Annotated in this window: 60 protein-coding genes and 3 pseudogenes (1 of these 63 cut by a window edge); 31 read left to right on the plus strand and 32 right to left on the minus strand. The window is 75.1% G+C overall.

Annotated features, from left to right (window positions below):
* Positions 1-74: 74 nt before the first annotated feature.
* Positions 75-563 carry a MarR family winged helix-turn-helix transcriptional regulator gene (locus ACIRD3_RS11320; protein WP_402214244.1) on the plus strand — a complete coding sequence of 163 codons (489 nt, stop codon included), beginning with the start codon at positions 75-77 and terminating at the stop codon, positions 561-563.
* A 362-nt stretch (positions 564-925) separates the two neighbouring features.
* Here the strand turns inward: ACIRD3_RS11320 and ACIRD3_RS11325 are convergent, their stop codons facing one another.
* The 6 genes from ACIRD3_RS11325 to ACIRD3_RS11350 all read right to left on the minus strand — a co-directional run bounded on the left by ACIRD3_RS11325 (position 926) and on the right by ACIRD3_RS11350 (position 4,274).
* Positions 926-1,693 (minus strand): hypothetical protein, encoded by a 768-nt coding sequence (locus ACIRD3_RS11325; protein WP_402214245.1) that lies wholly within the window; start codon positions 1,691-1,693, stop codon positions 926-928.
* A 364-nt stretch (positions 1,694-2,057) separates the two neighbouring features.
* Complete coding sequence (locus tag ACIRD3_RS11330) at positions 2,058-2,435, minus strand: hypothetical protein (protein WP_402214246.1); 378 nt, start codon at positions 2,433-2,435, stop codon at positions 2,058-2,060.
* 30 nt (positions 2,436-2,465) lie between these two features.
* Positions 2,466-2,861, minus strand: a complete 396-nt coding sequence (locus ACIRD3_RS11335) for a copper chaperone PCu(A)C (protein ID WP_402214247.1) — start codon at positions 2,859-2,861, stop codon at positions 2,466-2,468.
* Between the two features lie 156 nt (positions 2,862-3,017).
* Positions 3,018-3,224: a DUF397 domain-containing protein gene (locus tag ACIRD3_RS11340; protein ID WP_402214248.1), complete on the minus strand. Its 207-nt coding sequence runs from the start codon at positions 3,222-3,224 to the stop codon at positions 3,018-3,020.
* Positions 3,225-3,240: 16 nt separating this feature from the next.
* Positions 3,241-3,450: a DUF397 domain-containing protein gene (locus ACIRD3_RS11345; RefSeq protein WP_402214250.1), complete on the minus strand. Its 210-nt coding sequence runs from the start codon at positions 3,448-3,450 to the stop codon at positions 3,241-3,243.
* Positions 3,435-4,274, minus strand: a complete 840-nt coding sequence (locus ACIRD3_RS11350; RefSeq protein WP_402214252.1) for a helix-turn-helix domain-containing protein — start codon at positions 4,272-4,274, stop codon at positions 3,435-3,437. Before ACIRD3_RS11350 ends, ACIRD3_RS11345 begins: the two co-directional genes overlap by 16 nt.
* A 120-nt stretch (positions 4,275-4,394) precedes the next feature.
* Between ACIRD3_RS11350 and ACIRD3_RS11355 the strand changes: the two genes are divergently transcribed.
* Positions 4,395-4,601 carry a hypothetical protein gene (locus tag ACIRD3_RS11355; RefSeq protein ID WP_402214254.1) on the plus strand — a complete coding sequence of 69 codons (207 nt, stop codon included), beginning with the start codon at positions 4,395-4,397 and terminating at the stop codon, positions 4,599-4,601.
* Here ACIRD3_RS11355 and ACIRD3_RS11360 read toward each other — a convergent pair.
* Positions 4,544-4,960 (minus strand): annotated as a pseudogene (locus ACIRD3_RS11360) (hypothetical protein); the annotation flags it as partial. The gene ACIRD3_RS11355 and the pseudogene ACIRD3_RS11360 overlap by 58 nt on opposite strands.
* Here ACIRD3_RS11360 and ACIRD3_RS11365 point away from each other — a divergent pair.
* Together ACIRD3_RS11365 and ACIRD3_RS11370 are read left to right on the plus strand one after the other, a co-directional pair.
* Complete coding sequence (locus ACIRD3_RS11365) at positions 4,928-5,395, plus strand: NUDIX domain-containing protein (RefSeq protein ID WP_402214256.1); 468 nt, start codon at positions 4,928-4,930, stop codon at positions 5,393-5,395. The pseudogene ACIRD3_RS11360 and the gene ACIRD3_RS11365 overlap by 33 nt on opposite strands.
* Before the next feature lie 41 nt (positions 5,396-5,436).
* Positions 5,437-5,661 (plus strand): annotated as a pseudogene (locus ACIRD3_RS11370) (IS5/IS1182 family transposase); the annotation flags it as partial.
* Positions 5,662-5,873: 212 nt separating this feature from the next.
* Here the strand turns inward: ACIRD3_RS11370 and ACIRD3_RS11375 are convergent.
* Positions 5,874-6,620 (minus strand): phosphotransferase family protein, encoded by a 747-nt coding sequence (locus ACIRD3_RS11375; protein WP_402214257.1) that lies wholly within the window; start codon positions 6,618-6,620, stop codon positions 5,874-5,876.
* A 296-nt stretch (positions 6,621-6,916) separates the two neighbouring features.
* On the opposite strand from ACIRD3_RS11375, the gene ACIRD3_RS11380 reads away from it, so the two are divergent.
* The gene (locus tag ACIRD3_RS11380) at positions 6,917-7,939 is read left to right on the plus strand and encodes an LD-carboxypeptidase (protein WP_402214259.1); all 1,023 of its coding nucleotides are present in this window, start codon (positions 6,917-6,919) and stop codon (positions 7,937-7,939) included.
* 88 nt (positions 7,940-8,027) lie between these two features.
* On the opposite strand, the gene ACIRD3_RS11385 is transcribed toward ACIRD3_RS11380, so the two are convergent.
* Together ACIRD3_RS11385 and ACIRD3_RS11390 are read right to left on the minus strand one after the other, a co-directional pair.
* Positions 8,028-8,738, minus strand: coding sequence for a hypothetical protein (locus ACIRD3_RS11385; protein WP_402214260.1), 711 nt, complete (start codon positions 8,736-8,738; stop codon positions 8,028-8,030).
* A 193-nt stretch (positions 8,739-8,931) separates the two neighbouring features.
* Positions 8,932-9,213 carry a hypothetical protein gene (locus ACIRD3_RS11390; protein WP_402214262.1) on the minus strand — a complete coding sequence of 94 codons (282 nt, stop codon included), beginning with the start codon at positions 9,211-9,213 and terminating at the stop codon, positions 8,932-8,934.
* A 312-nt stretch (positions 9,214-9,525) separates the two neighbouring features.
* On the opposite strand from ACIRD3_RS11390, the gene ACIRD3_RS11395 reads away from it, so the two are divergent.
* Both ACIRD3_RS11395 and ACIRD3_RS11400 read left to right on the plus strand, forming a co-directional pair.
* Positions 9,526-10,062, plus strand: a complete 537-nt coding sequence (locus ACIRD3_RS11395; protein WP_402214264.1) for a hypothetical protein — start codon at positions 9,526-9,528, stop codon at positions 10,060-10,062.
* Between the two features lie 112 nt (positions 10,063-10,174).
* Complete coding sequence (locus tag ACIRD3_RS11400; protein WP_402214265.1) at positions 10,175-11,110, plus strand: RimK family alpha-L-glutamate ligase; 936 nt, start codon at positions 10,175-10,177, stop codon at positions 11,108-11,110.
* Between the two features lie 166 nt (positions 11,111-11,276).
* On the opposite strand, the gene ACIRD3_RS11405 is transcribed toward ACIRD3_RS11400, so the two are convergent.
* Both ACIRD3_RS11405 and ACIRD3_RS11410 read right to left on the minus strand, forming a co-directional pair.
* Entirely contained in the window at positions 11,277-12,473 is a 1,197-nt protein-coding gene (locus ACIRD3_RS11405; RefSeq protein WP_402214267.1) for a serine hydrolase domain-containing protein, read from the minus strand.
* Between the two features lie 214 nt (positions 12,474-12,687).
* A complete protein-coding gene (locus tag ACIRD3_RS11410; protein ID WP_402214268.1) occupies positions 12,688-13,689 on the minus strand; it encodes a sigma-70 family RNA polymerase sigma factor in 1,002 nt (333 codons plus the stop codon).
* Positions 13,690-13,821: 132 nt separating this feature from the next.
* Here ACIRD3_RS11410 and ACIRD3_RS11415 point away from each other — a divergent pair, with 132 nt between their 5' ends.
* The 3 genes from ACIRD3_RS11415 (at position 13,822) to ACIRD3_RS11425 (ending at position 15,294) form a co-directional block, all read left to right on the plus strand.
* A complete protein-coding gene (locus tag ACIRD3_RS11415; protein WP_402214270.1) occupies positions 13,822-14,304 on the plus strand; it encodes a carboxymuconolactone decarboxylase family protein in 483 nt (160 codons plus the stop codon).
* 52 nt (positions 14,305-14,356) lie between these two features.
* Entirely contained in the window at positions 14,357-14,638 is a 282-nt protein-coding gene (locus ACIRD3_RS11420; RefSeq protein WP_402214272.1) for a DoxX family protein, read from the plus strand.
* A 134-nt stretch (positions 14,639-14,772) separates the two neighbouring features.
* Positions 14,773-15,294, plus strand: coding sequence for a SixA phosphatase family protein (locus ACIRD3_RS11425; protein ID WP_402214274.1), 522 nt, complete (start codon positions 14,773-14,775; stop codon positions 15,292-15,294).
* A gap of 120 nt (positions 15,295-15,414) precedes the next feature.
* Here ACIRD3_RS11425 and ACIRD3_RS11430 read toward each other — a convergent pair whose 3' ends face one another.
* Complete coding sequence (locus tag ACIRD3_RS11430) at positions 15,415-16,788, minus strand: FAD-dependent oxidoreductase (protein WP_402214276.1); 1,374 nt, start codon at positions 16,786-16,788, stop codon at positions 15,415-15,417.
* Positions 16,789-17,024: 236 nt separating this feature from the next.
* Between ACIRD3_RS11430 and ACIRD3_RS11435 the strand changes: the two genes are divergently transcribed.
* Positions 17,025-17,426 carry a hypothetical protein gene (locus ACIRD3_RS11435; RefSeq protein ID WP_402214278.1) on the plus strand — a complete coding sequence of 134 codons (402 nt, stop codon included), beginning with the start codon at positions 17,025-17,027 and terminating at the stop codon, positions 17,424-17,426.
* A gap of 71 nt (positions 17,427-17,497) precedes the next feature.
* Entirely contained in the window at positions 17,498-19,240 is a 1,743-nt protein-coding gene (locus ACIRD3_RS11440; protein WP_402214280.1) for a hypothetical protein, read from the plus strand.
* Positions 19,241-19,302: 62 nt separating this feature from the next.
* On the opposite strand, the gene ACIRD3_RS11445 is transcribed toward ACIRD3_RS11440, so the two are convergent.
* Positions 19,303-19,977 (minus strand): histone deacetylase, encoded by a 675-nt coding sequence (locus tag ACIRD3_RS11445; RefSeq protein ID WP_402214281.1) that lies wholly within the window; start codon positions 19,975-19,977, stop codon positions 19,303-19,305.
* Positions 19,978-20,403: 426 nt separating this feature from the next.
* Here ACIRD3_RS11445 and ACIRD3_RS11450 point away from each other — a divergent pair, with 426 nt between their 5' ends.
* On the plus strand, positions 20,404-24,396 hold the full coding sequence (locus ACIRD3_RS11450) for a Pls/PosA family non-ribosomal peptide synthetase (RefSeq protein WP_402214283.1): 3,993 nt from the start codon (positions 20,404-20,406) through the stop codon (positions 24,394-24,396).
* Between the two features lie 414 nt (positions 24,397-24,810).
* Positions 24,811-25,002, plus strand: a pseudogene (locus tag ACIRD3_RS11455) (DUF4287 domain-containing protein); the annotation flags it as partial.
* Positions 25,003-25,038: 36 nt separating this feature from the next.
* On the opposite strand, the gene ACIRD3_RS11460 reads toward ACIRD3_RS11455, so the two are convergent.
* From ACIRD3_RS11460 to ACIRD3_RS11475, 4 genes are all read right to left on the minus strand, one after another.
* The gene (locus ACIRD3_RS11460; RefSeq protein WP_402214285.1) at positions 25,039-26,934 is read right to left on the minus strand and encodes a methyltransferase; all 1,896 of its coding nucleotides are present in this window, start codon (positions 26,932-26,934) and stop codon (positions 25,039-25,041) included.
* A gap of 112 nt (positions 26,935-27,046) precedes the next feature.
* Positions 27,047-28,258, minus strand: coding sequence for a 4-hydroxybenzoate 3-monooxygenase (locus ACIRD3_RS11465; RefSeq protein ID WP_402214286.1), 1,212 nt, complete (start codon positions 28,256-28,258; stop codon positions 27,047-27,049).
* A 73-nt stretch (positions 28,259-28,331) separates the two neighbouring features.
* Positions 28,332-29,672, minus strand: coding sequence for a HEAT repeat domain-containing protein (locus tag ACIRD3_RS11470; RefSeq protein WP_402214287.1), 1,341 nt, complete (start codon positions 29,670-29,672; stop codon positions 28,332-28,334).
* Between the two features lie 105 nt (positions 29,673-29,777).
* Positions 29,778-30,404, minus strand: coding sequence for a TetR/AcrR family transcriptional regulator (locus tag ACIRD3_RS11475; RefSeq protein WP_402214289.1), 627 nt, complete (start codon positions 30,402-30,404; stop codon positions 29,778-29,780).
* Between the two features lie 123 nt (positions 30,405-30,527).
* Here ACIRD3_RS11475 and ACIRD3_RS11480 point away from each other — a divergent pair, with 123 nt between their 5' ends.
* Together ACIRD3_RS11480 and ACIRD3_RS11485 are read left to right on the plus strand one after the other, a co-directional pair.
* Entirely contained in the window at positions 30,528-30,974 is a 447-nt protein-coding gene (locus tag ACIRD3_RS11480; protein WP_402214291.1) for a nuclear transport factor 2 family protein, read from the plus strand.
* Between the two features lie 291 nt (positions 30,975-31,265).
* Positions 31,266-31,919, plus strand: a complete 654-nt coding sequence (locus ACIRD3_RS11485) for a hypothetical protein (protein ID WP_402214293.1) — start codon at positions 31,266-31,268, stop codon at positions 31,917-31,919.
* 29 nt (positions 31,920-31,948) lie between these two features.
* Here the strand turns inward: ACIRD3_RS11485 and ACIRD3_RS11490 are convergent, their stop codons facing one another.
* Complete coding sequence (locus ACIRD3_RS11490) at positions 31,949-32,584, minus strand: flavin reductase family protein (RefSeq protein ID WP_402214295.1); 636 nt, start codon at positions 32,582-32,584, stop codon at positions 31,949-31,951.
* A gap of 142 nt (positions 32,585-32,726) precedes the next feature.
* Entirely contained in the window at positions 32,727-33,302 is a 576-nt protein-coding gene (locus tag ACIRD3_RS11495; RefSeq protein ID WP_402214742.1) for a carbonic anhydrase, read from the minus strand.
* A 391-nt stretch (positions 33,303-33,693) separates the two neighbouring features.
* On the opposite strand from ACIRD3_RS11495, the gene ACIRD3_RS11500 reads away from it, so the two are divergent.
* Together ACIRD3_RS11500 and ACIRD3_RS11505 are read left to right on the plus strand one after the other, a co-directional pair.
* Positions 33,694-34,119, plus strand: coding sequence for a helix-turn-helix transcriptional regulator (locus ACIRD3_RS11500; protein WP_402214744.1), 426 nt, complete (start codon positions 33,694-33,696; stop codon positions 34,117-34,119).
* A gap of 5 nt (positions 34,120-34,124) precedes the next feature.
* Positions 34,125-34,541: a VOC family protein gene (locus ACIRD3_RS11505; protein ID WP_402214297.1), complete on the plus strand. Its 417-nt coding sequence runs from the start codon at positions 34,125-34,127 to the stop codon at positions 34,539-34,541.
* 106 nt (positions 34,542-34,647) lie between these two features.
* Here ACIRD3_RS11505 and ACIRD3_RS11510 read toward each other — a convergent pair whose 3' ends face one another.
* On the minus strand, positions 34,648-34,815 hold the full coding sequence (locus ACIRD3_RS11510; RefSeq protein ID WP_402214298.1) for a hypothetical protein: 168 nt from the start codon (positions 34,813-34,815) through the stop codon (positions 34,648-34,650).
* Between the two features lie 86 nt (positions 34,816-34,901).
* A complete protein-coding gene (locus ACIRD3_RS11515; protein ID WP_402214300.1) occupies positions 34,902-35,675 on the minus strand; it encodes a MerR family transcriptional regulator in 774 nt (257 codons plus the stop codon).
* A 192-nt stretch (positions 35,676-35,867) separates the two neighbouring features.
* On the opposite strand from ACIRD3_RS11515, the gene ACIRD3_RS11520 reads away from it, so the two are divergent.
* Positions 35,868-36,260, plus strand: a complete 393-nt coding sequence (locus ACIRD3_RS11520; RefSeq protein WP_402214302.1) for a RidA family protein — start codon at positions 35,868-35,870, stop codon at positions 36,258-36,260.
* Here ACIRD3_RS11520 and ACIRD3_RS11525 read toward each other — a convergent pair.
* Together ACIRD3_RS11525 and ACIRD3_RS11530 are read right to left on the minus strand one after the other, a co-directional pair.
* On the minus strand, positions 36,257-37,066 hold the full coding sequence (locus ACIRD3_RS11525; RefSeq protein WP_402214304.1) for a hypothetical protein: 810 nt from the start codon (positions 37,064-37,066) through the stop codon (positions 36,257-36,259). The two genes, ACIRD3_RS11520 and ACIRD3_RS11525, sit on opposite strands and share 4 nt — an antisense overlap.
* A gap of 176 nt (positions 37,067-37,242) precedes the next feature.
* The gene (locus ACIRD3_RS11530; protein ID WP_402214306.1) at positions 37,243-38,043 is read right to left on the minus strand and encodes an NAD(P)-dependent oxidoreductase; all 801 of its coding nucleotides are present in this window, start codon (positions 38,041-38,043) and stop codon (positions 37,243-37,245) included.
* Positions 38,044-38,108: 65 nt separating this feature from the next.
* On the opposite strand from ACIRD3_RS11530, the gene ACIRD3_RS11535 reads away from it, so the two are divergent.
* Together ACIRD3_RS11535 and ACIRD3_RS11540 are read left to right on the plus strand one after the other, a co-directional pair.
* The gene (locus tag ACIRD3_RS11535; protein ID WP_402214307.1) at positions 38,109-39,005 is read left to right on the plus strand and encodes a LysR family transcriptional regulator; all 897 of its coding nucleotides are present in this window, start codon (positions 38,109-38,111) and stop codon (positions 39,003-39,005) included.
* A gap of 128 nt (positions 39,006-39,133) precedes the next feature.
* The gene (locus ACIRD3_RS11540; protein WP_402214309.1) at positions 39,134-39,517 is read left to right on the plus strand and encodes a VOC family protein; all 384 of its coding nucleotides are present in this window, start codon (positions 39,134-39,136) and stop codon (positions 39,515-39,517) included.
* Positions 39,518-39,537: 20 nt separating this feature from the next.
* Here the strand turns inward: ACIRD3_RS11540 and ACIRD3_RS11545 are convergent, their stop codons facing one another.
* Entirely contained in the window at positions 39,538-40,188 is a 651-nt protein-coding gene (locus ACIRD3_RS11545; RefSeq protein WP_402214311.1) for an adenylate kinase family protein, read from the minus strand.
* Positions 40,189-40,330: 142 nt separating this feature from the next.
* Complete coding sequence (locus ACIRD3_RS11550; RefSeq protein ID WP_402214313.1) at positions 40,331-41,275, minus strand: alpha/beta hydrolase; 945 nt, start codon at positions 41,273-41,275, stop codon at positions 40,331-40,333.
* 117 nt (positions 41,276-41,392) lie between these two features.
* On the opposite strand from ACIRD3_RS11550, the gene ACIRD3_RS11555 reads away from it, so the two are divergent.
* From ACIRD3_RS11555 to ACIRD3_RS11570, 4 genes are all read left to right on the plus strand, one after another.
* Positions 41,393-41,944: a PadR family transcriptional regulator gene (locus tag ACIRD3_RS11555; RefSeq protein WP_402214315.1), complete on the plus strand. Its 552-nt coding sequence runs from the start codon at positions 41,393-41,395 to the stop codon at positions 41,942-41,944.
* 117 nt (positions 41,945-42,061) lie between these two features.
* Positions 42,062-42,985: a hypothetical protein gene (locus ACIRD3_RS11560; protein ID WP_402214316.1), complete on the plus strand. Its 924-nt coding sequence runs from the start codon at positions 42,062-42,064 to the stop codon at positions 42,983-42,985.
* A 95-nt stretch (positions 42,986-43,080) separates the two neighbouring features.
* Positions 43,081-43,542: a MarR family transcriptional regulator gene (locus tag ACIRD3_RS11565; protein WP_402214317.1), complete on the plus strand. Its 462-nt coding sequence runs from the start codon at positions 43,081-43,083 to the stop codon at positions 43,540-43,542.
* 164 nt (positions 43,543-43,706) lie between these two features.
* Positions 43,707-44,249 (plus strand): cupin domain-containing protein, encoded by a 543-nt coding sequence (locus ACIRD3_RS11570; protein WP_402214319.1) that lies wholly within the window; start codon positions 43,707-43,709, stop codon positions 44,247-44,249.
* Positions 44,250-44,310: 61 nt separating this feature from the next.
* On the opposite strand, the gene ACIRD3_RS11575 is transcribed toward ACIRD3_RS11570, so the two are convergent.
* The 4 genes from ACIRD3_RS11575 to ACIRD3_RS11590 form a co-directional block, all read right to left on the minus strand.
* On the minus strand, positions 44,311-44,508 hold the full coding sequence (locus tag ACIRD3_RS11575) for a hypothetical protein (protein WP_402214321.1): 198 nt from the start codon (positions 44,506-44,508) through the stop codon (positions 44,311-44,313).
* A gap of 118 nt (positions 44,509-44,626) precedes the next feature.
* A complete protein-coding gene (locus tag ACIRD3_RS11580; RefSeq protein ID WP_402214323.1) occupies positions 44,627-45,031 on the minus strand; it encodes a hypothetical protein in 405 nt (134 codons plus the stop codon).
* Between the two features lie 333 nt (positions 45,032-45,364).
* The gene (locus ACIRD3_RS11585; RefSeq protein ID WP_402214325.1) at positions 45,365-46,111 is read right to left on the minus strand and encodes a hypothetical protein; all 747 of its coding nucleotides are present in this window, start codon (positions 46,109-46,111) and stop codon (positions 45,365-45,367) included.
* Between the two features lie 116 nt (positions 46,112-46,227).
* Positions 46,228-46,440: a DUF397 domain-containing protein gene (locus tag ACIRD3_RS11590; protein ID WP_402214327.1), complete on the minus strand. Its 213-nt coding sequence runs from the start codon at positions 46,438-46,440 to the stop codon at positions 46,228-46,230.
* A gap of 52 nt (positions 46,441-46,492) precedes the next feature.
* Here ACIRD3_RS11590 and ACIRD3_RS11595 point away from each other — a divergent pair, with 52 nt between their 5' ends.
* Both ACIRD3_RS11595 and ACIRD3_RS11600 read left to right on the plus strand, forming a co-directional pair.
* Positions 46,493-46,801 (plus strand): ATP-binding protein, encoded by a 309-nt coding sequence (locus tag ACIRD3_RS11595; RefSeq protein ID WP_402214329.1) that lies wholly within the window; start codon positions 46,493-46,495, stop codon positions 46,799-46,801.
* Between the two features lie 34 nt (positions 46,802-46,835).
* On the plus strand, positions 46,836-47,642 hold the full coding sequence (locus ACIRD3_RS11600) for an alpha/beta fold hydrolase (RefSeq protein ID WP_402214330.1): 807 nt from the start codon (positions 46,836-46,838) through the stop codon (positions 47,640-47,642).
* Between the two features lie 69 nt (positions 47,643-47,711).
* On the opposite strand, the gene ACIRD3_RS11605 is transcribed toward ACIRD3_RS11600, so the two are convergent.
* A complete protein-coding gene (locus ACIRD3_RS11605) occupies positions 47,712-48,587 on the minus strand; it encodes a hypothetical protein (RefSeq protein ID WP_402214332.1) in 876 nt (291 codons plus the stop codon).
* Between the two features lie 268 nt (positions 48,588-48,855).
* On the opposite strand from ACIRD3_RS11605, the gene ACIRD3_RS11610 reads away from it, so the two are divergent.
* From ACIRD3_RS11610 to ACIRD3_RS11625, 4 genes are all read left to right on the plus strand, one after another.
* Positions 48,856-49,215, plus strand: coding sequence for a hypothetical protein (locus ACIRD3_RS11610; RefSeq protein WP_402214333.1), 360 nt, complete (start codon positions 48,856-48,858; stop codon positions 49,213-49,215).
* Positions 49,216-49,258: 43 nt separating this feature from the next.
* Complete coding sequence (locus ACIRD3_RS11615) at positions 49,259-50,278, plus strand: aldo/keto reductase (protein ID WP_402214335.1); 1,020 nt, start codon at positions 49,259-49,261, stop codon at positions 50,276-50,278.
* A gap of 26 nt (positions 50,279-50,304) precedes the next feature.
* Complete coding sequence (locus ACIRD3_RS11620) at positions 50,305-50,463, plus strand: hypothetical protein (RefSeq protein WP_402214337.1); 159 nt, start codon at positions 50,305-50,307, stop codon at positions 50,461-50,463.
* 74 nt (positions 50,464-50,537) lie between these two features.
* Positions 50,538-51,380, plus strand: a complete 843-nt coding sequence (locus ACIRD3_RS11625) for a DUF4253 domain-containing protein (RefSeq protein WP_402214339.1) — start codon at positions 50,538-50,540, stop codon at positions 51,378-51,380.
* Positions 51,381-51,402: 22 nt separating this feature from the next.
* Here ACIRD3_RS11625 and ACIRD3_RS11630 read toward each other — a convergent pair whose 3' ends face one another.
* Positions 51,403-52,457, minus strand: the 3' portion of a protein-coding gene (locus ACIRD3_RS11630) for a beta-galactosidase family protein (protein WP_402214340.1). 766 nt of this gene lie beyond the right edge of the window; the window shows 1,055 of its 1,821 coding nt (coding positions 767-1,821); its start codon lies beyond the right edge, outside the window; its stop codon occupies positions 51,403-51,405.

Genomic DNA, 52,457 nt, shown 5'->3' on the forward strand with positions numbered 1-52,457 from the left:
GTTGTCACGTCAACTCTAGATGGGGCGAGTTGATGTGACAACTCTCCTGGTGGCGGCGCGGTATTCTCGGCGACATGACGGAGACTCGATCGCTGGAACCCCGGGAGTGGGAGTTCTGGGACGTCTGGATGCGCGCACAGCGCCTGCTCGCCAGGGAGCTGGAGCGTGGCCTGCAGCGTGACTGCGACATCTCGAAGGCCGAGTTCAGCGTGCTGGTGACGCTGTGGCAGGCCGCCGACCGCGAGTTGCGGGTCGGCGAGCTCTCCGAGTCGCTCGGCTGGGACAAGAGCCGCGTCTCCCATCAGCTGACGCGCATGGAGAAGCGCGGCTTCGTCGAGCGCACCCGCTACGGAGCCGACGGTCGCCGCGCGGGGATCGGCCTGACCGCCGAGGGGCGCCGTGCCGCCCAGAGCGCCATCCGCGTGCACGGCGGCAACATCCGCCGCCATGTCCTCGACTCGCTGGCCCCTGAACAGGCATCAGCCATCCGGGCCTGGAGCGAGCAGACGCTCGACCGCCTCGAACCGCGCGGCGGCGAGGCTCCCGGCGACGGTGCGTCCTAGATCACGCCCGACGTCGACGAGCCCTTTCGGGCCCCGTTCCGGCCGACAGCCCCTTCGGCCTGAAAGGGGCATCCCGTAGAGCTGCCGCCAGGGTCACGGCGGCTTGCCCCGTGTCGTCCGCCGTCCGTCGTCCGCCGTCCGCCGCTCCCCGCCCCGTGTCCTCGACCCTGTGCCCGTGCCCACCTGCGGGCTTGCTCCTGAGGACAGAGCTCGTCCGGCAGGTGGGGACGACCACCGTTGACCATCGCGAGTGGTGTCGACGTACGGGGATCAGCGGGTAGGCACGGGCCACGGCGTGGAGCCTGCCCGGTGGCAAGCCGTGGTCGTGGGCCTGAGGGGCGGATTCCCCGGGCGGGGCGCGGCTAGATGCTCGACCCGCCGCCGGAGGTGTTGCTCCACCAGGCGCTGTAGGCGTTCAGCGAGTACCGCTTCTGCACGCCGCTGGTGGAGGTGATCTCGATGCCGAACTGCATGGTGTCGAAGGTGGTGTTGCGCAGGAGGTTCTGCGACGCGGCCCAGCGCCAGACCGCCGAGGCGTCGACGGTGCCGGTGTCGGTCTTCTGGGCGGGGATGAGCTGCAGGACGTTCCAGCCCGGATCGGCCTGCCAGACCGACGCGTACCGGATGCCGCCGATGGTCACGTTGGACGCGATCTGCCGTCCCCAGCCGCCCGCCGTCGTCCCGGACCAGTTGGTGAAGACCATGATCTCGTCCTGGTTGCCGGTCGACCACAGGTCGCTCGTCCAGTTCCACCAGTCGCCGCCGGCGACGGGAGCGGACGAGGTGTTGTACCAGAAGCCCGCCGAGTTCAGCTGCGACAGCGGCGTCTGGGGCCGGACCCCGGTGTTCGGGTAGGACTTGACCCCGCCGCCGGAGTGGGTGGCGTCGACGTACCAGGACTTGATGCTGTTGACGGTCTCGCACTGCGGGCCGGCGTTCTTGCCCCAGACGTCGTTGTAGATCGTCCAGCTGCCCTGGGTGTACGAGCCCCACTGGTCGCAGGTGGAGAACACCTGGGCCTGCGCCGGGGAAGCGAGGCCCAGGGACGCGGCGACCACGGCGCCGATCAGGGCCGGCCGAGCGAACCCGGCCGATCTGCCGCTGGTGGACTTACGGGTGTGCCATCTCATGGTGTCCCTCCGAGGACGGCGTCGGGTGGTTCCGGACCCCCTCCGCTCTGGTGGCGGATCCCGGCGTCGCGAGGTGGCGCGCGCCGGCGGGTCCGGTGCGCAGTCGCCCTGCTTCCAGCACCGGGCCGGCCGTGCGCCGGTGCGAAGCGTCGAAGCGCTTGCGTTCTGGGGACGGTAATGACGGGCCGACTGCTCAGCAAGGCTCTGCGCAGGGGGACACAGTTCTTTCACCCGTTCTCTGTCGAAGCGCGTCGAACTGCTTCGACGCGCTTCCGCCACCCGGCCCGGTCATGCCGCGGCCCCGCCACCGGAGCGGGGTGGCGGGGCCGTCAAATGCCTTCAGGGGCTGTCGAGTTCGGCCGGGCTACTTCTCGACGGCGATGTCGGCGAAGCTGATGGCGAAGGCGTCCGGGTCCTCGTCCTCGTCCAGGTGGTAGCTGGCGCTGGCCCAGGCGTCGACGAGGCGGATGCGGCGGGACTTCGGGTCGGCGGGGTCGCCGGCGATCAGGACGACGTCCTGGTGGGTGCTGGTGTTCTCGACGTCCTCGACCCACTGGGTGGTGGCCTGGTGGCGGTCGTCGCCGCGGGTGAGGATCACGTCGCCCCACAGCGGCACTGGGGACTTGTAGTCGCCGGCGAGGTAGGTGTCGAGGTCGACCGCCGTGTTGATGAGGGTGAGCTTGGTGACGGAGTCGAGTGCCTCGGTGCGGTCGTCGCCGAGGTCGAGGTGGAACGTGGTCATGTCCGGTTCTCCTGGGTGGCGTGGGCGGGGTCAGTACAGCTCGGGGGAGGTGCGGACGGGCATCCGGACCTTGAAGACCTTGCCGTCGCTCAGGAAGAAGATGACCCGGGCGTTGTCGCCGGGAGTGATCAGGTGGGTCGGCTTCTCGAAGATGAGGTGGTACTCGCCCGGCACGAAGGCGAACCCGCGCTTGGCGGAGAGGGTGACCTTGTCGTGCTTGACCATCTTCGAGCCCTCGGCGTCGGTGACGGTCTGGTAGATCGTGATCTTCTGGTAGTCAGGGCTCTTGATCTTGGTGATGTCGAAGCGCTGGTCCGAGGAGTTCTCCAGCGTGATGTAGCCCGCGGCCGGCAGGGCGTTCGGCAGCCAGCGGACCCAGGCGGAGTTGCGCCGGGCCGTGATGTCGGTGGTGACCGGTGTCTTCATAGGTGACTCCTCGTCAGGGGACCGGCTGTCGGCCCCGCACGGCAAGCACACTGCGTGTCGAAACGATCACGCAAGAGAGGCTCGCGGAAGATCACCCGATCCGGTAACGCCACGGCCCCGCCGCCCGATTGGGGCGGCGGGGCCGTGTAAGTGCCGTCAGCGGGCGTCGAATTCGCCGGTACGGACGGCGGTGACGAAGGACTGCCAGGCGGTGGAGGAGAAGACGAGCGCGGGGCCGGAGGGGTCCTTGGAGTCGCGCACGGGCGTGATGGCGTCGAAGCCGTCGGCGACCTCGATGCACTGGCCGCCGGTCCCGCCGCTGTACGAACTCTTCCGCCAGGTCGTGATGAGGGTGGTGTCCAACGTGATTCCGTTCGGCTCAGATGGCGTCGAACTCGCCGGTACGGACGGCGGTGACGAAGGACTGCCAGGCGGTGGAGGAGAAGACGAGCGCGGGGCCGGAGGGGTCCTTGGAGTCGCGCACGGGCATCACGCCAGCGAAGCCGTCGGCGACCTCGATGCATGCGCCGCCGTTTGTGCCGCTATATGAACTCTTCCGCCAGAAAGCGTTGGTCAGGTCGACATCCACTCCAGGTCCCTCCTTGCCGCGCGGATGAAATCCAGCGATTTGGTCCGGCCTGGGGCCTCGACCGCAAGGCGATCGTAGCTCTTGGTCAGCGCGGCAACCGACTTGGCATCGCGATCGATGTACCCGCGCTGCTCGATCTCGCCGTATGCGAGAACTTTGCGGTTCGGCATGGTAAGGAGGTGCACCATGTGCGTGAATGGCCGGTTCTCGCCGAGGGAGAACGGTACGACCTGAATGACCACCTCAGGTCGCTCGGCCAGCTTCTCAAGGTGGAGAAGCTGTTCGACCATGACGTCTCGCCCGCCGATGACCCTTCGCAGGCAGCTCTCGTCAAGCACCACGTGCACGAGCGGAGGAGGAGTTCGCTCCATGATCGCCTGGCGGGCAAGCCTGAATGCGACACGTTCCTCTGCCAGTTCCTGGGTTGAAGTGCCCTGCCTGACGGGCCCCATCTGGATTGCGGTTGCATACGCCCGGGTCTGCAGAAGTCCGGCGATGACGTCGTTCTCGAAGATTCTGATCTGCTCCGCAAGCCCCTCGTACCGGGCGTACTCCGGGAAGCCCTCCAGGATCGCGGCGTTCTTCAGCTGATACCACATCAGCAGCAGTGTGCCGCCGGTGTCGAGCGCGGCGTCGGCGAGTTCGGCGAGCTTTCGACTCGGGGGACGGTGCGCAAGTTCGACGTACGAGAGGTGGGAGGGGGAGCACTCCAGGAGCGGGGCCAGGTCGTCCAGCAACATGCCTCTGGCCTCGCGGAACTTACGGAGTTGGATCCCGAACGGCGCCCAGGGGCTGGATTCCGGGTCGATGGTCTTCTTGTTCATGGCAGTCCCTCAAGTTCCAGCGGGCCCGTAGGCAACTCGCATGCCGCTTCCGATCGTAGGCGACGCTGCGCCACCATGTGCACCGAACGTGAAACTCCGATCGCAGAGGGTTCCATGCCCATGTCCGACGACGAGGCGCCCCGCCTCCACGGTTACGGGGTCCGCTTCGACCCCGACGTCCAGCGCTACCGGGTCCGCAACGAGATGACGGGTGAGTGGCTGCGCCAGACCACCGGTGAGCTGGCCTCCTTCACCTTCTTCTCCGACGCCTACAGCGCCTGGAAGGTCTTCGAGGTCCACCCCCGCCCGGGGGAGCAGGTGCGATGACCTCGGCGCTGTCCCGTGCCACCGCCGAGCAGCGTCGGCAGGCGGCCGCCGTCCTGGACGACCTGATCACCGTGCTCACGCTCGGTGGTGCCAAGTTGCCCTCCCTTGAGGTCGATTGGGAGTACGGGCGGATCACGGGCAACTACCTGATCGACCTCGGCTCGGCCCGCCCCCTCGATCTCCTCCGGATCGTCGACCTGCTGCGCAAGGGCCTGCGCTACGAGCGCCTCACGCATGACGACTGAACTCCACGCGCTGGTCCGCCTCCTGTGGTGGGCCTGCTTCGCCGTCGTCCTCTTCCTCGCTCTCAGAAAGTGAACCGCCCCATGCGCGACCCCCGCCTCCTCGCGAAGCCGCCGGTGTGCCGGCTCGGCTGTCTCGCCCTCGTCCGCAACCGGCGCGGGGACGTCCTGCTCGTGGACCCGGACTACATGGACGGCCTGCTCCTGCCCGGCGGCGCCGCGAAGCCCAACGAGCCCCCGCACCTCGCGGCCGCCCGCCACCTGCACGCGAGCACCGGTCTGCACCTGCCGATGACCGCCTACTCGGCGATCGACTTCACCCCCGCCGACCGCTACCTGGAGCGCCTCAACCTGGTCTTCCACGCCGGCACGGTCCGCGACGAGACCCGCCTCACCGTCCCGCCGCAGAAGGTGAGCGGCCTGCTCGGCGCCCGCTTCGTCCCCGTCCACGACATCCCGAACGTGATGTCCCCCGCCCAGGCCGCCCGTGTCCTGGAGGCCCTGGCCGGCCGCACCCTGCCGATCCTCCTGCACGGCCAGCGCACCGAGTGAGGCTGTCCCGTCAGTGATCTCGCGGTGCGGTGATCTTGGTCGTGGCTGGTGTGATCACGGCGTCCGTGCCGTCCTGGATGGAGCCGTTCGCCGGGCTGAGCCGGCGCACCTTCGGCACGTCGGTGACCCGACTCCGCCGCGAGGGCGCTGACGCTCCGGGCCGGGGCCGGCTGTGGAAGCTGCCGCTGGAGGACCGGGTGCCGCTGGTCGCCGCCTGCTGGCGGATCAACCTGACGCTGCGCCAACTAACCCCGCTGGCAGGGGTGGTGAACCGTTGGCGGCTGAGTGTCTCCGAGCTGCGGGCCGCAGGCCTGCTGGACTTCTCCCGCGCAGCGGTCGACTCCAGCCACATCCGCGCGATGAAGGGCGGGCAGGCCACTGGTCCGTCCCGGTGGACCGGGGCAAGGCCGGCAGCGAGCACCATCTGATCGTCGGGGCGCGTCAGAACGCATACGTGGCCGGTCCGGCCCCCACGGCCTCACATCCGGGATCTCAGCACGTCGACCTCACAGCCCGGCGCGAAGGGGTCGAAGCCGTGCTCGACCAGCCAGCGAACTCCCAGCAGGCTTCGCAGCGACCACCAGGCGTGGATCACGTCGAGGTCGACATCGGTGCCATAACCGGCGATGACGTCGTCGAGGTGCTCCTGGTGTCCGAGCGTCAAGGTGGCGAGGTCGAACAGGGCATCGCCCCGGCCCGCCTCGGACCAGTCGATGATGCCCGTGACCTCGTCGCCGTCGACGAAGACGTGATCGATCTGCAGGTCGCCGTGCGTGAACGCCGGGATCCACGGCCGGAGCGCGGCCTCGGCGACCTGGCGGTTGCGGGTGACCAGGTCGGCGGGCAGGACGCCGTTCGTCACCAGCAAGTCGCACTCGCCGTCGAGTTCCGCCACCAACTCCTCGGGAGTCCGGCGGCGCCGACCGGCCCAGGGCGGCAACGGTGCTTCGTGCAGCTTCCGGATGGCGGCGCCCGCCGCGGCCCACGCCGCCGGCGACGCGGTTGACGGCTCACCGAGACGGCCGAGCGCCGTCCCCGGGAGTGCGGCGATCGCGAGGACGGGAGCCTTGCGCCACAGGATCTCCGGGGTCGGGACCGGCGCGAGGGACATCGCCTCGACCTCGACGTCGATGCGCGCCTGATCGGCGTCCACCTTCAGGAACACGTCGCCGACGCGCAGAGTCGCGCGCTCGGAATGGGCGACGACGACTTCGACCTCATCCATGGGCGACCAGTATCCCGGAGGAGTTCGCCGACGTCGCCGGGTTTATCGCAGGCGATGACGCGGCTGCCCGCGTCCCGTCTACCCGGCGACCTCGTGCGCGCCCGCGCGTTGATGCGGGCCATCGTGGCGGCACCCCGCTACGGGACCCGGGTATCCCCGCCGTGTCACCCAGCGCAACCCCGGTGACGGGGAGCCGACTCCCGGCATCCGGATCGGCGCCCGCCGCGACCTCGCCGCGGCGCCGTTGGTCGGTAAAGGTGTGGCGCTGGCACCGAGGATGTCGGGACACTGCCGCGGTGACCCGTGCCGGAACGCCCCAGCCGCTTCGACCCCGTGCCCTGGCGCCCGGGGATCTCGTCGTCATCGCCTCCCTGTCCGGGCCGCTCCACGACAGATACGCGCCTGATCTCGCGCGGGCGGTGGCCGAGCTCGAGCGGACGGGATTCCGCGTGCGTCTCGCGCCGCTGCTCGAAGCCGGGCGGCAGCACTGGTGGAGCGCGGCGCGGCCGGCGGAGATCGCCGGGGAACTCAACGCTCTCCTGCGGGATCCCGAGGTGCGCGCGATCATCGCGCACGACGGTGGCCAGACTGCGCTCGGCTACCTCGACCTGATCGACGTCGAGGCGATCACCGCCGACCCCAAGCCGATCCTCGGCTACAGCGACATCTCGCTGCTGCACCTGGTGCTCTACGCACGCACGGGTCTGGTCGGGTTCCACGCCGACCTGGCCACACCCGGATTCGGCGGGCACTGGCAGAGCGCGCCCGCGGCGCGCAGAGCGGAACTCCGGAAGCTCTACTCGACGCTGCTGACCGGCACGGAGCCGATCGGCGAGTTGCCCACCGGCCCGTCGTGGGAGTGCTGGCGTCCCGGCCGTGCCGAAGGCCGGCTGATCGGCGGGGTGATCAACCGGATCGTGCTGGCGCAGGCGACCGCCTACGCGCTGCCGCTCGAAGCCTTCGACGGGGCGGTGCTGTTCTGGGAGGAGACGGGCGGCCACGCCTCGCATCTGTGGAGCTATCTGCAGGTGATGCGGCACCGCGGGATCCTCGACCGGATCTCCGGCATGGTCGTGGGCGTTCCGCACGCGGTCGGCGGACTCGACACGCCCGAGGCGTCCCCGACCCTGGCCGAGATCGTCCTGGACGTCCTCGGCGACCGCGACATCCCGGTCCTGGGCAACGTCGAGTTCGGACACGCCGGACCGAACCTGCCGATGCCGGTCGGCATCCGCGTCGCCCTCGACGCCCGGCGGCGGAGCCTGTCGCTGCTCGAACCCGCCGTCCGGCCCCTCACGGCGACCGGAACGGCCGGCTGAGCGACGCCGACCGGGGAGCCCGGAGCGCGGCGACGGGCGGCGCCCCCGCCGGGGCGCCGCCCGTCGCGGGCCGGTGGGTCCGGTCCCGTCAGGAGGTGGCGTACGGGGCGAAGTCGGCGTTGGACTTGCAGCCGAGGTTGTCGAAGGTGCTGACCTTCGTGTTCGGGTCGGTGGAGACCAGGCGGTACTTGCAGGCGCCCTTGATGTAGCGGCCGTCGACCCCGCCGGGGAAGTCGATCTCCTTGTTCCACAGGTACGGGGACTGGTAGTCGTTCACGCGGGCGGTGGCGTTGACGTCGATGCCGCCGGGGGCGTAGATCTCGTACACCCAGCCGGTCTTCGCGGCGCCGTAGGTGGCGAACTTCTGCGCCACCCACATCGCGCAACTGGTGCTCAGGTGCGCGCTGTTCTGCCCGCCGCCCTTGACGATGTACTCGGCGAGCGGGGTCACCTGCTCGCCGCGCGGGGTGAAGCCGGTGCGGAAGATGTCCTCCACGTTCTCGCGGGTGTCGCCGCGCCACAGCGTGTTGACGTCCCTGCGCCACTGCCAGTGCTCCTCGTCCGCCTTGGCGGCGACCGACTGGGCGATCTGCGGCTCGGTCGTGGTGCGCCACCAGTCCCAGGCGTTGTAGCCGACGACGGGCCCGCAGGGCGTGGTCAGGTCATCGTCGGCGGCCGCCCGCGCGGCGGGCACGGCGGCCGTCGTCGGCGCGGCGGCCGCGGCCGGGGCGACGGCGACGGTGGAGACGGCGGAGGCGAGCGAGACGGCGGCCAGCACCCGCAGGGCGGTCTGCAACATCGGGGGGAACTCCATGGGTTGATCGACAAGGACCGGCTCTTTATAGGGCGCGCGGACCGGGGCGCGCCCGCAGCGCTACACCGCAACCACCCGCAGGGGTGGATTAGTCGTACGGACCCGCGGCCCGGCGCGCTCGTGCCGCACACGGCACGGGACGTCGGCCCGGCCGACGCCCCGCGCGGCCGTGGGCGGGCTACTCCTGCGGGGCCCTGCGGCAGCCCTCCGCCGCGATCACGGCGGGGACGTAGTCGTCGCGCAGGAGTCGGTAGCAGGCCCGGAACGCCTCCTCGCCGCCGGCCGCGCCGAGCGTGCAGGCGTCCTCCACGACCAGGGTGTCGGCGCCCGGGTGCTTCTCCATGACGTAGTAGTAGCAGCCCTGCGGGGTCGCGCTCGCGGTCGGGGCGAGGGCGACGACGCCACCCAGGGCGAGCGCGAGGGTGCAGCCGGCGGCAGCGACTCGTCGTACCAGCTTCATGGTCATCAAATCCTTTTGTCGGGCATCGGATTGTCGACCGGCCGTGGCATCATTCGCCCACGAACGCCGGCCCCGGACATACCTACCGGACCGCCCGCCGCGCCCCTCCGCCCGCCGCGCCGACACCGGGCAAGATCACCCTCGAAGACGTCCGCCGCCTCACCGGGCCGCCGGCCGCGCCGACCGCGGTGCGTTGGGGTGAACCCGGGAGCCGGGCGGGTGGCGCTGCCCGGCCGGGCCGGGTGCGGGCCCGAGGGTGGGGCGCGGGACGTGTCCCCGTCCCGCTTCCCCTCCTCCGTGAAGGACTTCCGTATGACTGGTCTGCCACCGATCGGCGCCGAGATCCCCTGCAGCTCGCTCGCCGTCGACACCCCGCTGCGCCTGGGTACCCAGGCGATGTCCGTGGACTTCCGCGGCGGCCTGAAGCACCGCGTCGACGTCAACCCGGACGACCCGATCAACAGTGTCCGGATGCGCCTGGTCGGCCTCCGGTACTCGGCGGAGATCCCCTCGGACAACGGGAGCGGCGGCGGCACCCTGACGCTCGAGCAGAACGACGTCGACGTCGACCCCAAGGGCCTGCTGAAGCTCACCCAGCGGTTCCCGCCCACGTACGAGTACCGCATCGTCATGAGCCCCTTCGTCCTGACGGTCGACCGGCCGGGCGACGGCGAGCCGCAGGTGCTGATCCCCAAGGGCGAGGTGGCCCTGGTCGGCCGGCTCACCCAGTTCCCGCCGAGGGGCGACCTGTTCCAGCTGGAGAAGCCCGCCGAGCTCGTCCACCCGGACAAGCCCGGCGACATCGTCGCGGTGATCGAGAAGTTCCCGGCGAAGGTCGGTGGTCTGTAGCCCCCGGGGCCGGACAATCTGAGACGAAGGGCCCGGCGCGCCGGGCCCTTCGTCGTGCCGCTCGGGTGAAGCGGTCTTGTCCCGGGCGGGGGCAGCGGGTCCAATGGCGCCTATGGCAGTGAGCGAGCTCGTTCTGATGACCGATCACAGCTCCACCGAAGGCAGCCGCGAGGTGCTCGTCGCCGCGGCGCGCAGGCTCACCGGCCGCGATCCCGTCCTGCTGGACGCGCGGCACTTCACGCCCGACGCCGGCGGCCGGATCCGCCCGGAGAGCGGGGGAGTGCGCCTGGAGGCCGGCGGGGTGAGCGTGCACGCCCACAGCGTCCTGGTCTACGAGATCCCGCCGCACCGGCGCCGGGGCTTCGAGGCGGTCCAGCACCGGCTGCGCGCGAGCGGCGTGCGCTCCCTGGGCACGGACGCCGAGGCCTGGCGGGCCGCGACCGAGAAGGACCGGACCGTCGCGTGCTTCACCCGCGACGGCATCGCCCACATGCCGACCGTCGCCTTCACCCGGCCCACCGCCGCCGAGGCCGCCGAGGCGTTCGAGCGGCTGGGCGGCGACGTGTGGGCCCGCCCGACGATCGGCATGGGCGGCGCCGACGTCTTCCACCTCACCACCCACGCCCAACTCGCCGCCGCCGCCGACTTCTACGCCCGCGCGGGCACCGGCTGGCTGATCGCCCGCGACGCCCGCAACTTCGGGCCCGACGGGCAGCGCCACCAGTACCGGGTCGTGGTGCTCGGCGGACAGGTCCTGCGGGCGGTCGAGCACGTCCAGCCCGACCCGGACGCGCCGTGCAACGAGTGCCAGGGGGCCGTCTCCACCCGCCTGGACCCGAACGACCTGCCCACCGGCCTGGCCGAACTCGCGGTCTCGGCGGCCAAGTCGCTGGGCCTGCCGTTCGCCGGGGTGGACCTCGCCGCGGAGAGCGGCGGGGTGGTCTTCGAGGTCAACGTCCACCCCGCGTTCGGCACCGACCAGGGCCTGGAGACCGTCGCCGTCCCCTACGTCGCCGCCCACCTGAAGCCCGGCGCGTCGCCGCGCTGAACCGGCCGTCGACGCCCGGGGTGCAGCGGTGGTCCGGCCGGCGGGCCGGACCACCGCGTTCCACGCCCCGGCGGTCAGCCGAGCTTGGCGCGCACGGCCTCCGCGAACGCGTCCCACTCCTCCCGAGCCGCTTCTCCACGAAACCCATGCGGGACGGTGAACCCGCTCACCCGGCTCCGCTGCCTGCGGAGCCCCCGGTGCCGCCGGGGCACAGCGCGTGCTCGACCAGGACGGTGGCCGCCCGCTCCTGCTCGTTGATGTGCGCTTCGCTGTCGCCGCGCGCCTCCGACATGGAGACCACCACGCTGCGCCGGCCGTCCTCGGTCACGCCGTTGAGGGTGATGTAGCCGCCGTCGCCGCCCTCGTGGCTGAAGTACGTCCCGCCGCAGCCGGGCAGGGGGCGCTGGACCAGGCCGAGCCCGTAGCGGCCGCCGAGCAGCTTCTGCTGGACGTCCGGGCCCTCCTCGGCGGGCTGCTTCATCTCCGCCAGCAGGCGGGGTGGCAGCAGGCGGCCGGAGAGCAGGGCGCGGAAGAAGGTGTTCTCGTCCCGGGTGGTGGTGACCCACGACAGCTCGGTGGACACCGGCACCTGCACGGTGACGTCCGTCTCGGCGCCCGGGCCGTAGAACTGGTAGGCCCGGGCGTGCGGTGGGGGCAGGGTGGGGGAGGAGCCCGTCCAGTGGGTGTGGTCGAGGCCGAGCGGGCGCAGGATGCGGTCCTGGACCTCCTGGTGGGAGGGCCGGCCGGTGGCCCGCTGGATGATCATGCCGAGCATGACGTAGCCGGTGTTGGAGTAACTCCAGCCCTCGGCGGGCTGCTGGGCCATGGCGCGCTCGACCAGCTGCTCGGAGCCGTAGCGCCTGAAGCGCTGCTCCTCGTACTCCTGCGGCGAGTTGTAGCCGGGCAGGCCGGCGTCGGAGATCCCGGCGGTGTGCTGGAGCAGCTTGCGGACGGTGATCGTACGGGGGTCGTAGTCCCTGCCCCAGGCGACGTCGGGCAGCCGGCGGTCCATGGTGTCGTCCAGGGACAGCCGGCCCTCGGCCTCCAACTGCAGGACCACGGTGGCGATCAGCGTCTTGGAGGTGCTGGCCATCCGGAAGTAGCCGTCGGGGTCGACCGGCCGCCCGGTGCGCAGATCGGCGGTGCCGCTGGTGGCGACCGACGACCGGCCGTCCGGGCCGACCGCGCGGGCCTGCACGCCGCTGATGCCCAGGGCATGGATCGCCTCGGCGTCCCGGCTCAACTGGGCGGCAGCGGAGGGGGGTTGAGGCGTGGCGACGGCGGCGGGGGCGGCAGCGGCGGTGAGGAGCAGGGCGGCGCAGGCCGCCACGGTGAAGCGCTTCTTTCGCGGATTCGAAGTCATGATCGGACGCTAACCAGTTCCGGTCACCGCCGGGGCTCTCTCGGGTCCGCCTCAGGGAGGATTGGGGGACAGCCCCCACCGGCGAATGCCGCATGACCCTTTCCCGTAGGGGACATGAGGGTTCAATCGGGATCCTTCTCCGGGTTCACCCCGATGCCACCCCCCCCGGTCGGGGCGCCCTCTCCACCCTCGGCGTCCCGCTCCCGCCCGCCCGTCACCTCTGCGGCAGCAGGCCCAGGTCCGAGACCTCGCCGAGGTGGGCGAGCTTGTCGGGGTTGGACACCGCGTGCAGCGCCCGGACGGCGCCGTCGGCGATGTCGAGCCCGATGACGCTGGTGACCCGCCCCCGGGGGTCGAGCAGCACGGCGCCGGGGCGGCCGTTGACGCGGGCGGGGCGCACCGTGATGCCGAGCTCGCGGTGGCGGCCGAAGCCGAACAGCAGCAGCTGGGCGACGCGCTCCAGGCCGGTGACGGACCGGCCGACGGCCCGGGCCTTGCCGCCGCCGTCGCCGTGGAGGACGACGTCGGGCGCGAGCAGGTCGAGCAGCGCCGCGAGGTCGCCGCCGTCGGCGACCTCGAAGAAGCGGCGGGCCAGTTCCTCGCCCTCGGCCCGCCGCTCCGGGGCCGGTGCCCGCCGCTGCGGGGCCGGTGCCGCGACCGACCCGACGGAGGCGTCGGCGGCGGCGGCCTCGGCGGTCTCGGCACCGGCCAGGTGCTTGCGGGCGCGGGCGAAGAGCTGGCGGCAGTTCGCCTCGGACCTGCCCGTCATCCGCGCCACCTCCGGGTAGCCGTACCCGAGGGCCTCGCGCAGCAGGAACACCGCCCGCTCGGCCGGGGACAGGGCCTCCAGCATCAGCAGGAAGGCCATCGACAGCGCGTCGGCCAGCTCGGCGTGCTCGGCCGGGCCGCCGGGGCGGTCGGCGAAGGCGACCACCGGCTCGGGCAGCCACTCGCCGACGTAGGCCTCGCGCCGCACCCGGGCCGACTTCAGGTGGTTGATGCCCAGGCGGGTGACCGTGGTGGTCAGGTACGCCTTCGGGTCGGCGATCGCCGTGCCGGCCAGCTCGGCGCGGGTCAGGCCGAGGAAGGCGTCCTGGACGAGGTCCTCGGCGTCGCCCACCGAGCCCGTCATCCCGTAGGCGATCGAGAACAGCAGCGGCCGGTAGCCCGCCGCCCCCGCGGCAGCCGCCTCCGTCGTACCCGTCGACCCCGTCATGGCACCCCTCCCACTCCGGCCCCCACCCGCCGCACGGCGGGGTGGCGCACGTCACATCCGGGCCCGGTCACAATCCGCCCGGCTGCCCTGTCTACAAGGGCAACAGCGGACAACGTAACCGAGGAGCACACCATGGAAGCCCGTCTGAACGCCTTCGCCAGCCCCGTCCTGGGCAAGGTCTTCAAGCACCTCATCGCGGCGAGCGCGGCCATCACCGACGAGGTCCTGCCCTACACCGTCCAGGAGTTGGTGCGGCTGCGCGCCAGCCAGATCAACGGCTGCGGCGCCTGCATCGACATGCACTTCAAGGAGGCCGTCCACGCCGGGGAGGACCCGGCGCGCCTCAACCTGGTCGTCGCCTGGCGGGAGGCGACGGTGTTCACCGACGCCGAGCGGGCCGCCCTGGAGCTGGCCGAGGAGGGCACCCGGCTCGCCGACGCCGCTGGCGGGGTCAGCGACGAGGTGTGGGAGCGGGCGGCCAAGCACTTCGACGAGGAGCAGCTCGCCGCGCTGGTGGGCGTGATCGCGATCATCAACGCCTTCAACCGGGGCAACGTGATGCTCCGCCAGCCCGCCGGAAGCTACGAGGCGGGTATGTACAAGCACCACCACTGACCCCCGGTGCGGTGCGGTCGCGGCGAGGGCTTGTCACAGCGGTCCCGGTCCGGTGCTCCTGAGGGGCGACGGCGGACACCGGACGAGGAGCACGCCGGGCAAGCCCGACCGGACACCCCCGCCGACCCCGTCCTCGGCGGCCCGCCGCGCCGGTGTCGACGATCGCCCTGACCGACGACGTCGACTGGCGGCGCTCGGACTGGTGCTGCTGATGGCCGGGGCGGCGGTGGTGCGGCTGCGGCGCCGGGAGTACGGGCGCGTGGTGGCGGACGTGGTCTACATCCTGCTGGCCGCGTCCGTGGTGTGGGGGCGGTTCGGGCCGCAGCCGTTCTGAGCCCGGGCCCCCGCCCGTACGGGTGAACCTTGCCCGGGCATCCCGCTCAACGGGCGGCCGGCGCGCGGTGGTTGCTCGGGTACGCCTGTCACGATCTGCGGTGTCGTGTCGGTACGAGAGCAGGAGTGCAGCCCATGTCCGAGGAAATGCCGCGCCGGATCGTCCTGGTGCGCCACGCCAAGGCCGACCACCCCGACGGTGTGGACGACCACGACCGCCCCCTCGCCGAGCGCGGCCGCACGGACGCGCCGGTGCTCGGCCGCTGGCTCGCCGGCGCCGGCCTCACCCCCGACCTCGCGCTCGTCTCGACCTCCCTGCGGACCCGGGAGACCTGGCAGCTCGCCGCCGCCGAGCTGCCGACCCGGCCGAGGACCGGCTTCGACGAGCGCCTCTACGAGGCGAGCCTCGGCGAACTCCTCGCGATCCTCAACGAGGTCTCCGACGACGTCCAGGACCTGCTCGTGGTCGGCCACAACCCCACCGTGCACGCCGCGGCGGACGCGCTGGCGGGGGAGGCCGAGGGCGACACGTCGGCCCGGATGAACCGCTCCGGCTTCCCGACGGCCGCCGCCGCGGTGCTCACCTTCCAGGGCGACTGGAAGGACGTCGAGCACGGCGTCGGCCGGCTGGCCGCCTTCTGGGCGCCGCACGCCTGAACGCGCCCGGGCCTGCCTGGCGGGCCCGGGCGCGCCTCAGCAGGCCTGAGGGCCGTCAACCCGCCGGTTCCACCCGGCGGTTCGCCGGGCGGCACCGGCGCGTTGCGGTCCGGGTCCGGCTCAGCCCGGTATCAGGGCGTCCCACTGGTCGCGGGTGGGGCCCTCGGGGCGGGGGGCGAAGTCGGGGCGCTCGGCCAGCCAGGCGGTGACGCGCTCGCGCACCTCCTGGCTGCCGTAGGCCTCCTCGGGGGTGCGCACCAGGTGGCGGGCCTGGGCGCGGGCCCGCATGACCACGGGGTCGTCGAAGGCGCAGGCGGCGCGGGCGGCGGCGTGCCGGTCCGGGGCGGGCGCGCGGTCGGTCAGGCGCTGCTCGTTGGCGCGGTCGGCGGCCACCTGGGCGTCGAACCAGGGGCGCAGCTCCCCGGCGGCCCAGGCGTGGTAGCCGGCCGGGTCGGCGGCGACGCGGTCGGCGTGGGCGGCGAGGTGGCGGGCGGCCCACAGGCCGAGGACGACGCCCTGGCCCATGGTGGGGTTGGTGTGGACGAGGCTGTCGCCGGCGTTGACCAGGCCGGTGACGACGGGCCCGTGCTCGTCGGCGAGGGAGGTCCAGCGGTTGTCCAGGCCGGCCATCGCCAGGACGGGGGAGCGCGGCTGCGGCCGAAGGGCGAGCCAGGCGGCGGTGGCGGGGAAGCGGCGGGCGGCGGCCTCGAACACGGCGGGGTCGGTGAGCGCGGCGCGGGTCGGGTCGGCGGTCGACAGCACCAGGTTCACCGCGAAGGTGTCGTTGTCGGAGGGGAAGACCCCGGCGAGGGCGAACGGTGCGGCCGAGCCGTTCTGCACCTGCCCGGGGTGGCGCGGGCCGTCGGGGCGCAGCTGGTACCAGCGGCACAGGTAGGTGATCCCGGTGCGGTGGTTCTCGACCACGGGCGGGCGGCAGCCGGCCGCGGTGAGCCAGCCGGGCACCGGCGAGCGGCGCCCGCAGGCGTCGACGACCAGGTCCGCCGGGTGGGTCCCGTCGGCCGTCCGCACGCCCGTGACCCGGGGCGGCCGGCCCTCCCGCACGGCCAGGCCGCTCACCCGTACGCCCTGGCGCACCTCCACGGCGGGCTCCCGCCGGACGGCCTCGGCCAGGGCCGCCTCCAGCACGATGCGCCGGGTGCGCACGGTGACCAGGTCCTCGTCGCCCGCCCGGTGCGGCGGGTGCTCGCCGAACCAGTCGAACTCGTGGTACTCGCGGGCCCCGCGGGCCAGCAAGTCCTCGTAGACGTCGGGCAGTTCGGCCCGCAGCACGGTGCGCACCGGGGCGAGCAGTCCGTGCGGCTGGTCGGCCTGCGGCACGCGGGGCCGGTGCCAGCCGTAGAAGTCGGCGTCCAGGTCCTGTCCGGCCCGCCGCGGGTCCTGCTCGAACACGGTGACCGGATGCCCCCGCCGGCCGAGCATCAGGGCCGTCGCCAGCCCGCTGATTCCGCCACCCATGACCGCAACCCGCGCCACAAGATCCCCTTCGCGTCGTGTTGCGGGGCGAGCCTACGGCACGCCCGCACACCGCCCGACACCGGGTCCGACACCAGGTCAGCCCGGCTGCGGGCCGCTCGGCGGCGGGCGCATCTTCACGGATACGTCACGCAATCGCCGACTTCGCCGCCGGGCGGCACGGCACGGCCCTATGGTGATCCCGGACAGGGGCGGGGGCCGGTCCGGTCGCAGCGGCAACGGCGTTGGGGGGACACATGGGCGAGTGGGACGGATTCCTGGCGGAGGACGACACCGCGGCGGAGAGCGGCGCCTCGCTCTCCTTCACGGAGACGGAGACCGTCGGGTTCGAGGAGCACACGGAGTTCGCGGTCGAGACCGAGGTCGAGGTCCACGAGGCCCAGGCGGTGGAGGCCGTCGAGGTGGTCGCGGTGGAGGCGGTCGCGGTGGCCGAGGTCGTGGAGGCGGTCGAGGTGGTGGAGGCGGTCGAGGTCGCCGTGGTCGCGGAGGTCGGCTTCGAGGCCTACCTCTCCGTGGCGGAGACCGACACCGTCACGGCCTCCCACGGGTCGTACGAGTCCGTCGGGGCCGGGGCGTCCTACGGCGAGGAGACGGCCTTCGACACCGACGCCGGGCACGAGGCCCTGGACCTGATCTGACGACCCATCAGCCACCCGGCGCCCGGCGCCGGGTGGGCTGATCCTCCCCGCCTGCCACCACCGGAGGTGCCGTGCCGCCCTCGATCACCCTGGACGCCGAACGGCGGATCGCGGCCGCGCCGGAGCGGGCCCGCGCCGCCGTGGCGGCGGTGCTGCGCCGCTGCGGCTTCCAGCTCACCACGGACCTCGCCACGGTCATCGAGGCCCAACGCGGCTCCGCCGTCCGGGCGGTGATGATGGTGGCGGACCAGGTGCCGATGCTGGCCCGGGTGAACGTGCTCCCCGACGCCGTCCCCGGCCCCGCGACCGGCTCCGAGCCCGGCCCCCTGCCCGGCTCCGAGTCCGGCTCCGAGCCCGGCCCGGCCCCCGACCCCGGCCCGCAGGCCGCGCTGGTGCGGGTGCACTTCTCGGACCGGGCGCTGTCCACCGTGGTGGTCGGGGTGCAGGAGCCCTTCCGGCAGGCTTTCCTGTCCACGCTCGCCGCCGTCGACCAGGCGCTCGCCGACCTGGTCCCCGGGGCCGCCGCCGGTGCCTTCCCGCCCCCGAACCTGTGGGCGCGCCAGCGCAGTTCGGACGTCGCCGAGCGCGGGCACGCGGCCGGCCAGCGCCTCGTCGACGGCGCCGCCTCGGTGTTCTCCGGCCGGCTCTCCGGCCCGGCGAGGAACACCGGTCCGGCGGGCTGGTCGGGCATCACCCAGGTGCGGTTCGTCTCGGACGCGGGCCAGGCGGTGCTCGACATGCCCGCCGTCGGCGCGCTGCTGGCGGTGCCCGCGCTGATCGGCTCCGAGCAGACGGCCGCGGGCGCGGCGCCCTCGCTGCCGGAGGCGCTGCGGGCCAAGGTGTTCGAGCTCGCCGCGCTGATCGAGACCACGCTCTCCCGGTCCGCCTACCGGGACCCGACCGTGCGGGTCCCCGACGAACACCGGCTGACCTTCCAGTTCCTCTACCAGCAGTCGGCGATCCGCTCCCGGCTGCCCGTGCGCACGCTCTGCGTCTGCCGGGACTGCAAGCACCCCAAGGTCGTCAACCTGGACCTGAAGCGGCTGCAGGCCCGCAACCGCAACCTCAAGATGCTGGCGGCGGTGCTCGGCATGACCGCCGGGCGCGACAACCCCAACCCCTTCCAGGTCTTCAGCACCGTGTTCCGCCAGGCCAAGCTGGAACCCGACTTCATCTGCACCCGCTGCGAGAGCACCGAGGCCCACGAACGCCCCGTCACCTTCTGCCCCGGCTGCGGCGACCAGCGCGCCGAGGCGGTGCTCACCACCTGCGACAAGTGCCGGCACGACTTCCGCACCCCGATGCGCGGCGTGCGCATCTGGCAGGACGTGCCACCGGCACCCCCGATGCCCGCGATGCCCCCCGCCCCACCCCCACCCGCCGCCCCACCGGCCGCCCCACCGGCACCGCCGATGCCCGCCCCACCGGCACCGCCGATGCCCGCCCCACCGGCACCGCCGATGCCCGCCACCCCGCCACCGCCCGCGGCGCCGCCCGCCCCCGGGTTCGGCCCCCCGCCCGCCCCGCCCCCGGCACCGCCCACGCCCACCCCCACACCCACGCCCACCTCCCAGCCGGTGCCGCCACCCTCGCGCCCCTGGGCCGCCCCGCCCCCGGTCAACCCCTACGCCCGCCCCGCCGCCCCGCCGCCACCCCCGCCGCCCGCACGCCACTGCGCGATCTGCGGCCTGGCCTACCCGGTGCTGTGGAGCGTACGGATCCCACGGGAGGGCGGCGCCTGGCAGCACCTGACGGTGTGCGCGACCACCCCGCGATGCTCCCCGGCCTCCGTCACCCCACCCGTACGGCTCTGAACGTCGTACGGCTCTGAACGTCCGGGGCGGACCCGCTGCGATCGGGGTGCGGCGTGCGGGGGTCAGGCCGACAGGGCGGCGACCGCGGCCGGGGTCCAGTGGCCCGATGCGCCGGGGCGGGTGGCGAGGTAGCCGGCGGTGCGCCAGGGGCCCCAGGCGTGGGACTCGGCCAGGCCGGCGGCCAGGGTGCGCAGGTAGGCGGGGGCGGGGGCGGTGAGGTCGGCGCCGGCCGCGCCCCAGGGGGCGGTGAAGGTGAGCAGGGGGTGCCCGTCCAGGGTGCCGAGGCGCAGCAGGGTCTCGTAGCGGCCGGGGCCCAGGGTGGCGCGCCCGTGGGCGAGCACCGGAGTGAGGTCGAGGTCGGCGGCGGGGGAGCGGCGCATCTCCTGGGCGGCGATGTCGCTGAACTGGCCGGCCGTGAGCAGGTAGGCGCGGCAGGGGACTTCGCCGCGTACGTCCGGGTCGTAGAAGGCCGAGCCGCCGCCCCAGGTCAGGGACCGGTCGGCGAAGTACAGGGTGCCCGGCAGCGCGGTCGCGACCGACCGGCGCGCGGGGCTGCGGTCGCGGCAGCCGGGGTAGGTGCGCGCTCCGCCGTCCGGGCGGCCGCCGCGCAGGTAGCAGGCGAGCCGGGCGGCGTGCAGGTTCGAGCCGTACGCCACGTACCAGACGAGGCCCGCGCCGCGCTCCGTCCGGCTCCCGCCGGGGCCCGCGCTCCCCGCTCCGCTCACCGTCCCGCTCACCGTCCCGCTCCCCGTCCGCTCACCGGAGGGAGCCCCGTCCGCTCACCGGAGGGAGCCCCGGCGCCCGGCGGGCGAACAAAACCTCCCGATTCGGTAAAACCACCCTCGCTGCCGGTAGCGTGCCGGTCGCCATGCCGTTCATCACTCTGCCCTCTCCAGCCCCGCCGCCGCACCCGGCGACGGCTACCCTGCACCAGCGAAAACGTCCGAAAACACCGAAATGACATTCGATTCATGCCTTGCCGAACCCGCGCGGCATCGATGATGAGAATTTCCTTTGACCGCACCTCCGCTGCATCCAGCGGACTCCCGGCGCGGTCATGGTGAGTGGGCGCGCCCGCCGGTGACCTCAGTGTCACCTCCCGTCCCCCGCGACACCGCCCCGCCCGCGCCCCCAGAACCACGGAGCCGAGGAAACAAGCCCCCATGGACGCACGCCACGACACGGCCGGCCCCACCGCCGGCCCGGGCACGCTGCACCGCCCGCACCCGGGCCCCGCGGGCGGCTGGCCGCTGGCCCGGCCCGCCGACCCCCGCAGCCTGCTCGACGTCATCGCCGCCACCGCCGACGCCCACCCCGAGGCGCCCGCGCTCGACACCGGCGACACCGTCCTCGGCTACCGCGCCCTGCTGCACGAGGTCGACACCCTCGCCGGACAGCTCGCCGCCCACGGCATCGGCCGCGGCGACCGGGTCGGCGTGCGCATCCCCTCCGGCACCGCCGACCTGTACGTCGCCGTCCTCGCCGTCCTGCGCTGCGGCGCCGCCTACGTCCCCGTGGACGCCGACGACCCCGACGAACGCGCCACGATGATCTGGCAGGACGCCGCCGTCTGCGCGGTCCTCGGCGCCGGACGCCGCCTGGACGCCGGCCCCGCCGCCCGCCCCGGCGGCCACCCCGCCTGGCCCACCCCCGCCGACGACGCCTGGATCATCTTCACCTCCGGCACCACCGGCCGCCCCAAGGGCGTCGCCGTCACCCACCGCTCGGCGGCCGCCTTCGTCGACGCCGAGGCCCGCCTCTTCCTCCGGCACCGCCCCCTGGGCCCCGGCGACCGCGTCCTCGCGGGCCTGTCGGTGGCCTTCGACGCCTCCTGCGAGGAGATGTGGCTGGCCTGGCGCCACGGCGCCTGCCTGGTGCCCGCCCCCCGCTCCCTGGTCAAGGCCGGCACCGACCTCGGCCCCTGGCTCGTCGCCCGCGGCATCACCGCCGTCTCCACCGTCCCCACCCTGCTCGCCCTGTGGCCCCGCGAATGCCTGGACGCCGTCCGCCTGATCATCGTCGGCGGCGAGGCCTGCCCCGCCGAACTCGTCGAACGCCTCGCCACCGACCACCGCGAGTTCTGGAACACCTACGGCCCCACCGAGACCACCGTCGTCGCCACCGCCGCCCGCCTGCTGCCCGGACAGCCGGTGCGCATCGGCGCCCCCCTGGACGGCTGGGAGATCGCCGTCGTCGACCAGGCCGGCAACCCCGTGCCCTGGTACGAGAGCGGCGAACTGCTCATCACCGGCGTCGGCACCGCCCGCTACCTCGACCCCGCCAAGGACGCCGAGAAGTTCAGCCCCCACCCCGCCCTCGCCTCCCCCCGCGTCTACCGCTCCGGCGACCTCGTCCGCAACGACCCCGAAGGCCTGGTCTTCCTCGGCCGCGCCGACGACCAGGTCAAACTCGGCGGCCGCCGCATCGAACTCGGCGAGATCGACGCCGCCCTCCAGGCCCTGCCCGGCATCCGGGCCGCGGCCGCCGCCGTCCGCACGACCCCGGCCGGCGCCGACCTCCTCGTCGGCTACCTCGTCCCCCACCCCGGCACCACCCCCGACCTCACCGCCGCCCGCCACCAGCTGCTGGAACGCCTGCCCGCCCCGCTGGTGCCCGTCCTCGCCCTCCTCGACTCCCTGCCCACCCGCACCTCCGGCAAGGTCGACCGCACCGCCCTGCCCTGGCCGCTCGCCACCACCGGCACCGCCCCCACCGCCGAGACCCTCCACGGCACCGCCGGCTGGCTCGCCGGCCACTGGGAACGCCTGCTCGGCACCGCCCCCGGCGCCGCCGACGACTTCTTCGCCCTCGGCGGCTCCAGCCTCACCGCCGCCCGCCTCGTCTCCGAACTGCGCACCCGCCACAACGGCGTCTCCGTCGCCGACCTGTACGCCCACCCCGTCCTCGGCGACCTCGCCGCCTACCTCGACACCCTCACCCCGGCCCCACCCCACCCGACCGCCACCGCCGCCCCCACCGCCGCCGCCCACCGGCAGCGCACCGTCCGCCGCACCCCCCGCAGCGCCGCCCTGTGGCAGACCCTGCTCCTCCTCGGCATGTTCTCCCTCGCCGGACTGCGCTGGATCCTCGTCCTGATCGCCCTCGACAACCTCACCGGCAACCACCTCGCCTGGGCCCCGCACAGCTCCTGGTGGCCCGTCGCCGCCGGACTGCTCCTGCTCCACAGCGCCCCCGGCCGCACCCTGCTCGCCGCCACCGGCGCCCGCCTCCTCACCACCGGCATCCGCCCCGGCAGCCACCCCCGCGGCGGCCACGTCCACCTGCGGCTGTGGGCCGCCGAACGCTACACCGCCATGTTCGGCACCGCCGCCCTCGCCGGCACCCCCTGGGCCACCCGCTACGCCCGGGCACTCGGCTGCCGCGTCGGCCCCGGCGTCCGCCTGCACACCCTGCCCCCCGTCACCGGCCTCGCCCGCCTCGGCGCCCACGCCTCCCTCGAACCCGAAGCCGACCTCGCCGGCTGGTGGCTCGACGGCGACACCCTCCACCTCGGCCACATCGAGGTCGGCGAAGGCGCCCGCGTCGGCCACCGCGCCACCCTCATGCCCGGCGCCCGCGTCGGCGCCCGCGCCGAGATCGCCCCCGGATCCTGCGTCACCGGCACCGTCCCGCCCGGCGAACACTGGCACGGCTCCCCGGCCCGCCCCAGCACCGAACCCCTCGCCGACTGGCCCACCACCCCCGCCCGCGCCCCCCGCGCCTGGAACCTCGCCTACGGCGCCGCCTTCGCCCTCCTCGGCCTCGTCCCGATCCTCTCCGCCCTGCCCGCCCTGCTCATCGTCTACCCGATGATCGACACCGACCGCACCCTCGCCGACGCCCTCCTCCAACTCCTGCCCGCCACCGTCCCCCTCGCCGCCCTCACCCTGCTGTGCCACGCCGCCCTGATAGCGCTGCTGGTGCGGCTGCTCTCCCGGCCGCTGCGCCCCGGCTTCCACCCCGCCGGCGGCCGCGTCGCCTTCTGCGCCTGGGCCGTCAGCCGCCTCGGCGACACCGCCCGGCGCACCCTCTTCCCCTTCTACGCCAGCCTCTTCACCCCCGTGTGGCTGCGCCTGCTCGGCGCCCGCGTCGGGCGGCGCGTCGAAGCCTCCACCGTGCTCGCCCTGCCCGGCCTGATGCGCGTCGACGACGGCGCCTTCCTCGCCGACGACACCCTCGTCGCCCCCTACGAGCTGCGCGGCGGCTGGCTGCGCCTCGGCCCCGCCCGCGTCGGACGCCGCTCCTTCGTCGGCAACTCCGGCATCGTCGGCCCCGGCCGCCACCTGCCCGAGGGCTCCCTCGTCGGCGTGCTGTCCGACACCCCCGCCCACGCCCCCGAAGGCTCCTCCTGGCTCGGCCGCCCCGCCTTCGCCCTGCCCCGCGTCGCCGACACCGGCGCCGACGCCCGCACCTACAACCCGCCCCGGCGCCTGATGTGGGCCCGCGCCGGCGTCGAGACCTGCCGGCTGCTGCCCGTCATCCTCGCCGCCCTGCTCGGCGACCTCGTCCTCGCCGTCCTGCAGGAACTGCGCGACGACTACGGGCTCGGCACCGCCCTCGCCGCCGCCGGACTCGTCCTGATCGGCGCCGGCGTCCTCGCCTGCGCCGTCACCACCGCCGCCAAGTGGCTGCTCGTCGGACGCTTCCGGGTCGCCGAACACCCCCTGTGGTCCTCCTTCGTGTGGCGCAACGAGCTCTACGACACCTTCGTCGAGGAACTCGCCATGCCCTTCGGCGGCTCCGCCATCACCGGCACCCCGTACCTGAACGTGTGGCTGCGCAGCCTGGGCGCCCGCATCGGGCGCGGCGTGTGGTGCGAGACCCACTGGCTGCCCGAGAGCGACCTGGTCACCGTCGAAGCCGGGGCCAGCGTCAACCGCGGCACCGTGCTGCAGACCCACCTCTTCCACGACCGCGTCATGCGGCTGGGCCCCGTCCACCTCGGCGCCGGCTCCACCACCGGCCCGCACTCGATCGTGCTGCTCAACTCCTCCCTGGGCGCCGGCACGACGGTCGGGCCCGCCTCCCTCGTCATGCGCGGCGAGAACGTCCCCGGCGCCACCCGCTGGCTCGGCAACCCGGTGGCCGCGTGGGACGCCGACCCCACCCCGCCCGCCGGGCGCCGCCGCCGCCGGGCCGCCGCGGCGGGGGTGTGACGCGGATCACCTGCGCCGGGCGATGAGTTCGCGGTGGGGGGGCCGGGGGGGGGCCGGCCCCCCCCCCGCCCGCCCGCCCGCCCCGCCGGGCCCCCGCCCCCCCCCCCCCCCCCCCGGAGCACAACCCCGCCCGCGCGGAAGACGCCGCCCCCCGGGGGGGGGGGCGGGGGGGGGGGGGCGGGGGGGGGGGGGGGGGGCCGGGGGGGCGCGGGGGGGGGGTTTTTTGGGGGGGGGGGGGGCCGGGGGTCCCCCCGCCCCCCCCCCGCTTCTCCCCGCCCGACCGAGAGGAACACGCTCATGACCGCCACGCCCGAGAAGAAGACCGCCGCCGTCTCGAAGGCCGCCGCCGCACCGAAGGCCGCCGTCTCGAAGGCCGCCCCCGCCCCCGCTCCCGGGAGCGCCGCGGCGAAGGGCGGCCCGGCGTCCTACTTCCCCTCGATCGAGAAGAAGTACGGCCGCCCCGTCGAGGAGTGGAAGGACCTCATCCGCGCCTCCCCGCTCACCCGGCACATGGAGCTCGTCGCCTGGCTCAAGAGCGAGCACGGTCTCGGGCACGGCCACGCCAACGCCCTCGTCGCCCACACCCTGGCCGAGCGGGCCGCCTGAGCGGCGCCGCTCCGCCCCCTTCAGCGGCCCGGCTGTTCAGCCGCTGGAGGCCGCCGCGTGGACGGGGGCGCGGTGGGGCGCACGGGCCGGGGCCGGGGCGGCGGCCTTGCGGGCGTGCAGGACGGCGGCGCCCAGCGGGAGCGGGGAGTGGCCGAGGAGTTCGAGGCCGGCGTCGGCGAGCAGGCGGCCGTAGTGGTCGGCCCGGCGCTCGCGGCCGCCGGTGTTGCACCGCATGTGGAGGTCCCAGGCGGTGGCCAGTGAGGCCGATCCGTCGTCGGGCAGCAGGCGTTCGACGATGAGCAGGTCGGCGTGGGCGGGCATCGCGCGGGCGCAGTGGCCCAGGATCTCGCGGCAGCGCGCGTCGTCCCAGTCGTGCAGCACCCGGGACAGCAGGTAGACGTCGGCGCCCGGCGGGACGTCCGCGAAGTCGCCCGTCCGGTAGGTGCAGCGGGTGCCGCAGCCGGCGTCGTCCAGCCGACGGCGGGCGGCGTCGACGACGTGCGCCCGCTCCAGCAGGATCCCGCGCAGGCCCGGGTGGGCGCTCAGCACGCGGCCGAGCAGCTCGCCGGTGCCGCCGGCCACGTCGACGACGGTCCCGGGAGCGGTGCCGTCGGCCGTGCCGTCGGCCGTACCGGCGCCGGTCGTACGGGTGCTCGCGCGGGCCGCGGCGGCCGTCAGGACGGGGTGGCCGGGCAGCGGTTCGAACATCGGGGAGCTCGCGGCCATCGACTGGTCGAACAGGGCGGCGAGTTCGGGATCGCGGGCGAAGTGGTCGAAGTGGTTCTCGCCGAAGAGGTGGTCGAAGGCGGGCCGCCCGGTGCGGGTGGTGTGCTCCAGGCCCTCGAAGGACCGGTAGAACGGGCCGCCGTACATCAGCGCCAGCGACCGCATCGACCCCGGGGTGTCGGCGCGCAGCAGCGCGCCGAGCCCGGTGAGGCGGTAGCCGTCCGGGTGTTCGCTCACCACGCCCAGCATGGCGAGGTAGCGCAGCAGCGCGGCGAGGGTCTCCGGATCGGCGCCGACCCGCCGGGCCAGCGCCTCGCCGGTGGTGGCGCCGGTCCGGTCCAGGGCGTCGGGCAGGGACAGCCGGGCGCAGACCGCCAGGGCCTGGGTCGTCCACGCGCCGGTGAACAGCTGCAGCAGGGTCTCGCCGGGGCCGGCTGCGGGCCGGGGGGCGGGGCGCGGGCCGCCCTGGTGGCCGAGGTGGGCGTCGAGGACGCCGGGGTGTTCGCCGCGGGCGTGGAGTTCCAGCCTGCGGTAGGCGCACCGGGAGCCGGCGGGCACGGTGAAGTAGAGGACGGTGCCGTCCTCGTGCGGGTTGTAGCCGCCGCCGTCGGCCTCGGCGCCGTGCCGGGCCAGCAGCGCGCACAGGCCGCGCAGCAGCAGCGGATCCGCGGAGTCGACCTCGAAGGCGAGGTGCGCCTCGTGCTGGTGGGCCCGTTCGTGGTCGGCGAGGGCGGCGAGCGGGGAGCGCGGCGGGACGGTCAGCGCGAACACCTCGACCTCCCGGCGCTCCCGGCCGGGGCCGAGCGCGGTCGGGCGCAGGATCCGGACGTCGAGGGCGGCCGGGTCGCACCCGTGGCGCCGGGCCAGCCGGTCCCGGACGACGACGCTGGGCACCGGCGGGGCGTCGAAGGCCAGCCCGCAGGCGGCCAGTTGGGCGTGCAGGGTCGGCTGGTCCGGCGGGAACACCAGGAGGGCGGCGTGCGCGAAGCGGCAGTGCCGGGCCGCCGCCCGCAGCTCCGGGCCGGCCAGGCCGGGCAGCAGGAGGGGGAGCAGGGAGGCGGTGTCGTGCTCCCGGACGAACGCGGCGGTGCGGCGCAGAACGGCCGCGTCGTCCCGGGGGGTCGTGGGCCCGGCCGCCGCCGTGGGCGTGGGCGCCGTGGGTGTGGGCGCCGTGGGTGTGGGCGTCGTGGGTGTGGTCGTGGTCATGGGGTGTCCTCGCTGGGGCGCCGGGCGTGCGGCGTCCGCGGTGCTGGGGGTGCTGGGGGAGTGGGGGCCGGCGAAGCGGGGGTGGCCGGGGCCGCCGGGGTGTTCCGGTGGGTCAGATGCCGACGTAGTTCTCGGCGAACCAGTCCTGGTGGGTGCGCGAGGCGCGCAGGGAGGCGATGCGGGCGCGGCGGATGGATTCGTGGAAGAACGATTCGCCGTCGGGCGGTCCCGGCCGGGCGTGCAGCAGCCGGATCATCCAGTGGGAGAACTCCTGGGCCCGCCAGATCCGGGCCAGGGCCTCGGCGGAGTAGCGCTCCAGCGCCCGGCCGTCGCCGCGGGCGAGGTCGTCGGCCAGGGCGCGGGCGAGCAGGTCGGCCTGCAGCACGGCGAGGTTGGCGCCCTTGGCGGCGGCGGGGCTGATCAGGGCGGCGGCGTCGCCGGCCAGCAGCAGGGATCCGTGGCGCAGCGGTTCGACGACGTCGGATTCCAGGTCGACGACGGCGCGCTGGACGATGCGGCCGCGGTGCAGCGGGCCGTGGTCGGTGGCGCGCATCCGGGTGTCGAGTTCGTCCCAGAGCCGTTCCTCGGGCGGCTCCCCGGCGCGGGTGCCGCGTGCGCACTGCAGGTAGTAGCGGGTGATCCGCGGGGTGCGGGCCATGTGCCCGGCGAAGCCGCGCCCGTGCAGCGCGTAGGCCGTGGCGTCCAGGCTCGGCGGGGCTTCGGCGAGCAGGCCCAGCCAGGAGACGCCGTGGTCGCGGCGGTGGTGGCGGGCGGTGGACGGCAGGGAGCGCCGGGCGGCGCCGTGGCGGCCGTCGCAGCCCGCCACGTAGCGGGCGCTCCAGCGGCCGGTTGCGCCGTCCGGCCCGCGGACGGTGACCGCGGGCCGGGGCCCGTCGGCGTCGTGCACTTCCAGGGCCTCGGTCTCGAAGCGGATCCGCCCGCCGGCCTCCAGGTACTGGTCCAGCAGGTCGGCGACCAGGTCCTGCTGCGGGTAGACGGTGTGCTGCTCACCGCGGCCGAGGCCGGCGTAGTCCAGGCGGAAGTGCCCGTCGTCGGTGCGGAACTCGCAGCTGCCGTGGAGCCGGCCGTGCCGGTGCAGGTTCCCCGACAGGCCGTGCCGGTCGAGGATCCGCACGGTGTTCGCGGCCAGGAAGCCGGCCCGGGCCCGGGTGCGCAGGTGCAGGGGGGTGGCGCGTTCCAGGACCGCGCAGTCGATGCCCTCGCGGTGGAGCAGGTTCGCGAGCAGGAGACCGGCCGGGCCCGCACCGAGGATGACGACGTCGGCCGTGTTCCGGGCGGTTCGGGTGTTCTGACTTTCCGTCACGGGAAATGGATCTTAATCGGCGCAAGATACATTGATCGTCGAAAATCGCCCGAAGCGGTGAATAGGCGGATGATCATGCCGCCGGGGTGCCGGGTGTCTCCCGTTCGCGCTCCTGCCCTCGCCGTTCCTCCCCCTGCTGTTCCCCCTGCCGTTCCCGCTCGCGTTCCCGGTCCGTCCGGGCGAGGAGCTGGTAGTGGAGGTCCTCGAGGCTGCCCGCGCCGCGGCTGGCGCGGTTCCTGACGCCGCGCCGGATCTCCTCGACGACCGGCGTGCCGCGGTCGTCGCCGCGCAGGAGCAGGGCTGCGGCGGCCCCCAGGCGGGCCTCGACGTCGGGGTCGGCGAGGTGCGTGGCGAGGACGGCGCGCACCTCGGGGGTGTCCACGGGGGAGCGGGCGAGGCCGTGCAGCGCGCTGGTCCGGGTGACGGGGGAGGGATCGTCGGCCAGGCGCAGCAGGGCGGTGAGGGCGCGCGGGTTGCCGGCCGCGAGGGAGGCGAGGTCGTGGACCAGGCAGCGGCGGACGTCCCGGTCCGGGTGCTCGGCGTGCACCAGGACGGCCGGGAGCTCCGCGGCGGTGCAGTAGCCGCTGAAGGCCGCGAGGACGGCGCGCAGGGCGTGCGGGTCCCGCTCGGTCGCCAGCCTGGGGCGCAGGAAGTCGACGGCCTCCCGGGCGAACGGCGGCCCGTCGGGGGCGTCGGGGTCGAAGCCGAAGCCGAGGAAGTTGATCACGTCGAGCGCGAAGCGCCGCCGGTCGAGCGAACCGGAGCCGTCGGCGCTCCCGGCGCCTTCGGTGTTCCCGGCCTCGGCGTCCTCGGTGTCCTCGGCGTCCTCGCTGCCTTCGACGACCGCCCGGGCCCAGTCGAACCGCTCCCCGCTCTCCGGCAGCGCGATCCGCAGCACCGACGCGAACCAGTCGTCGTGCTCAGGGTCGGCGTGGACCAGGGCGCGGGCCATCAGCTCGTCCGGCGTGCGCTCGATGCCGAGCTTCGCCTCCAGGCCGGTGATGACCGCCCGGTGGGCGGGGGGCGGCACGCGGCCCGCACCGGCGGCGGCGTCCGGGGCTTCCAGCGCGGCCCGCGCCACCCGCAGCGCGCGGCGGTGCGCACTGCCCGCGCCCAGCGGATCGCGCTCGCGGCCCAGCAGCGCGTTCACGGTCCGGTAGGCGCCGTTCGCGGCGGCCCAGGTGACCGGGTCGACGCCGCCGCTCCAGGGCCGGGCCGGGTCGACGTCCTGCACGACCAGGCGGTCGACCACCTCGTGGCGCCCGGCGCGCGCGGCCGCCTCCAGCAGGATGACGCCGTCCTCGCCGGCGAGCCGGTCCCGCACCGCGCGGTCCAGGTACGCGTCCTCCAGGAACTCGAACACCCTGACGTCGTCGCCGCGCTCGACGGCGGCCAGCAGGAAGGGAAGGTCCACCGGCCGATCATGCCCGCCGCCCGGGCGCCCGGCGAACGATTATCGGGCCGGGCACCGGGCCGAGGGCGGGCGAGCCGGGGCGGGGGCGGGTCGGGGCGGGGTGGTTCAGTGCGCGCGCAGGCCGGCGAAGACCACCTGGAGGACCCGCTCGCGGGCCGCCGGGTCGGCCGCGAGCTGCTCCGTCGCCGTACCGACCCCGACGAGCAGCGCGACCAGCTCCGCCAGGCCCAGCCCGGGGCGCACCGCTCCGGCCCGCTGGGCCGCGGCGAGGATCTCGGACAGCTGGGCGCGCATCAGCTCGCTGGACTCCCGCAGGGAGGCGTGCACGTCGACCCCGGCCTCGGCGAGGGCGCGGGTGAACTCCTGCTTGCCGGCGGACTGTTCGACGATCAGGCGGAAGCAGGCGAAGAAGGCCTCGCCGGGTTCGGCCTCGGCGGCGAGCCGGGCGGTGCCGGCGGTGATCGTCTCCAGCCGGCGGACCACGACCGCCTCCAGCAGCGCTTCCTTGGTGGGGAAGTGGCGGAAGAGGGTGCCGACGCCGACCCCGGCGGCGCGGGCGATCTCCTCGGTGGGCACGGCGACGCCGCGGGTGGTGAACACCTCGGTGGCGGCGTCGAGGAGCCTGGCCCGGTTGCGGGCCGCGTCCGCGCGCAGCGGCCGCTGCGGGGCGCCGCCCACGGTGCCGCCGGTGGTGGCGCCCCTGGTGCCGCTGTCCTTGCGTACCGCTGACACCGGTCTCCCCCTTCCGTCCGCGGCGCGCGCGGATGTACCCGTGGACAACCGGAGTGGTCAGTCCGTATCGTTCTAAACGGAGTCGCTGGTCCGATTCTAGCGGCGCGATCCTGGGGGTTGATCATGTCCGAAACACCGTCTCCGCGCGAGGTCCTCCTCGAACTGCTGGCGGGCATCACCGAGGGCCGGTTCACCGAGCTGGCCCGGCTCTACGCCGAGGACGCGGTCGTCGAGACCGTCTTCGCGCCGGTCGAACCGCGCGTCTTCGAGGGGCGGGCCGTCATCGCCGAGCGGTTCGCGCAGGTCGGCGCGCACATGCCGCTGGAACTGCGGGCGAAGAACGTGGTCGTCCGGGAGACCGACGACCCCGAGGTGATCGTCGCGCAGTTCGACTACCAGGCGCACCACCGGCACACCGGACGGGACTTCGAGGTCGCCAACGTCCTGGTGCTGCGGGTGCGCGACGGCCTGATCGTCGACAGCCGGGACTACCACGACCACCTGGCCCTCGCCGTCGCCGGCGACGGCCTGCCCGAGCTGGTGGCCGCCCTGCAGGGCGGCGGCGCATAGCGAGGGGATCGTACCCGGGGAGGGCCCGGGGGCCGGGGCCGCCGGCGGCACGATCGAAAGGCGGCGGACCCGGCCCCGGGTGCGGTTCCGTACGGGCGGGGCATCGACCGCGGGTTGGTGCCCGTACGGCTGCGGTCGGGCCCCATTCGACAACTTCAACAGCACTTGAAGTCAAGCCCGGGGCCCCGCCGCGGCCCGCCCCCGGCCGCCCGCGGTGCGCCGCAGCCAGGTAGCCTCGCTCACGGCGGAGGCCTGCGGACGGCAGCACCGACGAGGCGGACAGGCGGGGCGATGACGGATCAGCAGCGCAGCTACTGGCGGGTAGCGGACGGTTCGGCGGTCAGCGCCCACCAGGCGCACATCGTGTGGACCCGGGCCGCCTACCCGGCCCTGGTGGACGTGGCGGGCCGCTACCACGCGGTGATCAGCTACGCCGACCTCGCCGAGGCGGTCCAGGAGGCCTCCGGCGTGCGCACCCGGATCCACCAGCGGCACTGGATCGGCAAGGTGCTGTCCCTGGTGATCCTGGAAGCCCACCGGCGCGGCGACCCGCCGCTGACGGCCCTCGTGGTGAACGCGGCCGACGGCAAGGTCGGCGCCGGCTACCAGGAGGTCCTCGCGGTCGCCGGGCAGCCGCCGCTGTCCTCGGAGATGGACCGCGAACAGCACGCGGCCGCCGCCCGCCTGGCCTGCTACCGGCACTTCGGCGCCGAGCTGCCCGCCGACGGCGGCACCCCCGCCCTCGCCCCTCGCCTGCGGGCCTCCCTGGAGCGCAAGGCCGCCACCGCCACCGCCGCCGGCACGGGCACCGGTACGGCCAGGGGCGCCACCGCCGCCGCGACCCCCGCCGCCGCGCCGCGCCCGCCGGCGATCTGCCCCACCTGCTTCCTGGAGCTGCCGGCGACCCGGGTGTGCGACTCCTGCGGGGAGACCGTCGCCCCCTGACCCGCCGCTACCCCGCCGAGGGCAGCCCGCTACACCGCCGACGGCAGGCGCCCGGGCATCCGCCAGCCCTCCGCCAGACGCGACGGGGACAGCCGCTCGCCGCCGCCGAAGAACTCGCAGAACTTCATGATCAGCGGGTCCCAGCCGACCGGGTCGACGTAGTGGTCGGTGCCGGGCACGATCAGGGACTCCTCGACGTGGGCGCGCACGACCGTCACCTCGAAGGCGGTGCACCGCTCGTTGCCCGCCAGCGGAGTCGCGGCCACCAGCCGGCACTCCAGCTGCACCGGGCACTCGGCCGCGCGCGGCGCCCGCACCAGCTCGCCCGCCAGCTCCGTCATCCCCGCCGCCGCGAACTTGCGCCGCTCGTGGCGGTAGCCCTGCTCCCGCCGCAGCTCGCTGATCTCCGTACGGGCGGTCAGCAGCGCGAGGGCGTCCACGGCCTCCACCTGCGCCGAGGACGGCAGGTTCAGCACGCACTCGCCCTCGCGCCGCAGGTTGACCGAGGTCTGGGAGGCGTTGCCCAGCCCCAGCACGCAGGACTGCCCCAGCCACCACGCCGAGGACACCGGCGCGAGGTTGGCGCCGCCGTCCTCGTTGCGCGAGCCGATCAGCACCACCGGGGTGCCGAAGTACAGGACCTTCAGGTCGGTGACCTTGTGCACGGGAATCGCCGTTCTCGGGAGGGGGAGCCGCTGTCGGACACCGACTCTGCCCCCGCCCGGACGGGGGCGCTGGCGGCGATCGGACATCCAGTTCCCGCCACCGGCGCCCCCCGGTGCCTCCGTGCCTCAGCCGACGGGCCCGTCAGCCCACCGGCCCGTGGGCGGCCACCTGACGCGCCAGGCCGTCCCGCAGCCGGTACGACAGGCCCACCACGGCCACCTTGCCCTCGGCCACCTTCGACGCCAGCGCCTGCGAACGCTCCACCAGCAGGTCCACGGTCTGGCGGATGTGCTCGTCCACGATCGCGTCGCGGTCCTCGATGCCCGCGGCCCGCGCGGACAGCACGCTCGGCGTCACCCGCTCCACCACGTCCCGCACGAAACCGCCCGGCAGCTGCCCCTGCTCCAGCGAATCCAGCGCCGCCGCCACCGCACCGCACGAGTCGTGCCCCAGCACCACCACCAGCGGGCACTCCAGCACGCTCACCCCGTACTCGATGCTGCCCAGCGCCTCCGCCCCGGTGACGTGCCCGGCGGTACGCACCACGAACAGGTCACCCAGGCCCTGGTCGAAGATGATCTCGGCGGCCAGCCGGGAGTCCGAACAGCCGAACAGCACCGCGAACGGCCGCTGCGCCGGCGCGAGCGCGGCCCGGCGCCCGGCGTCCTGGTTGGGGTGCTCGGGACTGCCCGCCACGAACCGGGCATTGCCCGCCATCAGCAGCCGCAGCGCCTCCGCCGGGTCGGACACCGGGTCGGACGCGGCAGCGGCCGCGGAGGCCGCGGGGTCGGACACCTGAGTGGACATCGCATCGGATATCGGAGTGGGGATCATGCCAGCACCCTAGATCGCCCCGGGCGAGCCCCGCAGCCGGGGGTGGTTCGTCCTCGGCCCCGCCGTCGGACGGGCCGACTGCGCCCCGCCCGAGCGGCGGACCCTCCTCGCCGACAGCCTCGCCGACCCCGACCGGCCCCTGCGCGGAGGCCGGGACGGGAGGGGAGCGCCCACGGGCCGCGTCCGTCACCGGCGGTGGGTACGGCGGCCGCGTCCGTCACCGGCGGTGGGTACGGTGGTCGGTGTGTCCTCCCCCGCGCCCCGCCCCGCCCGCGTGCCCCTGGCCGACCTCGCCCGGCTGCGCCGCGCCCGCGACCGGATGGACCGCGAGTACGCGCAGCCCCTGGACGTGCCCGCGCTCGCCCGGACCGCGCTGATGTCCTCCGGGCACTTCTCGCGCAGCTTCCGCGCCGCCTACGGCGAGACCCCGTACAGCTACCTCATGACCCGCCGGATCGAGCGGGCCAAGGCGCTGCTGCGGCGCGGGGACCTGAGCGTCACCGAGGTGTGCATGGCGGTCGGCTGCACCTCGCTGGGCTCCTTCAGCAGCCGCTTCACGGAGCTCGTCGGCGAGAGCCCCAGCGCCTACCGGGCCCGCGACCACGAGGACGGCGCCGCGATCCCCGCCTGCATCGCCAAGATCCGCACCCGCCCGGTACGCCGTACGGAAGCGAAGGACGGGAGCCCTCCCGTAGCGTGACCGGCATGAGCATCGAACTCGCGCAGTGCTTCATCGCCGTCGACGACCACGACAGGGCCCTCGCCTTCTACCGCGACGTCCTCGGCTTCGAGGTGCGCAACGACGTCGGCTTCGAGGGCATGCGCTGGGTCACCGTCGGCTCGCCCGACCAGCCCGACGTCGAGATCGTGCTGGAACCCCCGCTGGCCGACCCGCACGCCTCCGAGGACGACCGCCGGGCCGCCGCCGAACTCCTCGCCAAGGGCCTGCTGCGCGGCGTCATCTTCCGCACCGACGACTGCGACGCCACCTTCGAACGCATCCGCGCCGCCGGCGCCGAGGTCCTCCAGGAGCCCATGGACCAGCCCTACGGCGTCCGCGACTGCGCCTTCCGCGACCCCTCGGGCAACATGCTCCGCTTCAACCAGCCCCGCACCAGGTAGCGCGGAGGTCCGCCGCGGCCGTCCCTCCGCGGCGGACCTCCGCGGCCGTCTCCGGCGGGTCCCGGTCCGGTCCACCCCCGTGGGGCCGGACCGGGACCCGCCGGGGTCAGGGGGCGGCCCGGTCCTGGCGCAGGCAGGCCCGGAAGGCCTCGGCGGCGGTGACCGCGGGCAGGACCGGCCAGGGCAGCAGGCCCGTGGCGGCGGCGAGGGTGGCCGGGGTGAGGACCGGGAGGGTGGCGGCGAGGGTGAGGCGCACGCGCAGGGCGTGGGGCACCCCGGGGCTGGTAGGGCTGGTATGGCTGGTAGGGCTGGCGGGACCCGTGGGGCCTTCAGGGCCGGTGGGGTCGGGAGCGGTGGGGGTCATGACGCCCTCCGGGCCCGGTCGAGGAAGGTGCGCAGGTCGGCCCAGGCGTCGGCGGGGGCGTCAGGGTCCCCGGACATCGCGGCGGGCTCCTCGCGCCAGGCGGTGCGCACGGCGCCCGACAGGGTGCTGTCACCGCCGCTGAACAGGCGGCCGAGCTCGTCCATGCGCTCGGCGATGCGGCGCACCCGGGGGTCGGTGGGCGCGACCCCGGTGGTGCGCAGGGCTTCGGCGTTGCGGTAGAGCTGGGGCCATTCGACCTCCAGCAGGTAGTGGGCGGCGGGCCCGAGCGCGGCGGCGTGGTCGGCGAGGGCGTGGATCTGGTCGTCGTCGAGGTGGCGCTGCAGGGCCTCCCGGGCGGCGGGGGCGGTCGGGCCGGTGTCCCCGACGGCCTGGACCAGGCGCAGCAAGTCGGTGGTGGAGGGGGCGCGTTCGGCGGCGAGTTCGCCGTGCACGTGGGCGAGGCGCTCGCGCAGGGCCTGCAGGGCGGTGAGGGAGGCCTCGGTGGCGGCCAGGTGCTCGCGCACCAGCCGCACGGGGTCGACGCCGGCGTCCAGGCAGGTGGCGATGGTGTCCAGGCCCAGGCCCAGGCGGCGCAGGGCGAGGATCTGGTACAGGCGGACGACGTCCTGCTCGGTGTAGGCGCGGTGGCCGGAGGCGGTGCGCCGGGAGGGGACGAGCAGGCCGATCTGGTCCCAGTGGTGCAGGGTGCGTACGGTCAGTCCGCTCGCCTCGGCGAGCGGGCCGACCTTCCAGGTCTGTTCGGTGGGCATGGCACGAGCATCCCGCCTGACGTCGCGTGAGGTGCAAGTCCGGGGTTTCAGGCCGCGGTGGTGCGGGCCGGCCCCGGACGCAGCGGGTGCACCGGGGTGCCCGGCCCGGGCCGGGCCGCGGGGTGACGGCCTTTCCGCAGGCGGGGGCCGCCGGTCCCGGCGGCGGGTGCACGGGTACGGGACGATGGCGGCATGGACAACACCCGACAGATGATCAGCTCCGGCTCCCCCCTCGAACCGCGGATCGGCTTCTCCCGGGCCGTGCGCAAGGGCTCCCACGTCGCCGTCGCGGGCACCGCCCCCATCGGCGAGAACGGCACCGTCGTCGGCCAGGGCGACGTCCACGCCCAGACCGTCCGCTGCCTGGACATCGCCGAAGCCGCCCTCCAGGAGGCCGGCGCCTCCCTGACCGACGTCGTGCGCACCCGCATCATGCTCACCGACATCAGCCGGTGGAAGGAGGCCGCCCGCGCCCACGGCGAACGCTTCGCGGCGATCCGCCCGGCCTGCACCTTCGTGGAGGTCTCGCGCTTCATCGACGAGCGCTGGCTCGTCGAGATCGAGGTCGACGCGGTCCTCGACTAACCCGTGGGCGAGGGCGGCGTGGGCGCCGTGGGTGGGGGTGTCGTGTCGGGGGCGGTGCCCATCAGGGTGCGCAGGAGGTCCTTGCCGAGTGTCAGGCCGGTCTGCGACTCGTCCGGCAGCCCGTAGTCCTCGTACCAGTCGGCCGGCGCCTCCGGGTGCGGGCCGCTGACCGCGACCCGGCCCGCGCCGTACGGGGTGACCACGACGGCGGGCCGGCCGCCGGGGTAGCGGGCGAGGACCTCCGTGCCCGGGCCGTCGACGTCGAAGGACGGGCCGTCCTGGAAGTACATCCGCTGCGGGCGGCCGCGCCACAGGACGTCGACGAGCTGGTCCCGCTCGTCGGTGACGCTCGCGCCCGGGGAACGGACGTAGGGGTCGGAGTCGCCCGGCAGGAGGTCGTAGCCCGGGTCGCCGGCCAGGTAGCCGCCCATGCACAGTCCCAGGTAGCGCCCGCCGCCGCGCACGTACGCCCGTACCAGCTCCGGGGAGAAGCCGGGTTCGCGCCCCAGCAGGCCCCACGCGGTGTCCACCCCCTGCCCGTTGGTGCCGCCGGGCTGCACGTACACCGCCGCCCCGGTCAGCGCGGACGGGCCGAACCGCACCCGCTCCTTCGGCCCGACGTAGCGCACCGCGAACCCGTCGCGCTCCAGCATCGTCCCGGCCGCCTCCGGGCACCCCTCGCAGGCCGCCGGCCCCCGGTACACCAGCGCCAGCGGCCGGTCGTCCTCCCGCACCGGCGTCCCGCCCCCGCCCGCGTCGGGGCCGCCCGCACACCCCGACAGCACCAGCACCACCGCGGCGGCCACCGCCGCACCGCGCCCACCGCGTACTCCGCGCCCACCGCGTACTCCGCGCACGCCCGCCCCTCGGACCGTTGCCGACCCCCGTCTGCGGGCCGACGTTACGTCCCGGCGGGCGCGCGCCGCGAACCCGCCCCCCGATCGGGCGAGTTCGCGGCGCGCGCCTTGACGGGGCCAGGGCCTCAGCCGTTCGCCTGCCGCCGGCGCCGCAGGGAGTCCACCACCGCCGACAGGTCCTGCTCGGCGATCGACGGATCCGCCAGCAGCACCTCGCGGGCCGCCGACAGCACCGGGCCGCCGCCCGCCAGCGCGAGGTCCTTCGCGGCCAGCCGGACCGGGAAGTCCGAGTCGGTGCTGTGCGCCCGGGCCACCACCCCCGCGAGCGGCCCGGCCGCCAGCACCTCCCGCGCCAGCTCCGGCGACACGCCCAACTCCCCGGCCGCCGCGAGCACTTCACCGACCACCGCGACCGAGGCCACGATCGCGCCGATCGCCACGGTCTTCAGCGCCGCCCCCGACCCCGGGCCGCCGCAGTGCCGCACCCGGCCCAGGCGCTCCAGCACCGGCCGCGCCCGCTCCAGGTCCGCGTCCTCGCCGCCCGCGAGGACCAGCAGCTCGCCGGCCGCCGCCGGGCCCACGCTGCCCATCACCGGGGCGTCCACCAGCCCCACGCCGTACGGGAGCCGGGCGCGCAGGGCGGCGGTGGCCTCCGGGCCGATCGAGGACATGTCGATCCACAGCGTGCCCGGCGCCAGTTCGGCCGTGAACCGCCCGGCGACCTCGGCGACCGCCGCCGGGTCGGACAGCATCGTGACGACGACGTCCGCGCCCCGCACCGCCTCGGCCGGGGACGCGGCCTCGGTCAGGCCGTCGGCGCGGCCGGGGGAGCGGTTCCAGACGGTCAACGGGTGGCCGGCGGCGGCAAGGCGGCGGGCCATCGGCAGGCCCATCCGGCCCAGCCCCAGAAAAGCGATCTTCTCCATGGCCACCACGCTAGGCAGCCACCAGACCCGCGACAAGCGAATGTCCCGCATGATAGCCATGCGGAATGGACATGGCTTGGCTGGACGTCTTCCGCACCGTCGCGCACCTCGGCTCCTTCACCGCCGCCGGCGAGCGCCTCGGCTTCACCCAGTCCGCGATCTCCCGCCAGATCGCCACCCTGGAAAGCGAGTTGGGCACCTCCCTGTTCGACCGTCTGGCCCGCGGCGTCCGGCTCACCGAACACGGCCGCGCCCTGCTGCCGCACGCCGAAGCCCTGCTGGAACGCCTCGACACCACCCGGCGCGACCTCGCCGCCCTCACCGAACTCACCGCCGGACACCTGCGGGTGGGCGCCTTCGACAGCGCCAACGCCGCTCTCGTCCCCGGCGCGCTCGCCGCCTTCCGCGCCGCGCACCCGCAGGTGGCCATCAGCCTCACCGAAGGCCTCTCGGCCCACCTCCTGGACCTGCTCGCCAACGGCGCCATCGACCTCGCCCTGGTCGCCTCGTACACCCAGGACGCCTACGACAGCGACCAGTTCGACCTCCGGCCGCTGCTGGACGACCCCGTGCTCGTCGCCCTCCCGCGCGACCACCGCCTCGCCGGCCGCCGACGCCTGCGCCTGGCCGAACTCGCCGACGAACCCTGGATCGCCGCCCGCCGCAACGCCGAAACCACCCTCCTCGCGGCCTGCCTGCGCAGCGGCTTCCGGCCCCGCATCGAATACGCGGTCGGCGCCTGGACCGCCAAACTCGGCCTGGTCGCCGCCGGCCTGGGCCCCACCCTCATCCCCGCCCTCGCCGCCCGGGCCGCCCGCCCCGACATCGCCCTCATCCCCCTGCACCCCGACGACACCCCGGTCCGCCGGGTGTGGACGGCGACGCTCCGGGGGCGTCGGGTGGCGCCCGCGGTGGCGCGCTTCACGGGGTTCCTGCGGGAGGCGGCGGGGGTGGGGTCGTAGGGGGGCGCGGGGTTCCTGCGGGAGGCGGCGGGGGCGCGGGGTGCAGGGGGCAGGTGGGGCGGAAGTGGCGGGAGGGGGCTGGGGGTACTCGGTGGCGTTCGGTGCGGAGATCGGGAAGACTCGCCCGCATGGTCTCGGTACTGCAGAACGTCGCGATCGACTGCGCGGACGCCTACGAGCTGGCCCGCTTCTGGAGCAAGGTGACCGGCCGTCCGCTGGACCCGGACGACGAACCGGGCTCCCACGAGACCCAGGTGATGCTCGCGGAAGGCCCGGTGCTCTACTTCAACCAGGTGCCCGAACCCAAGACGGTCAAGAACCGGATCCACCTGTGCCTGCGCCCCGAGACCTCGCGCGACGAGGAGGTGGAGCGCCTCCTCGCCCTCGGCGCCACCCTCGTCGCCGACCGCCGCGACCCCGACGGCTCCGGCTGGGCCGTCCTCGCCGACCCCGAGGGCAACGAATTCTGCGTCCTGCGCAGCGCCGCCGAACGCGCCGCCACGACCCCCTGACCCGACGGTGCCCGGCGACGTCAGCGGCCGCGAACGCCGAGCGCGGTGCGGGTGAGTGTGGCGATCTCGTCGGGGGTGCCGACGGCGTCGACCGTGACCAGCAGGCCCTGGCGGCCGTAATGGCGGGCGACGGGCGCGACCGCCGCCTCGTGCAGGCGGAAGCGATCGCGGATCATCTCCGCCGTGTCGCCCTCGCGCTGGTAGAGCTCGCCGCCGCAGACCTCGCAGGCCGCGGCGACGGCGGCGGTGTCCACCGACGCGGCGCAGTCACGGCAGAGGCGAGGGGCTGCCTGAGCAAGGACGTGCCGTTCCGCCTCCTCCCCGGGCAGGTCCAGGCACACCACGGCGTCGAGGGGCGTGCCGAGTTCCCGCAGCAGCTCGTCCAGGGCCAGCGCCCGGGCGGTGTTGTGCGGGTACAGGGGGAGGAGGAACTCCGCGGGGGCCGTCCGGTGCAGGTGGTCGCGCAGGACCTCGGTCGCGAGCTCGTCCGGGAACAGGCTGCCGGACTCGATGATCCCGGCGGCCCGGACGCCCGGCTCCGTGCGCCGGCGGAGGTGGGAGCGCATGAGGTCGCCGAAGCGGATGACCGGTACTCCCGGCGCCCGGGCCAGCGCATCGAGTGGGGATTCCCCGTGCCACGCCGGCGGTTGCAGGAGGACGAGTCTGGACACGGGATCGCATCCTGCCACGGTGCCGCCGAGGCCGTCGACGGCTCAGCAGGTGACGTCCGTCGCGTGGGAGCAGGGTGCCGGCGGCGGCGAGCAGCGGCGCGGCCGTCATGCCGTCCGTGTCGGGTTCTTTGTCGATGAGTCGTCAGTTCCGCTGCACCGTAGCGGTGTTCAGGGCTGCGGCGATGGCTGAGGTCCAGGTGGTGGTGGCGCGGCGGGCGAGGGTGCTGGTGGGGGCGTAGCCCTCGAAGAGGTGGAACGCGCCGGGGACGAGGTGGAGTTCGGTGTGGACGCCGGCGGCGGTGAGGCGGCGGGCGTAGGCGAGGGCTTCGTCGCGCAGGGCGTCGGCCTGGCAGACCTCCAGGTAGGCGGGCGGCAGTCCGGTGAGGTCCTCGGCGCGGGCCGGGGCGGCGTAGCGGTCGGGGGCGGCGGAGCCGAGGTAGAGGGGCCACATGCCGCGCACGACGCGGCCGTCGACGATGCGGCCGTCGACGCACTCGTCCACCGAGGGCAGGTCGCAGCGGTCGTCGAGGGCGGGGACGAGCAGGAGCTGGAAGGCCAGGGCCGGGCCGCCGCGGTCGCGGGCGGCGAGGGCGACGGCCGCGGCGAGCGCGCCGCCGGCGGAGCGGCCGGCGACGGCGAGGCGGGCGGGGTCCACGCCGAGGTCCGCGGCGTTCGCGGCGGTCCAGCGCAGGGCCGCGTAGCAGTCGTCGAAGGCGGCGGGGTGGGGGTGTTCGGGGGCGAGGCGGTAGTCGACGGAGACGACCACGGCGCCGGCGGCCAGGCACAGGTCCCGGCAGTTGCCGTCGCCGGTGTCGAGGTCGCCGGAGATGAACGCGCCGCCGTGGAAGTAGAGCACTCCCGGGCGGGTCCCGTTCGGCGCGGCGTCGGTCGGCCGGTACGTGCGGACGGTCAACTCCCCGGCCGGGCCGGGGATCGCGGCGTGCCCGACCGCGATGCGCGGGTCGTCGGCGGGCGGCTTCGCGGCGAGCAGCGCCCGGACGTGGGCGCGGGTGGCGGCCGGGTCTGCCAGCGGGTCAAAGGGCGGGAGGCCGATCAGGGCGTCGGCGAGCTCGGGGTGCGGTCGCATCGCGGGGAACTCCACAGTCTCATTGAGATGGTCGCGGTGCGATGACGCTAATGGTCTCGGTGATACGGTGTCAAAGGAATCGTGAGGTGTGTGGATCGAGACCGAGAGGGTCGAACAGTGAAGGAACTGACGCCGTCCCAGCTGATCGTGCTCGGTCTGATCGCCCGGCACGGTCCGATGACGCCCTACGACCTGAAAGCCGGGGTCGAGGAATCGGTCGGCCACTACTGGCCCATCCCGCACGCCCAGCTCTACCGCGACCCGCCCCGGCTCGCCGAACTCGGTTTGCTGCGCGAGGAAGCCGAGGAACACGGGCGCCGACGCCGGGTCTTCCACCTCACCGACGCCGGCCACCAGGCCCTGCTCGACTGGCTCGCCGACCCCGCGACCCCCGAACCGGAGACCCGCAACCCCGCCCTGCTCAAACTGACCTTCGCCGACCTCGGCCCCCCCGACCAGGTCGCCAGGCTGGCGGCGGCCCAGGCCGCCCGGCACCGGCACTGGCGCGACGCCTACCGGCACCAGCGCGCCCGCCTGGACCCCGACGCCCCGGACACCCCGGCCCGCGCCCGGCTGATCACCCTCGGCCTCGCGCACGAGCAGGCCTACGTCGCGTTCTGGGAGACGCTGGCGGCCGACCCGGCCGGCACCGGGGAGAGCACGCCCTGACGCCCGCGCCGGCGGCTGCTCACCCGTCGCCCGGCCGTCGCGTGGGTGTCCGCCGCCCGCGCCGGACGGCCGATTCGTGCAAGACCTCCGGCCACGCCCCGGCCTACCGTCGGAGCCATGACCTGGGTGAACGACAGCATGCTCGACCGGGCCGGCCGGTTCCTGTGGACCTCGGGGCGGGTGCTGGAACAGCGCCGCTACGCCTTCCACTTCGAGGGTGCCGGGCCCGAGGGGCCGCTCGCCGCGCTGGACGGCTACGCCACCGCCGACGGCGGCCACGCCTTCGGGCTCGAACCCGACGTGCGCGGCCCCGCGCCGCAGCCCATCGCCGTGCCCTCCGCCCTGCGGGTGCTCGCCGAGACCGGCGCCCTGCACGGCGAGCGGGCCCGGCGGATCTGCGACTGGCTGGCCGCCCACACCACCGCCGAGGGCGGCGTGCCCAGCGTCCTGCCCACCCTGCGCCGCTACCCCCACCCGCCGTTCCTGCCCGTCCCCGACGACCCGGCCGCCGACCTGCTCGCCACCGGCCAGATCGCCGCCCCGCTGCTGCGCGCCGGCATCGACCACCCCTGGGTCGCGGCGGCCGCCGACTTCTGCTGGCGCGCCGTCGAACACCTGGAGCAGACCCACCCGTACGAGGCCGGCGCCGCCGTCGCCTTCCTCGACGCCGCCCCCGACCGCGACCGGGCCCGGCGCCAGGCCCGCCGGCTGGGCGAGCTGGTGCGCGAGCAGCGGATCGTCCTGGTCGACCCCGGCCACCCCGAACGGGCCCGCGTCGCCCCCGGGTACGCCCCCGGCGAGTACCACCTGCCGCACGACTACGCACCCACCCCGGACAGCCTGGCCCGGCAGTGGTTCACCGACCGCGAGGTGCGGCGCGGCCTGGCACACCTGGCGGGCCTGCAGCAGGAGGACGGCGGCTGGCCGATCCGCTGGGCCCGCTGGTCGCCCACCACCGAAGTGGAGGCCCGCCCCGGTGTCACCCTCGCCGCGCTGCTCACCCTGCGGGCCTACGACCGCGCCGAGCAGGCCCGCGCTTGACCTCAAGCGGGCTTGAAGTCCTACGGTCGATCGCGTCCTGACGACCAGTCGGCGAACACGGCACAGGGCCGATGACGCGAAGGAGTACGGCAGCCATGGCGACGCTCAAGGAGTACCCGCACGAGGTCATCGCCGCCCAGCCCATCGGGGCGTGGAGCGGCGAGGCCTACCGCAGGGTGGTGGGGGGCCTGCGCGAGCAGCTGGCGGTGGAGGGCCTGACCCAGCCGCACTGGTGGACGCTCAACCACGCGGCCGGCCGGCCCGGCGGCTGGACCAGGGCGGCCCTGGTGGAGCGGCTCGCCCGCTACGACGACCAGGACACCGACTTCGACGCCGTCTTCGACGACCTGGTCGCGCGCGGCTGGCTCGTGGAGGACGCCGGCGCCTTCACCCTCACCGAGGAGGGCGAGGCCGGGCGCCGGCGCGCCCGCGAGCGCAACCTGCGGATCCACGAGCGCACCCACGAGGGCGTCGACCCGCAGGACTTCGTCACCACGGTCAACGTGCTGCGCCGCATGGTGGCGAACCTGGGCGGCGACGGGAACCTCCCCGGCTGACCGCCCACCCGAGCGTGGAGGAGGCCCCGGACGGGGGTCAGGGCCTCCTTCACCGGCCGGAAGGGTCGGAGGCGGTGGGGCGAAATTTGTGAGGCGAATTGACCCAGGAAAACCGGCTCGGATTGCCACATGATCATGGGTCTTTCGGGCCATAGGTTGGTCACATGACGACGACGAAGAACACCTCGAACACCGCCCCCGCCCCCGCCGCCACCGCCCCCGCCGTTCAGGCCCCGATCCTGGCCCGCCGCGCCGAGGCCGAGACCTGCGCCGACCCGAGCGCCACCATGACGCTGCTCGCCGAGACCGACCCCGGGCAGGGCGGCTTCACCGTCTACCGCTCCCGCTTCTCCCGGGGCGCGGCCGGCGCCCCCTCGCACTTCCACACCAAGGCGTGGGAGCTGTTCTTCGTGATCAGCGGATCGCTGGAGGTGCTGGTCGGCGAGGAGGTCACCGTCCTGGGCGAGGGCGACTTCCTGGCCGTGCCCCCGCACACCCCGCACGCCTTCGCCGCCGCCGAGGGCGCCGAGGCCGACGTGCTGTTCCTGTTCACCCCCGGCATGGACCGCTTCGACTACCTGCGCCTGCTGGGCAGCGTGATGCGCGGGGAGACGGCGCCGGCGGCGATCGCGGCCTCCTCCGGGCGCTTCGACAACCACTACGTCGACAGCCCCGCCTGGCGCGACGCCCTGGCGAGCCGCGGCTGAGACGGACGCATCGCCCCGGGCCGGGTGCCCGGCTGCGGCCGGGGGCGGCACGGCAGAGGCTTCACCCCGGCGTCGATCCGCCCAGCCGCGCCCGCAGGGTGCGCCCCGGCGGCGTCCCCTCCTCCGGACCGCCCTCGTCGAACCACTCGAGAAGCAGCTCACCGCGAAGGTCGTCGAACGCGTCGACCGCGTCCCGCAGCAGCGCCGAGAGCCACGCCTCAAGCCCCGCTGCCGACACGTGGTCCGGAACGGGGCCCACCGGCCCCATCGGGCTCCACTGCCCTCCCGGGGCGTGGTCGGCGCGGAAGAGCAGCCGCCACCGGGACGGTCGCCGCAGTCGCCCCGACGAGCGGCTTCCCGACATCCCCACCCCGCCCCTAGTCCCACACCACGGACCACACGGCCGTACCGGGCGGCGCGTGCGGGACGTCCCGGTACTCGTCGACCAGGCCCGGGATCACACCGCTCGCCCCGAGCTCCGCGGCCCACGCGGCACGGGCGGACTCGTCCGCCGTGGTGCAGACGGCGACGGCTTCCGCCGTGATCTCCTCCAACGCCAGGGTCTCCGGGTGCAGTTGGACCCGGACCCAGGCGACGTCCGGGCGCTGCTCCACGGCGTGCAGGCGGGCGACCAGGTCGGCGAGCGGGGGCCGTCCGTACCCCCACTGGTTGGGCGCGATGCACCCCTCGTCGTCGTTGCCCTCGAAGCATTCGTCCAGTGTCAGCAGCGGCATCACGCCGTCGTCGCCGGCCCGGTCGATCACGTGTTCAACGGAGATCACGACCAGGGATCCTCGCACAAGGGCGTGCGGACCGGGGCGCGGGGCCGCCCGCCGGGGCCTGCGGCGACCGGTGGGGAGGCCTCACCCCGCCGTCCGCCCGGTCCGGCGGGCCGCCCGCTCGACGGGCCGGGGCGGGCCGGGTGTGGAACGGTGGAACCCGGGGGTGTCCCGGTTGCGAGAGGAGTGGCCATGTCGTCGAAGCGCCGCCGCAAGAAGAAGGCCAGGGCCAGGCGCGGGGCCAACCACGGCCGCCGCCCCCAGTGCTGAGCCGTACCTGAGACGGCCGCCTCGCGCCCGGGCACGCGGCCCGGGCGCGAGGCGGCAGCCGAGGGGTCAGAACCGCCCGCGCCCCAGGAAGCCGCCGCGCGGCACCACGTGGTACTGGCGGCGGTCCTTGCCGTCCGTGCCCAGGACGAGTTCCAGGACCAGGCCCCGCCCGTCCGCGCGGGCCTCGCGCAGCAGGTCCGCCGCGGCGGGCTGCGCGGGCGTCTGGTCCATCAGGAAGCGGGGGTGGGCGGGCGCGGACACCGGGAGCGGGGCCGGGCGCAGGACGCCCGGCAGGTCCCAGTGCAGTCGGGCGACGGCGCTGGACAGGCCGGGGGAGTCCATGGCCCGGCCCTCCTCGGTGGTGCCGCCGTCGCGGTACCAGCGCAGCGCGTGCTCGACGGTGCCGCCCGCGCTCGGCCGCTGGTCGGCGCGGCGCCATGCGGCCAGGCCGGCCGCCTCGATCCTGGGCAGGACGGCGGTGATGTCCTCCCGGATCACGTAGTAGGCCCGCGCGTGCAGTCGGCAGATCAGCACCGCCTCGGCGTCGGAGAGCCGGTCCAGCACGTCGAGGGGCCTGGGGCGGGTGCGGTGGTCCAGGACGTGGGTCAGCACGTGCTCGACGCCCTCCACCGCCCCCAGCGCCTCCACCAGCCGCCGGATCCGTTCGAGCTCTGCCGCCCGGGCCGCCCGCGCCCGCGGCGAGTCGGCCAGCGCGCGCAGCCGCCGCTCGGTGGGCCAGCGCCCGCGTACGGCCTGCAGACCGTCCCACAGCCTTGTCAGCGGGTAGAGCAGGAGGGTCAGGAAGCTTTCCACCGGCCGGGAGTCCTCTCGGATCGCACGCGTGTCCGCGCGCCCACCCTGGCCCGGCCGGGCGTCGGACCGCAATCCGCTCCCGTACTCAACTCCCGTCCGGAGCAGGGATCCGGTGGCTACCGGGCGGGGAAGTCGCCGGCCCGGACGGCGGCGACGAAGGACTCCCACGCGGCGGCGGGGAAGACGAGGGCCGGGCCGTCGGGGTCCTTGGAGTCACGGACGGGGACGAGCCCGGGGAACCCGGGGGCCACCTCGATGCAGTCGCCGCCGTTCGTACCGCTGTAGCTGCTCTTGCGCCAGCCGGCCGCGTCGAGCTCGTTCCGCGTCATCTCTGAACCGTTCCTAGAGACCGAGCGGGAGTGAGTCCTGTTGCCAGGACCCGTGCCCAGCCGAACGCCCCGGACGGTCTTGGGCGTTCTGGTCGACGCGCCCGCCGACCGGCTGGTCGAGGTGCGCTTCGCGCTCGTCGGCGACCGCTTCCGGACCGAGGTCCACGACGCCGGTACCGGGCGGCCCTCGGCCCGCTCCGCCGGGCCGGACGAGGAGCGCGGGCGGGGGCTGCTGCTCGTCGACGGGCTGGCGGAGCGCTGGGGTTGCCGTCCGCGTGCCGGCGGCGTCGGCACGTTCGTCTGGGCGCTCGTCGCGCCGTCGCCGTCGCCGGTCCCGCCGTCGGCGCTCACCCCTGCTTGACGGGCGGGGCCAACGGCCCTGCGAGGATGGGGGGATGCCTCAGTTCACCTCGTACGACGGGACGTCCCTGTACTACTCGGTCGCCGGCAGCGGCCCCGTGCTGGTCTGCCTGGCGGGCGGGCCCGGGGCGGACGCGCGCGACCTCGGGGACCTCGGCGGCCTGGAACGGTTCCGCACGCTGGTCATGCTGGACGCGCGGGCCGCCGGGCGGTCCGAAACCCCGGCGGACCGGGCCAGTTGCGCCTTCCCCGCGCAGGCCAGGGACGTGGAGGGGCTGAGGCGGCACCTGGGGATCGGGCGCCTGGACCTGCTCGGCCACTCGGCGGGCACCCTGACCGCCCAGGCGTTCGCGGCCGACCATCCCGAGGCGGTGGAGCGGCTCGTGCTGGTCACCCCGGCCGGGCTGGTCGCGCGGGAGGTGGACGAGGCCGAGGTGGCGGCGATCCGGGCGCGGCGGGCCGACGAGCCGGGCAGCGCCGAGGCGTCGGCCGCCGGGGCGCAGCCCTGGAGCTACGGCCCCTGGACGGACGCCGCGCGCCGGCACTTCGAGGCCGACGCCGGCTACCCGCAGCCGCCGTCGTGGCTGCGTGAGGCCTTCTACGTGCGCCCGGACTCCGAGGCGGCCGCCGCCGCGCAGGCCGCCCGCCGGGCCGCCGTGCGCAGCCCGGTGCTGGTGGTCGCCGGGGCCGAGGACGGGGTGGCGGGCGTGGGTGCGGCGCGCCGGGTCGCGTCCTGCTACCCGGCGGGGCGGCTGGAGGTGCTCGCGGGGTGCGGGCACTGGCCCTGGGTCGACCGGCCGGCGGCGTTCCGCGACCTGGTCGCCGGCTTCCTGGACGGCTGACGGGACGCCTGGTTCCCGGACGTCTGATTCCCGGACGTCTGATTCCCGGACGTCCGATTCCCGGACGCGTCAGGCGAGGTAGGCGGCGACGAAGGCGTCCAGGTCGGCGAGGGCGGCCGCCAGGTCGGCGGGGGGCAGTTGCCTGCCGGCGGCGCTGGTGGCGAGGAAGTGGCCGAGGGCGGCCTGGCAGGTCGGCACCGGGGAGGCGCTGGCGGGCACGGTGCAGCCGATCTCCTGGCCGGGTCCGCCCGGCGTCTGGAAGGTGACCAGGGCGACCGTGCGGTCGGGTCCGCCGGTCGCGGGCAGGTCGGGCTCGCGGGTGCCCGCGGGGACGCCGACGGCGGTCAGGAACACGCCGGGGGTACGGACCGGCAGGGGGTGCAGCCGGTCGGCGCCCTGGTGCGGCGGGGAGTTGCAGATGCCGCCGGAGGCCGTGGCCTGGGGGATGAAGGGGCAGGCCAGGTCGATGTTCGTCTGCGCGCCGCCGCTGACGAACACGGCCTGCACCACCGAGGCGAACCGGGCGCCGGCCGGGTCGGCGACCGGGGGGCCGGGGTGGACGAAGGCCTGCTCGCCGCCGTCGCCGGCGAAGAAGACCACGTCGCAGGTCCAGTCACCCGGCGCGACCAGGTACTGGACGTCACCGGGGTACCGGGCCGCGAACAGCGCGGCCGAGGGCGGCAGCACGACGCCGTCCGGCACCGGCGCCGAGGCCGGCGCGGCCGCCGGCGACGGCAGACCCGGCGGCAGCGTCTCCGCCGGACACACCCGCACCGGCGCCGTACCGGCGGCCGCGGCCGGCCACGCCCCGGAGCCGAACTGGCCGCCGCCCGCGAGCGCCGCCGCCGCGACCAGGACCCCCGCCCGCACCCGGCGCGATCCGGCCCGGCGTGACCCGGTGCGGCGTGACCCGGCCCTGCCGCGCATGCCCCGTGTGCCGCGCATGGCCCACCTCCGGAACGCATGGGTGAAGATCCGATCGGCTACGGCGGGTCACCGATCCCGCCCCGGGCCGCTCTCAGGGCGGTCACGCCACCAGCGTAGATCCGCCGACCCACCCCCGCGCGCCGTACGGCCCGCCCTCGAACACGTACGGAAAGTGACGAACCGTCATGGCAGCCGGCGGCGGATTGATCCGGCGGCCCGGTCCCGTCCGTTGACGTGTGCGGGGCGACCCCGTAGCGGAGGGGACGCCGGACCTCGGGAGGCGGGCATGCTCAGGTACCACGGCGCCTGGCGGATCACGGTGGTCGCGCGCAGCTCCGGCTTCGCCCAACGGGCCGTCGTCCGCGGCCCGCACGGCGTCCCGCGGGTGCTGGCCGGACGCGCGGGGGCCGCCCTGGAGGTCGACGAGGAGAGCTGGACGCTCGCCCTGGAACACCGCCCGCAGGGCCCCGGCGGCTGGCGGCCCAACCTGCGCACCACCCCCGGACCGGTCACCGAACGCGACGGCGTCCGCAGCCAGTTGCTCACCAGCAACGACCGCCACTGGCCGGGCAAGCCGCTGGAGTACGTGAACCTCGTGCTGCGCCTGGACCAGAGCGCCGGCCCGGTGATGCCGCCGTGCGACTAAAGTCCCAGGTGAGAACAGTCGCGCCGCCCGAGGAGACCCCGCCATGCCGACCGACCCCGTCGCCGCCGCCAGCGCGCAGCCGGCGAGCCCGCAGCTCGCGAGCCCGCGGCCCGCGCGCCTGGGACTGGGCACCGCGGCCGTCGGCCGGCCCGGCTACATCACCCTCGGACGCGACGCGGACCTGCCCGCCGAGCGGACCGTCGAGGCACTGCGCGAGCGCACCCACACCCTGCTGGACGCCGCGTACGCCGCCGGGGTGCGCTACTTCGACACCGCCCGCTCCTACGGCCGCGCCGAGGAGTTCCTCGCCCAGTGGCTGGACGAACACCCCGCGCAGGCGCGCGAGGTGACGGTCGGCAGCAAGTGGGGCTACACGTACACGGCCGGCTGGCGGGCCGAGGGGGTCGCCGCGCACGAGGTCAAGGAGCACTCGACGGCGGTGTTCGACCGTCAGGTCCGCGAGACCCGCGCCCTGCTCGGCGACCGCCTGGACGTCTACCTCGTCCACTCCGCCATGCCCGCCGGCCCCGCCCTCACCGACCCCGCCCTGCACGAGCGGCTCGCCGCGCTCGCCGCCGAGGGCGTCCGGGTGGGCCTGTCCACCAGCGGCCCCGCCCAGGGCGACACCATCCGCCAGGCCCTCGCCGTCACCGTGGACGGCCGCCCGCTGTTCACCGCCGTCCAGGCCACCTGGAACCTGCTGGAGACCTCCGCCGCCCCCGCCCTCGCCGAGGCCCACGCGGCCGGCTGGCTGGTCGTCGTCAAGGAGGGCATGGCCAACGGCCGACTGGCCGGACGCAACGCCACCGGCCCCGACACCGCCGCCCTGCGCACCCTCGCCGCCCGCACCGGCACCACCCCCGACGCCCTCGCCCTGGCCGCGGCCGCCGCCCAGCCCTGGGCCGACGTCGTGCTCTCCGGCGCCGCCACCCTCGACCAGCTCGCCTCCAACCTCACGGCGGCCGACGTCCGCCCGGCCCCGGAGGACCTCGCGACCCTCGCCGACATGGCGGAGCCGGCCGAGGCGTACTGGCGCACCCGCTCGCAACTACCCTGGGGCTGACGGGAGTCGGCGCGGCGCCCCGGGCGGTGTTCGTCGCGGCGGGCGACCGGGTCCGCTACGAGCGGGGCCACGTCGTGGTGACCCGTCCCACCGGCGAGCAGCACCGGCACCCGGCCGGCCGCAGCCACTGGATCTGCAGCCGGGCGGGCGCGGCCCCGGACCTGGGCACCGGGTGGCGGCGGTAGGGCCCGGGCGGCGCCCGCCGGCGGCCGTAGCCGTCCCCGGCCGGCTGTCGGTGGCGGCTCCTACGGTGGGCCGCATGACGCAGCCCCCGGACCTCGCCACCGCCCTCGCCGAACTCGCCCGACTCGCCGACCTGTCCGTGCCGCTGCCGCCGGGCCGCCTCGTCGGCGCCGAGGACGGCCGGGAGCCGCTGCTGTGGATCAGCGACGACCCCGCGCCCGCCGGGCTGTGGGCGCAGCTGCACCGCGCGCACCCGCACAGCGGGCTGTGGCCGCTGCTGCTCAGCCCGCTGGAGCGCGGCGCCCCCGACTACCGGCCCTGGCTGTCCGGTGAGCTGTACCCCACCGACGCCGCGGTATCCGAGCTGTACGACCCGGCCGCGCTGCTGCGCACCTGGTGGCGGACGGGCGGCGGCGAGGACGGTGACGACGCCCTCGGCTACGGCGACGACGACGAGGAGCTGGCCGCGGCCCTGGCCCCGTACGGGCTGACCTGGCCCGGCACCGCGCCCGCCGCCGCCGTCCCCGAGGACGCGGCCGGCCGTGAGGCGCGCGGGCTGGCCGACGTGCTGCAGTCCGTCAAGGACGTCCGCCTGGGCCTGGTGCGGGCCGGCGGCGGTGCGCAGGCGCTGGCGGTGTGCGGGTGGAGCGGGCCGGCGAACCACGAGGACGACATCGCCAAGATCGCCGCCGTGCTCGCCGACTGGGAGCGCCGCTTCGGCGTCCAGGTGGTCGAAGTCGGCTTCGACACGCTGGAGTTGAGCGTCCCCGTGCCGCCCGCCACGCTGGCCGGGGCGCTCCCGCTGGCCGCCGAGCACACCGCCTTCTGCCCGGACCTGGTCTTCCAGGGCACCGGCAGCCTCACCGCGTACGCCGAGCAGCTGGTCGGCGCCCACCAGTGGTCGTTCTGGTGGGACTGACGCCGGGCCGCCCCGCCCGGCGTCAGTACTCCGAGCTCGGTGCCGCCGTCGTCGGCCCCAGGTCCGGCTCGTCCCGCAACTCCACCGCCTCGCCGGGCCGTTCGAGCTCCAGGACGACCAGCTCGTTGCTCCCCGCCCGCCACAGCGGCGCGGGGGTGTAGAGGGTGCGCTGGGGGCCGTCGGCGCGGTAGCGGCCCAGCAGGAAGCCGTTCAGCCACAGCAGCCCGCGCCCCCAGCCGGGCAGGGCCACGAACGCGTCGGCGGGGGAGGGGAGTTCGGCGGTGAACCGGTGGAACACCGGCTGTCCGTCCGGTGCTTCGTCCGGCGCTCCCAGGCCGTCACCGCCGCTCGCGAAGTGCAGCGCCGACAGGTCGCTCAGCGGCAGCGGCCGGATCTGCCAGCCGAACAGCCGCTGGCCGCCGTGCGAGACGCCGCGGGTGATGCCCTTGCGGTCGTCCATGTTCGGGCCGTAGTTCACCCGCCCCAGCGCCTCCACCAGGATGTCCAGGGTCACCCCGTCCGCGCAGGTGGCCAGCGCCAGCGTCTGGCCGGGGGAGTTGCGGTCCAGCGTCCCGAGCGGGCGCCCGTTCGCGAACACCAGCGCCCGGTCGGCCAACCCGTCGATGCGCAGAGGAAGTTCGGGGCGCGGGCCGGGCACGCGGGTGCGGTAGTGGATCAGGCCGCGATCCTGCCCGAGCAGCTCCATGGGCAGCGGCGCGGCCCGCTCCACCGGCTGCGACAGCGCGTCCAGGCTCTCCAGCAGCACGGCGCGTCCCTGCGCCCGCTCCAGGCGCTGCGGCGCCACCCGGGGCAGCGGGGCGGGCAGTTCGCCTCCGGGCGGCTCCGGCAGGGGCAGGTAGCGGCCGATGACCTCGCGCAGGGCGTGGAACTTGGCGGTCAGCTCGCCGGCCTCGCCGATCGGCGCGTCGTAGTCGTAGCTGGTGACGGTCGGCTCGTAGCCGGCGTCCAGCGGGTGCGCGCCGGAGTGGTTGGCGCCGGCCCACAGGCCGAAGTTGGTGCCGCCGTGCGCCATGTAGAGGCTGACGGAGGCGCCGGTGGCCAGCAGCTCGTCCAGCG

The organism is Kitasatospora sp. NPDC093550 (assembly GCF_044764985.1).
In the GTDB taxonomy this organism is placed as follows: Bacteria; Actinomycetota; Actinomycetes; order Streptomycetales; family Streptomycetaceae; genus Kitasatospora.

Excerpts from the sequence above, each read along its gene's own strand:
- ACIRD3_RS11535 (WP_402214307.1), top strand. The coding sequence starts at position 38,109 with ATGGACATGGCTTGGCTGGACGTCTTCCGCACCGTCGCGCACCTCGGC.
- ACIRD3_RS11460 (WP_402214285.1), bottom strand. The coding sequence starts at position 26,934 with ATGACCACGACCACACCCACGACGCCCACACCCACGGCGCCCACACCC.
- ACIRD3_RS11450 (WP_402214283.1), top strand. The coding sequence starts at position 20,404 with ATGGACGCACGCCACGACACGGCCGGCCCCACCGCCGGCCCGGGCACG.
- ACIRD3_RS11385 (WP_402214260.1), bottom strand. The coding sequence starts at position 8,738 with ATGTTGCAGACCGCCCTGCGGGTGCTGGCCGCCGTCTCGCTCGCCTCC.
- ACIRD3_RS11425 (WP_402214274.1), top strand. The coding sequence starts at position 14,773 with ATGTCCGAGGAAATGCCGCGCCGGATCGTCCTGGTGCGCCACGCCAAG.
- ACIRD3_RS11530 (WP_402214306.1), bottom strand. The coding sequence starts at position 38,043 with ATGGAGAAGATCGCTTTTCTGGGGCTGGGCCGGATGGGCCTGCCGATG.
- ACIRD3_RS11590 (WP_402214327.1), bottom strand. The coding sequence starts at position 46,440 with ATGACGCGGAACGAGCTCGACGCGGCCGGCTGGCGCAAGAGCAGCTAC.
- ACIRD3_RS11505 (WP_402214297.1), top strand. The coding sequence starts at position 34,125 with ATGAGCATCGAACTCGCGCAGTGCTTCATCGCCGTCGACGACCACGAC.
- ACIRD3_RS11390 (WP_402214262.1), bottom strand. The coding sequence starts at position 9,213 with ATGAAGCTGGTACGACGAGTCGCTGCCGCCGGCTGCACCCTCGCGCTC.
- ACIRD3_RS11615 (WP_402214335.1), top strand. The coding sequence starts at position 49,259 with ATGCCGACCGACCCCGTCGCCGCCGCCAGCGCGCAGCCGGCGAGCCCG.
- ACIRD3_RS11485 (WP_402214293.1), top strand. The coding sequence starts at position 31,266 with ATGACGGATCAGCAGCGCAGCTACTGGCGGGTAGCGGACGGTTCGGCG.
- ACIRD3_RS11405 (WP_402214267.1), bottom strand. The coding sequence starts at position 12,473 with ATGACTTCGAATCCGCGAAAGAAGCGCTTCACCGTGGCGGCCTGCGCC.
- ACIRD3_RS11515 (WP_402214300.1), bottom strand. The coding sequence starts at position 35,675 with ATGCCCACCGAACAGACCTGGAAGGTCGGCCCGCTCGCCGAGGCGAGC.
- ACIRD3_RS11410 (WP_402214268.1), bottom strand. The coding sequence starts at position 13,689 with ATGACGGGGTCGACGGGTACGACGGAGGCGGCTGCCGCGGGGGCGGCG.
- ACIRD3_RS11550 (WP_402214313.1), bottom strand. The coding sequence starts at position 41,275 with ATGCGACCGCACCCCGAGCTCGCCGACGCCCTGATCGGCCTCCCGCCC.
- ACIRD3_RS11335 (WP_402214247.1), bottom strand. The coding sequence starts at position 2,861 with ATGAAGACACCGGTCACCACCGACATCACGGCCCGGCGCAACTCCGCC.
- ACIRD3_RS11520 (WP_402214302.1), top strand. The coding sequence starts at position 35,868 with ATGGACAACACCCGACAGATGATCAGCTCCGGCTCCCCCCTCGAACCG.
- ACIRD3_RS11495 (WP_402214742.1), bottom strand. The coding sequence starts at position 33,302 with ATGGCGGGCAATGCCCGGTTCGTGGCGGGCAGTCCCGAGCACCCCAAC.
- ACIRD3_RS11570 (WP_402214319.1), top strand. The coding sequence starts at position 43,707 with ATGACGACGACGAAGAACACCTCGAACACCGCCCCCGCCCCCGCCGCC.
- ACIRD3_RS11560 (WP_402214316.1), top strand. The coding sequence starts at position 42,062 with ATGACCTGGGTGAACGACAGCATGCTCGACCGGGCCGGCCGGTTCCTG.
- ACIRD3_RS11400 (WP_402214265.1), top strand. The coding sequence starts at position 10,175 with ATGGCAGTGAGCGAGCTCGTTCTGATGACCGATCACAGCTCCACCGAA.
- ACIRD3_RS11365 (WP_402214256.1), top strand. The coding sequence starts at position 4,928 with ATGCGCGACCCCCGCCTCCTCGCGAAGCCGCCGGTGTGCCGGCTCGGC.
- ACIRD3_RS11375 (WP_402214257.1), bottom strand. The coding sequence starts at position 6,620 with ATGGATGAGGTCGAAGTCGTCGTCGCCCATTCCGAGCGCGCGACTCTG.
- ACIRD3_RS11330 (WP_402214246.1), bottom strand. The coding sequence starts at position 2,435 with ATGACCACGTTCCACCTCGACCTCGGCGACGACCGCACCGAGGCACTC.
- ACIRD3_RS11415 (WP_402214270.1), top strand. The coding sequence starts at position 13,822 with ATGGAAGCCCGTCTGAACGCCTTCGCCAGCCCCGTCCTGGGCAAGGTC.
- ACIRD3_RS11355 (WP_402214254.1), top strand. The coding sequence starts at position 4,395 with ATGTCCGACGACGAGGCGCCCCGCCTCCACGGTTACGGGGTCCGCTTC.
- ACIRD3_RS11480 (WP_402214291.1), top strand. The coding sequence starts at position 30,528 with ATGTCCGAAACACCGTCTCCGCGCGAGGTCCTCCTCGAACTGCTGGCG.
- ACIRD3_RS11625 (WP_402214339.1), top strand. The coding sequence starts at position 50,538 with ATGACGCAGCCCCCGGACCTCGCCACCGCCCTCGCCGAACTCGCCCGA.
- ACIRD3_RS11395 (WP_402214264.1), top strand. The coding sequence starts at position 9,526 with ATGACTGGTCTGCCACCGATCGGCGCCGAGATCCCCTGCAGCTCGCTC.
- ACIRD3_RS11540 (WP_402214309.1), top strand. The coding sequence starts at position 39,134 with ATGGTCTCGGTACTGCAGAACGTCGCGATCGACTGCGCGGACGCCTAC.
- ACIRD3_RS11565 (WP_402214317.1), top strand. The coding sequence starts at position 43,081 with ATGGCGACGCTCAAGGAGTACCCGCACGAGGTCATCGCCGCCCAGCCC.
- ACIRD3_RS11610 (WP_402214333.1), top strand. The coding sequence starts at position 48,856 with ATGCTCAGGTACCACGGCGCCTGGCGGATCACGGTGGTCGCGCGCAGC.
- ACIRD3_RS11325 (WP_402214245.1), bottom strand. The coding sequence starts at position 1,693 with ATGAGATGGCACACCCGTAAGTCCACCAGCGGCAGATCGGCCGGGTTC.
- ACIRD3_RS11605 (WP_402214332.1), bottom strand. The coding sequence starts at position 48,587 with ATGCGCGGCACACGGGGCATGCGCGGCAGGGCCGGGTCACGCCGCACC.
- ACIRD3_RS11350 (WP_402214252.1), bottom strand. The coding sequence starts at position 4,274 with ATGAACAAGAAGACCATCGACCCGGAATCCAGCCCCTGGGCGCCGTTC.
- ACIRD3_RS11600 (WP_402214330.1), top strand. The coding sequence starts at position 46,836 with ATGCCTCAGTTCACCTCGTACGACGGGACGTCCCTGTACTACTCGGTC.
- ACIRD3_RS11435 (WP_402214278.1), top strand. The coding sequence starts at position 17,025 with ATGGGCGAGTGGGACGGATTCCTGGCGGAGGACGACACCGCGGCGGAG.
- ACIRD3_RS11320 (WP_402214244.1), top strand. The coding sequence starts at position 75 with ATGACGGAGACTCGATCGCTGGAACCCCGGGAGTGGGAGTTCTGGGAC.